Origin of the sequence: Actinomadura verrucosospora (genome assembly GCF_039540335.1) — a bacterium.
Classification (GTDB): Bacteria; Actinomycetota; Actinomycetes; order Streptosporangiales; family Streptosporangiaceae; genus Spirillospora; species Spirillospora verrucosospora.
In genome coordinates, this window is sequence record NZ_BAABEV010000061.1 from 1 (window position 1) to 41,123 (window position 41,123).

General features: G+C 72.4%; 40 protein-coding genes, 1 pseudogene and 2 riboswitches. Of the genes and pseudogenes, 25 read left to right on the plus strand and 16 right to left on the minus strand.

Annotation, left to right across the window (positions count from 1 at the left end):
• On the minus strand, positions 1-539 hold a 539-nt coding region (locus ABD944_RS38510), incomplete at its 3' end, for an adenosylcobinamide-GDP ribazoletransferase (protein WP_345186086.1).
• Positions 540-555: 16 nt separating this feature from the next.
• Positions 556-1,500: a bifunctional adenosylcobinamide kinase/adenosylcobinamide-phosphate guanylyltransferase gene (locus tag ABD944_RS38515; RefSeq protein WP_345186088.1), complete on the minus strand. Its 945-nt coding sequence runs from the start codon at positions 1,498-1,500 to the stop codon at positions 556-558.
• Positions 1,501-1,566: 66 nt separating this feature from the next.
• Here ABD944_RS38515 and ABD944_RS38520 point away from each other — a divergent pair, with 66 nt between their 5' ends.
• A complete protein-coding gene (locus ABD944_RS38520) occupies positions 1,567-2,448 on the plus strand; it encodes a DsbA family protein (RefSeq protein ID WP_345186090.1) in 882 nt (293 codons plus the stop codon).
• Positions 2,449-2,485: 37 nt separating this feature from the next.
• Positions 2,486-2,683: a hypothetical protein gene (locus tag ABD944_RS38525; protein ID WP_185023425.1), complete on the plus strand. Its 198-nt coding sequence runs from the start codon at positions 2,486-2,488 to the stop codon at positions 2,681-2,683.
• Positions 2,684-2,748: 65 nt separating this feature from the next.
• Here ABD944_RS38525 and ABD944_RS38530 read toward each other — a convergent pair whose 3' ends face one another.
• Both ABD944_RS38530 and ABD944_RS38535 read right to left on the minus strand, forming a co-directional pair.
• Complete coding sequence (locus ABD944_RS38530) at positions 2,749-3,750, minus strand: aldo/keto reductase family protein (RefSeq protein ID WP_345186093.1); 1,002 nt, start codon at positions 3,748-3,750, stop codon at positions 2,749-2,751.
• A 106-nt stretch (positions 3,751-3,856) separates the two neighbouring features.
• Positions 3,857-4,432, minus strand: a complete 576-nt coding sequence (locus ABD944_RS38535) for a DUF3043 domain-containing protein (RefSeq protein ID WP_345186097.1) — start codon at positions 4,430-4,432, stop codon at positions 3,857-3,859.
• 133 nt (positions 4,433-4,565) lie between these two features.
• On the opposite strand from ABD944_RS38535, the gene ABD944_RS38540 reads away from it, so the two are divergent.
• The 4 genes from ABD944_RS38540 (at position 4,566) to pspAB (ending at position 7,277) form a co-directional block, all read left to right on the plus strand.
• Positions 4,566-5,375, plus strand: a complete 810-nt coding sequence (locus tag ABD944_RS38540; protein ID WP_345186099.1) for a PspA/IM30 family protein — start codon at positions 4,566-4,568, stop codon at positions 5,373-5,375.
• Positions 5,372-5,650 (plus strand): PspA-associated protein PspAA, encoded by a 279-nt coding sequence (pspAA, locus tag ABD944_RS38545; protein WP_345186102.1) that lies wholly within the window; start codon positions 5,372-5,374, stop codon positions 5,648-5,650. Before ABD944_RS38540 ends, pspAA begins: the two co-directional genes overlap by 4 nt.
• A gap of 136 nt (positions 5,651-5,786) precedes the next feature.
• Positions 5,787-6,704 (plus strand): zinc metalloprotease HtpX, encoded by a 918-nt coding sequence (htpX, locus tag ABD944_RS38550; RefSeq protein ID WP_345186106.1) that lies wholly within the window; start codon positions 5,787-5,789, stop codon positions 6,702-6,704.
• Between the two features lie 3 nt (positions 6,705-6,707).
• Complete coding sequence (gene pspAB, locus ABD944_RS38555; protein ID WP_345186108.1) at positions 6,708-7,277, plus strand: PspA-associated protein PspAB; 570 nt, start codon at positions 6,708-6,710, stop codon at positions 7,275-7,277.
• 27 nt (positions 7,278-7,304) lie between these two features.
• Here the strand turns inward: pspAB and nadA are convergent, their stop codons facing one another.
• Entirely contained in the window at positions 7,305-8,459 is a 1,155-nt protein-coding gene (gene nadA, locus ABD944_RS38560) for a quinolinate synthase NadA (RefSeq protein ID WP_345186111.1), read from the minus strand.
• Between the two features lie 235 nt (positions 8,460-8,694).
• On the opposite strand from nadA, the gene ABD944_RS38565 reads away from it, so the two are divergent.
• A complete protein-coding gene (locus ABD944_RS38565) occupies positions 8,695-9,057 on the plus strand; it encodes a HesB/IscA family protein (protein WP_345186114.1) in 363 nt (120 codons plus the stop codon).
• A gap of 204 nt (positions 9,058-9,261) precedes the next feature.
• The gene (locus tag ABD944_RS38570) at positions 9,262-10,248 is read left to right on the plus strand and encodes a carbohydrate kinase family protein (protein ID WP_345186179.1); all 987 of its coding nucleotides are present in this window, start codon (positions 9,262-9,264) and stop codon (positions 10,246-10,248) included.
• A 79-nt stretch (positions 10,249-10,327) separates the two neighbouring features.
• Here ABD944_RS38570 and ABD944_RS38575 read toward each other — a convergent pair whose 3' ends face one another.
• A complete protein-coding gene (locus ABD944_RS38575; protein ID WP_345186117.1) occupies positions 10,328-10,636 on the minus strand; it encodes a sulfurtransferase TusA family protein in 309 nt (102 codons plus the stop codon).
• Positions 10,633-11,811, minus strand: a complete 1,179-nt coding sequence (locus ABD944_RS38580; protein WP_345186119.1) for a cysteine desulfurase family protein — start codon at positions 11,809-11,811, stop codon at positions 10,633-10,635. The genes ABD944_RS38575 and ABD944_RS38580 overlap by 4 nt, the downstream gene beginning before the upstream one ends.
• Before the next feature lie 162 nt (positions 11,812-11,973).
• Here ABD944_RS38580 and ctaC point away from each other — a divergent pair, with 162 nt between their 5' ends.
• The 4 genes from ctaC (at position 11,974) to ABD944_RS38600 (ending at position 16,264) form a co-directional block, all read left to right on the plus strand.
• Complete coding sequence (gene ctaC, locus ABD944_RS38585; protein WP_486303774.1) at positions 11,974-12,765, plus strand: aa3-type cytochrome oxidase subunit II; 792 nt, start codon at positions 11,974-11,976, stop codon at positions 12,763-12,765.
• Positions 12,762-14,429, plus strand: coding sequence for an aa3-type cytochrome oxidase subunit I (gene ctaD, locus ABD944_RS38590; RefSeq protein WP_179842940.1), 1,668 nt, complete (start codon positions 12,762-12,764; stop codon positions 14,427-14,429). Before ctaC ends, ctaD begins: the two co-directional genes overlap by 4 nt.
• 3 nt (positions 14,430-14,432) lie before the next feature.
• Entirely contained in the window at positions 14,433-14,843 is a 411-nt protein-coding gene (locus ABD944_RS38595) for a cytochrome c oxidase subunit 4 (RefSeq protein WP_179833731.1), read from the plus strand.
• Positions 14,844-14,983: 140 nt separating this feature from the next.
• Positions 14,984-16,264, plus strand: a complete 1,281-nt coding sequence (locus ABD944_RS38600; RefSeq protein WP_345186124.1) for a L,D-transpeptidase — start codon at positions 14,984-14,986, stop codon at positions 16,262-16,264.
• A 7-nt stretch (positions 16,265-16,271) separates the two neighbouring features.
• On the opposite strand, the gene ABD944_RS38605 is transcribed toward ABD944_RS38600, so the two are convergent.
• The 5 genes from ABD944_RS38605 to ABD944_RS38625 form a co-directional block, all read right to left on the minus strand.
• A complete protein-coding gene (locus tag ABD944_RS38605) occupies positions 16,272-17,678 on the minus strand; it encodes a M48 family metallopeptidase (RefSeq protein WP_345186127.1) in 1,407 nt (468 codons plus the stop codon).
• Complete coding sequence (locus tag ABD944_RS38610; RefSeq protein ID WP_345186129.1) at positions 17,675-18,940, minus strand: hypothetical protein; 1,266 nt, start codon at positions 18,938-18,940, stop codon at positions 17,675-17,677. The genes ABD944_RS38605 and ABD944_RS38610 overlap by 4 nt, the downstream gene beginning before the upstream one ends.
• A gap of 39 nt (positions 18,941-18,979) precedes the next feature.
• Entirely contained in the window at positions 18,980-19,813 is an 834-nt protein-coding gene (locus ABD944_RS38615) for a CHAP domain-containing protein (protein ID WP_345186131.1), read from the minus strand.
• A gap of 9 nt (positions 19,814-19,822) precedes the next feature.
• A riboswitch (cyclic di-AMP (ydaO/yuaA leader) is annotated at positions 19,823-19,978 on the minus strand.
• A gap of 136 nt (positions 19,979-20,114) precedes the next feature.
• Positions 20,115-20,313: riboswitch (cyclic di-AMP (ydaO/yuaA leader) on the minus strand.
• 495 nt (positions 20,314-20,808) lie between these two features.
• A complete protein-coding gene (locus ABD944_RS38620) occupies positions 20,809-21,762 on the minus strand; it encodes a C40 family peptidase (RefSeq protein WP_345186133.1) in 954 nt (317 codons plus the stop codon).
• 276 nt (positions 21,763-22,038) lie between these two features.
• Entirely contained in the window at positions 22,039-23,316 is a 1,278-nt protein-coding gene (locus ABD944_RS38625; protein WP_345186136.1) for an NYN domain-containing protein, read from the minus strand.
• 291 nt (positions 23,317-23,607) lie between these two features.
• Between ABD944_RS38625 and ABD944_RS38630 the strand changes: the two genes are divergently transcribed.
• From ABD944_RS38630 to ABD944_RS38640, 3 genes are all read left to right on the plus strand, one after another.
• Positions 23,608-25,443, plus strand: a complete 1,836-nt coding sequence (locus tag ABD944_RS38630; protein WP_345186138.1) for a DEDD exonuclease domain-containing protein — start codon at positions 23,608-23,610, stop codon at positions 25,441-25,443.
• A gap of 34 nt (positions 25,444-25,477) precedes the next feature.
• Complete coding sequence (locus ABD944_RS38635) at positions 25,478-26,227, plus strand: rhomboid family intramembrane serine protease (protein ID WP_345186140.1); 750 nt, start codon at positions 25,478-25,480, stop codon at positions 26,225-26,227.
• A gap of 97 nt (positions 26,228-26,324) precedes the next feature.
• On the plus strand, positions 26,325-26,612 hold the full coding sequence (locus tag ABD944_RS38640; RefSeq protein WP_345186143.1) for an Lrp/AsnC family transcriptional regulator: 288 nt from the start codon (positions 26,325-26,327) through the stop codon (positions 26,610-26,612).
• A gap of 25 nt (positions 26,613-26,637) precedes the next feature.
• Here ABD944_RS38640 and ABD944_RS38645 read toward each other — a convergent pair whose 3' ends face one another.
• Positions 26,638-27,339 (minus strand): cache domain-containing protein, encoded by a 702-nt coding sequence (locus ABD944_RS38645; RefSeq protein WP_345186145.1) that lies wholly within the window; start codon positions 27,337-27,339, stop codon positions 26,638-26,640.
• A gap of 17 nt (positions 27,340-27,356) precedes the next feature.
• On the minus strand, positions 27,357-28,073 hold the full coding sequence (locus tag ABD944_RS38650; RefSeq protein ID WP_345186147.1) for a FadR/GntR family transcriptional regulator: 717 nt from the start codon (positions 28,071-28,073) through the stop codon (positions 27,357-27,359).
• A gap of 78 nt (positions 28,074-28,151) precedes the next feature.
• Between ABD944_RS38650 and ABD944_RS38655 the strand changes: the two genes are divergently transcribed.
• The 4 genes from ABD944_RS38655 to ABD944_RS38670 are packed head-to-tail and all read left to right on the plus strand — an operon-like array spanning position 28,152 to position 32,163.
• Positions 28,152-29,186: an ABC transporter ATP-binding protein gene (locus ABD944_RS38655; RefSeq protein ID WP_345186149.1), complete on the plus strand. Its 1,035-nt coding sequence runs from the start codon at positions 28,152-28,154 to the stop codon at positions 29,184-29,186.
• Between the two features lie 48 nt (positions 29,187-29,234).
• Entirely contained in the window at positions 29,235-30,443 is a 1,209-nt protein-coding gene (locus ABD944_RS38660; protein ID WP_345186152.1) for an ABC transporter substrate-binding protein, read from the plus strand.
• Entirely contained in the window at positions 30,422-31,354 is a 933-nt protein-coding gene (locus ABD944_RS38665; RefSeq protein ID WP_345186155.1) for an ABC transporter permease, read from the plus strand. The genes ABD944_RS38660 and ABD944_RS38665 overlap by 22 nt, the downstream gene beginning before the upstream one ends.
• Positions 31,354-32,163, plus strand: a complete 810-nt coding sequence (locus ABD944_RS38670) for an ABC transporter permease (protein ID WP_345186158.1) — start codon at positions 31,354-31,356, stop codon at positions 32,161-32,163. The genes ABD944_RS38665 and ABD944_RS38670 overlap by 1 nt, the downstream gene beginning before the upstream one ends.
• 35 nt (positions 32,164-32,198) lie before the next feature.
• Here the strand turns inward: ABD944_RS38670 and trpD are convergent, their stop codons facing one another.
• The gene (gene trpD, locus ABD944_RS38675) at positions 32,199-33,248 is read right to left on the minus strand and encodes an anthranilate phosphoribosyltransferase (RefSeq protein ID WP_345186161.1); all 1,050 of its coding nucleotides are present in this window, start codon (positions 33,246-33,248) and stop codon (positions 32,199-32,201) included.
• A gap of 82 nt (positions 33,249-33,330) precedes the next feature.
• Positions 33,331-33,753 (minus strand): type 2 periplasmic-binding domain-containing protein, encoded by a 423-nt coding sequence (locus ABD944_RS38680; protein WP_345186163.1) that lies wholly within the window; start codon positions 33,751-33,753, stop codon positions 33,331-33,333.
• 101 nt (positions 33,754-33,854) lie between these two features.
• Here ABD944_RS38680 and ctaE point away from each other — a divergent pair, with 101 nt between their 5' ends.
• The 6 genes and pseudogenes from ctaE to ABD944_RS38710 all read left to right on the plus strand — a co-directional run.
• A complete protein-coding gene (gene ctaE / locus ABD944_RS38685; protein WP_446678589.1) occupies positions 33,855-34,502 on the plus strand; it encodes an aa3-type cytochrome oxidase subunit III in 648 nt (215 codons plus the stop codon).
• Between the two features lie 35 nt (positions 34,503-34,537).
• Positions 34,538-35,449 (plus strand): cytochrome bc1 complex diheme cytochrome c subunit, encoded by a 912-nt coding sequence (gene qcrC, locus ABD944_RS38690; protein WP_345186168.1) that lies wholly within the window; start codon positions 34,538-34,540, stop codon positions 35,447-35,449.
• The gene (qcrA, locus tag ABD944_RS38695) at positions 35,446-36,543 is read left to right on the plus strand and encodes a cytochrome bc1 complex Rieske iron-sulfur subunit (protein ID WP_345186171.1); all 1,098 of its coding nucleotides are present in this window, start codon (positions 35,446-35,448) and stop codon (positions 36,541-36,543) included. The genes qcrC and qcrA overlap by 4 nt, the downstream gene beginning before the upstream one ends.
• A complete protein-coding gene (gene qcrB / locus ABD944_RS38700) occupies positions 36,540-38,174 on the plus strand; it encodes a cytochrome bc1 complex cytochrome b subunit (RefSeq protein WP_345186174.1) in 1,635 nt (544 codons plus the stop codon). Before qcrA ends, qcrB begins: the two co-directional genes overlap by 4 nt.
• Positions 38,175-38,244: 70 nt before the next feature.
• Positions 38,245-39,372 carry a glycosyltransferase family 4 protein gene (locus tag ABD944_RS38705; protein WP_345186176.1) on the plus strand — a complete coding sequence of 376 codons (1,128 nt, stop codon included), beginning with the start codon at positions 38,245-38,247 and terminating at the stop codon, positions 39,370-39,372.
• Positions 39,373-40,291: 919 nt separating this feature from the next.
• Positions 40,292-41,123: pseudogene (locus tag ABD944_RS38710) on the plus strand (hypothetical protein); the annotation flags it as partial.

Here is a 41,123-nt window from a genome sequence, read left to right on the forward strand (position 1 = left end):
GTGGCGGCGAGCGCCGCGCGTGCCGGCACGGTGCCCGCCACCAGGGCCCCGAGGCCGCCGGCCCGCGCCGGCGGCACGCCCGTGCGGCACGCCCACGGGAGCGCCAGCCGTCCGGTGACCGAGGCGACGAGCGCGGCGAAGGCGGGGTGCGGCGCCGACGCCAGGGCGGCCACCTGGACCATCAGCGTCAGCAGCAGGGTGACGACGCCGAACGGGCCGATGTCGGACCGCTTCATGATCGCCAGCGCCTCGGCGGCGGGACGCCCGCTGCCGAGGCCGTCGGCGAGGTCGGCGAGGCCGTCCAGATGCAGGGCGCGGGTGACCGCCGCGGACGCGGCCACCGCGAGCGCCGCGGCGAGCAGGCCGGAGAGGCCGAGCGGGCCGCCCGCGAGCAGGACCAGCGCGGCGGCCCCGCCCGGGATCAGCCCGGCGGCGGGGGCGAGCAGCATCGCCGAGCGCGCGGCGTCGCGGTCGACCCGGCCCGTGCCCAGCGGGACGACGGTGAGCAGCGTCACCGCCAGCCGCAGGCCGGCGGTCATCCGGGGTCCGGGACGGTCACCGGAGCTCCATGACGCGGCCCGCGACGACCAGCGCCGCCTCCTCGGACTCGGCCGCGAGCCGCTGGTTGGCCCGGCCGAGCACGTCCCGGAACGCGCGCCCGGACGCCGTCGTCGGCACCAGCGACAGGCCGACCTCGTCGCTCACCGCGACGACCCGCGCCGCCGTGCCCCGCCAGGCCGCGACGAGGCCGTCCACGAGCGGCCCCACCCGCGCCGGCTCCTCCCAGGCGTCCGTCTCGGACATGGCGGCCGCGAGCCAGGTGCCGATGCCGTCCACCAGCACCGGGCCGGTCGCCGACGCGAGCACGCCGGCGAGCTCGGTCGTCTCCACGGTGCGCCACCACGCCGGGCGGCGCAGCCGGTGCGCGGCGACGCGCTCGGCCCACTCGGGGTCGTCGCCGCGGACGGGGCCGGTCGCGACGTAGAGGACGTCCGAGCACCCGGCCAGGCGCGCCTCCGCCTCGGTGGACTTGCCCGACCGGCTTCCGCCGAGGAGCAGCGTCCGGAACGGGCCGTGCTCCGAGCGGTTCCAGAAGGCCATGCGCCGCTCCAGCTCGGACGGCGAGGACAGGCGGTGGTCGACGTGGACGGCGACGACCCGCGTCTCCGGCGTCACGGCCCCCGTGTGGCGCAGGTATCCCAGATGGTCCGGCGATCCGGCCATGTCCAGCAGCACGGCGTCGTACACGGCGCCCGCGGACGGCTCCGGCCTGGCCCCCGGACCCGCGGCCACCAGCGCGCGCCCTCCGCCGGGCGCGCGGACCTCGTACCCGCCGGGCACGTCCGTCCGCGGCAGGTCCTCCAGCGCGACGCCGTCGACCGCGGCGGCGAACGGCTCGTGCCGGACGCCCGCCGCGCGCAGCCGGCCGCACGACGCGCACCGGCACCCCGGCGCCGGCCAGCCCTGTGCGGCGGCGACGCCGCGAAGTTCGATGTTCATCCCGCCGCGAACTCTACGGTTACCCTCGGCCGTAAGGATCACGACGCCCCCTCTGGAGGAGTCCCGGTGGGCAACCCCCCGAACGCGCCCTGGCCCCCGCGACCGGGTCAGGGCGGGCAGCAGCCGCCCTACGGCCCGCCGCCCTTCCCGCCCGGCGGCCCCGGGCCGGGCCGCGCGCCGGGATGGCCGCCGGGCCCGCCCGGCATGCCCGGAGCGCCCCCGCCGGGACGCCGCGGCGGCGGCCTGGTGATCGCGCTGGTCGGGGCCGGGCTCGTCCTGGTGCTCGCGGTGGCCGCCGTCTTCGTCTTCCTCGTCCGGGGCGGCGACGACGGGGGAGGCGACGGCGGCGGGGAGCGGCTGAGGGTCGGCAAGATCGCCGGCGGCGCCGAGGCCACGCCCCTCGCGGACGGGAGCCTCACCATGGCCCGCCCGGGCGTCACGGCCCCGGTCGTCGACATCTACGAGGACTTCGCCTGCCCGCCCTGCGGCGCCTTCGACCGCCGGCACGACCCGATGCTCAAGCAGCTGGCCGTCGAGGGCCGCGCCAAGGTCGTCTTCCATCCGATGCTGATCTTCGGTGCGGGCACGCAGCCGGCCCACGACAACTCGCTGCGGGCCGCGGCGGCGCTGCGCTGCGTCACCGACGGCGCCCACTGGCTGTCCTACCAGGACGCCCTCTACGCCCATCAGCCCGAGAACGAGAACGCCACCGGCTACCTGACCCAGGACCTGCTCTCCTACGCGGAGCCGCTGGGGCTCACCGGCGACGACTTCACGTCGTGCGTGAAGAACCAGCGCCACGCCGCCGGCGTGAAGACCGTCAGCCAGGGCTACATATCGTCCGGTATCCAGGGGACGCCCAGCGTGCGGGTCAACGGGCGGACGCTCGCCCAGTCCGACACCGAGAGCCCGGACGCGCTGCGCCGCGCCATTGAGGCCGCCGCCTGACCGGCTAGTCTCACCGCGACGAGGGAGGTCGAGGGCGATGGCGTGGAGCTGGCGGCTGGAGAAGGCCGACGGGCGGACGATCGGCATGTCGGAGGAGACCTTCTCCACCCAGGCGGACGCGGAGAGCTGGCTGGGGGAGAACTGGCGGGGGCTGCGCACCGAGGAGGTCGACAAGGTGACCCTCCTGGACGGCGACACGATCGTGTACGGGATGAGCCTGCACGACCCGGAGTGACCGGCCGGGAAGGGAGAGGGCCGCGAAGCGTCGCGCTCCGCGGCCCCCGGTGATGCCCGCCGGGCTCAGGGGCGCCTGCGCGGGCTGACGGTCTTGGCCGGGTCGCGGATGACGGTGTCGCCGAGGATCTCGTCGATCCGCTTCATCACGTCGGCGTCCAGCTTCACCCCGGCCGCCCGCACGTTCTCGGCGACCTGCTCGGGGCGGGACGCGCCCACGATCGCCGCCGAGACGTTCGGGTTCTGCAGGGTCCAGGCGATCGCGAGCTGCGCCATCGACAGGCCGAGGTCGTCCGCGACCGGCCGCAGGTTCTGCACGCGGGTCAGCAGGTCGTCGTCCAGGTAGCGCTTGATCATGTCGGCGCCGCCCTTGTCGTCGGTGGCGCGCGACCCCTCCGGAAGGGGCTGCCCCGGCTTGTACTTGCCGGTCAGGACGCCCTGCGCGATCGGCGACCAGACGATCTGGCCGACGCCCTCGCGCTCGCAGAGCGGGACGACCTCCTCCTCGATGACCCGCCACAGCATCGAGTACTGCGGCTGGCTGGAGACGATCCGGTCGAAGCCCATCTCGTCGGCGATCTTCAGGGCGCGCTCGATCTCCTCGGCCCGCCACTCCGACACCCCGACATAGAGGACCTTGCCCTGCCGGACGAGGTCGTCGAAGGCCCGGAGGGTCTCCTCCAGCGGGGTCTCGTAGTCGAACCGGTGGGCCTGGTACAGGTCCACGTAGTCGGTCCCGAGGCGGCGCAGGGAGCCGTGGATCGACTCGAAGACGTGCTTGCGGGAGAGGCCACGGTCGTTCACCCCGGGACCCGTCGGCCAGTAGACCTTGGTGAAGATCTCCAGCCCCTCGCGGCGCTGCCCCTTCAGCGCCCGCCCGAGCACCTCCTCGGCGCGCGTGCCGGCGTAGACGTCGGCGGTGTCGAACGTGGTCACGCCCTCGTCGAGGGCGGCCCGCACGCAGGCGCGCGCCGCGTCCTCCTCGACCTGAGAGCCGTGGGTGAGCCAGTTGCCGTACGCGATCTCGCTGATCTTCAGACCGCTCCGGCCCAGGTTTCGGAACTCCATGGCCCCGACCCTAGCCCCGCCCCGCGCGTGCGGCGCGTGGCGGACGCCTCCGCCGGGCGCGGTCCCGGAGCCGGCCCTCAGGCCCCGGCCTCGCCCGTACCCGCGCTCAGACCTTGTCCTTCTCGCCGAGGCGCACCCGCGGGTTCGGGATCCGCAGCCGGCGGATCTGCATCGCGCGCATCGCGGCGTACATGCCGACGCCCTTGGCGTCCTCGCCGGGGTAGCGCTCGGCGGCGAGCCGCTTGATGCCGCGGCTCAGCAGGAGGCCCTCCGCGAACACCACCACGAGCAGCAGCGGCGGCGCGAACAGGACCAGCAGCCGGGCCGCCGGGATCGGCAGCAGGCTGAGCAGCACGATCGCGAACATCGCGTACATCAGGTAGGAGCCGACCGTGCGGCGCGAGTCGACGTAGTCGCGGGCCAGCCGGCGCACGGGGCCCCGGTCGCGCTTGAGCAGGTGCTTCTCGTCGCCCTTGGCCATGCCCTCGCGCGCCTTGGCGCGGTCGACGGCCTGCCGCTCCCGCACCTTCTTGTAGGCCTCCTTGCGGGTCGCCGGAGCCGTGATCGGCTGCCGGCGGCGCTTCTCGGCCTCGCTGCGCTTGGGCGTGGGACGGCCCTTGCCGCCGGGCTTTACTACCTGAGGAGGATCCGGCGGGGCCTCCGGGGTACGACGCTTGAACACAGGGATCAGCCTACCGGCTGCGAACATCGTGGCTGCCTCGCGCGTTAACGCGTAGGGTGATAAGAACCCCAGCAGTGGTCATTGAGCCCAGTTCACGACTGAGGCGACAGCACGAAGGGACCGGCGCCGCGCGATGAGCGTGATGAAGCGAATGTCGATGATCTTCAAGTCCAAGGCGAACAAGGCTTTGGACCGGATGGAAGACCCTCGGGAGACCCTCGATTACTCCTACCAGCGCCAGCTGGAGATGCTGCAGAAGGTCCGTCGCGGGGTCGCCGACGTCGCCACCTCGCGCAAGCGTCTCGAACTGCAGATCAACCAGCTCGAGCAGCAGCAGAGCAAGCTGACCGACCAGGGCAAGAAGGCGCTGCAGGTGGGCCGCGAGGACCTCGCCCGCGAGGCGCTGACCCGCCGCTCCGGCCTGGAGAGCCAGCTCAACGACCTGCGCGGGCAGTACCAGCAGCTGCAGGGCGAGGAGGAGAAGCTCACGCTCGCCTCCCAGCGGCTGCAGGCCAAGGTCGACTCCTTCCGCACCCGCAAGGAGACGATCAAGGCGACCTACACGGCCGCCGAGGCGCAGACCAAGATCAACGAGGCGTTCTCCGGCATCTCCGAGGAGATGGGCGACGTCGGCCTGGCGATCCAGCGCGCCGAGGAGAAGACCGACACGATGAAGGCCCGCGCCGGCGCGATCGACGAGCTGCTGGCCTCCGGCGCCCTGGAGGACTTCTCCGGTCCCAAGGACGACATCCAGGCCGAGCTCGACCGGATGGGCTCCGGCCCCGGCGTCGACCTGGAGCTGGAGCGCCTCAAGGCCGAACTCGGCCAGGGCCCCGCGCCCAAGGAGCTGAACCAGGGCTCGCCGACCGCCCAGCCGCAGCACCAGCAGCAGGACACCCCCCAGCAGGCCCCGTGGCCGCAGAACCCCGGGGGTGCCCAGTGATCGTTCGTCTGATGGGCGAGGGCCAGCTCGACGTGGCCGAGGGCGACCTGTCCTCGCTCAACTCCCTCGACGCCGAGCTGGAGGCGGCGATCGAGTCGGGCGACGAGACCGCGTTCCGCGCCGCCCTGCACGCCCTGCTGGACAACGTCCGCAAGGTGGGCAGGCCGCTTCCGCCCGACAGCCTGGAGCCGTCCGAGCTGATCCTGCCCCCGGCGGACGCGCACATCGACGAGGTGCGCTCCATGCTGGGCGACGAGGGGCTCATCCCGGACTGACCGGCTGCGGGCTCGGGCCGTCCTCCGGGACGACCCCGGCCGCGCGGGCCCGGGCCGCGTTATGGACATCCGGGCACAAAACCCGCGCCTTGGACGTTCGTCCAAGTGAAGAGCAGTAAGGACTGGGGGTGGCCGGATGGCCAGAACGCGTTACGCCTCCGACCGGGGGCTGACATCGCGGATGCTCGTGACGATGTTCCTGCTGGGGCTGGTGTACGTCGTCTTCGTGGGGGCATTTTTCGTCTTCGTGCCGAACTGGGCCGGCGTCGCGCTGGTCGTCGCGGTGCTGTTCCTCCTCGCCCAGTACTTCTTCTCCGACCGCATGACGCTGTTCGCCATGCACGGCCGGGTGGTCTCCCCCCAGGAGGCGCCCGAGCTGCACGGCGTGATCGACCGCATCTGCGCGATGTCGGACGCCCCGAAGCCGCGGGTCGCGATCGCCGACACCGACGTGCCGAACGCGTTCGCCACCGGCCGCAACCAGAAGAAGGCCGTGGTCTGCGTGACCACCGGCCTGCTGCGCCGGCTCGACCCGGTCGAGCTGGAGGGCGTTCTCGCGCACGAGATGGCGCACGTCGCGCACAAGGACGTCGCGGTCATGACGATCGCCTCGTTCCTCGGCATCCTCGCCGGCCTGATCACCCGGTTCGGGCTCCAGTGGGGGCTGTGGGGCGGGTTCGGGCGCCGCAGCAACGACCAGAACACCGGGCTGATCCTGCTGGCGGTCGTCGCGGCCAGCGCGCTCGCCTACGCGGTCAGCTTCCTGCTCACCCGGGCCCTGTCGCGCTACCGCGAGCTGTCGGCCGACCGCGCCGCCGCGCTGCTGACCGGGCGCCCCTCCGCCCTGGCCAGCGCGCTGACGAAGGTCAGCGGCGAGATCGCGCGGATCCCGACCAGCGACCTGCGCTCCTCGCAGGCGTTCAACGCCTTCTTCTTCACCCCGGCGCTCGGCAGGGGGGTCAGCGTCTCCGCGCTGTTCTCCACCCACCCGTCGCTGGACCGGCGGCTCGCGCAGCTGTCGAAGATCTCCGAGCAGCTCAGCAGGGGAGTGTGATCCGTGGGGTTCCTGGACACCCTGCTCGGCCGGTCCAAGCCGGCCAAACCCGACCTCGACCAGATCTTCGGGCTGTCGACCGCGGCCGTCACCCTGGAGGCGGCGACGGGCTTCACCCCGACCGGGCTCGGATCGGTGTGCTTCCGCGCGGCCGAGGGCGGCGCGTTCGCGCGCCTCCAGGCCGACGTCCAGGAGCTGCTGGACGCCGACGAGGGCCCCAAGGTCCAGATCAGCACCGACGGCTACGGCTACACGTGGCTGCTCGCCGAGCAGCGCCCCGACCAGCTGCCCGATCTCGTCACGGACCTGCACGCGGTGAACGCGACGCTGGAGGCGGGCGGGTTCGGCCCGCACCTGCTGTGCTCCCTGGTCGGCTTCAAGGGCCCCGACGGCCGCCGCCTCGCGCTCGTCTACCTCTACAAGCGCGGGACGTTCTACCCTTTCGCGCCGCTCCCCGGAGACAAGCGCGACAACGCGCTCGAACTCCAGGTGCGCGGCGCGATCGGCGCGGACCTGCGGTTCGAGCAGGACCTCGGCCGGTGGTTCCCCGTCTGGGGCGCCCCCGGCCTGTGATCCCGTCCGGCGGCCGGCCGCGCCCGGTCAGGGCAGGGCGAGCATCTGGTCGAGGGCGGCGCGGGCGTGGTGCGCGGTCTCCTCGTCCACCTCGATGACGTTCTCGACCTTCCCCGCGACCAGCGACTCCAGCGACAGGACCAGGTGCGGCAGGTCGATCCGGTTCATCGTCGAGCAGTAGCAGACGGTCTTGTCGAGGAACATCACGTTCTTGTCCGGGTGGGCGTTCGCCAGCCTCCGCACGAGGTTCAGCTCCGTCCCCACGGCCCAGGACGAGCCGGGCTCGGCGGCCTCGATCGCCTTGATGATGTACTCGGTCGAGCCGATCTGGTCGGCGGCCGTGACGACCTCGTGCCGGCACTCGGGGTGGACGAGGACGTTGACCCCCGGCACCCGCGCGCGGACGTCGTCCACCGACTCCTTGGTGAACCGGCCGTGCACCGAGCAGTGGCCCCTCCACAGGATCATCCTGGCGTCCCGCAGCCGCCGGTGCGTGAGGCCGCCCTCGCGGCGGTGCGGGCTGTAGACGACGCAGTCGTCCAGGGAGAAGCCCATCTCCAGGACGGCGGTGTTGCGGCCGAGGTGCTGGTCGGGCAGGAACAGGACCTTCTTGCCCTTGCCGTAGGCCCAGTCGAGGGCGCGCTTGGCGTTGGACGAGGTGCACACCACCCCGCCGTGCCGCCCGACGAACCCCTTGATGTCGGCGGAGGAGTTCATGTAGGTCACGGGGACGACGTCGTCGGCGATCCCGGCGTCCTCCAGGACCTCCCAGCACTCCTCGACCTGGTCGAAGGTCGCCATGTCGGCCATCGAGCAGCCCGCGCCGAGGTCGGGCAGGATCACCCGCTGGTGGGCGGCGGTCAGGATGTCGGCCGACTCGGCCATGAAGTGGACGCCGCAGAACACGATGTAGGGCGCCTCGGGGCGGGCCGCGGCCCGCTGGGCCAGCTTGAACGAGTCGCCGGTCACGTCCGCGAACTGGATGACCTCGTCGCGCTGGTAGTGGTGTCCGAGCACGAACACGCGGTCGCCGAGCGCCGCCTTGGCGGCGCGGGCCCGCTCGACGAGGGCGGGGTCGGACGCCGCCGGCAGCTCGCCGGGGCAGTCCACGCCGCGTTCGCTCGCGGGGTCGGCGCCGCTGCCGAGCAGCAGCAGCGGTAGGTCGCGCACTGGGGTGGTCACGGCGGTCTCCCTTCGCGACGGGACTTATCGTCGCTTTGACGACTAATGATGGCATACGCGGCGGGGGGTTGGCGGTGTGACGTAGACCGCACCCGTCCGGGGCGTTAAAGACGGCCGAGAAGCGGAATGGCCATGTGGCGAGGTACGTTGTCCTACGGGAAGAGGCACAGACGTCTTCGAGGACAAGCGACAGTCCGCCGCTAGCGCGGCGCAGCGAGACCCGGGAGCTGAACACATGACGGTTTCAGGCGAGACCACGCAGGAGACCACGCAGCAGGGCGTCGTCCTCACCGACGCCGCCGCCGAGAAGGCCAGGGGCCTGCTTGAGCAGGAGGGCCGCGATGACCTTGCGCTGCGTGTCGCCGTGCAGCCGGGCGGCTGCTCCGGTCTGATCTACCAGCTCTTCTTCGACGAGCGCGAGATGGACGGCGACCAGATCCAGGACTTCGGCGGCCTGTCGGTGCGCGTCGACCGGATGAGCGCGCCCTACCTCACGGGCGCCACGATCGACTTCGTCGACTCGATCGAGAAGCAGGGCTTCACGATCGACAACCCGAACGCGTCGGGTTCCTGCGCCTGCGGCGACTCCTTCAACTGACGCGCGCCGAGCGCGCGGCGGTCGAGCGTCGAGCACAGGAGGGGCGGTCCGGACCCGTGGTCGGGGCCGCCCCTCGATGCTGCCCTGCGGGCGTCCCGCGGCGAACTGTCGTGCGGCGGTGATGTGTGGTGCGATGGTGGGTAGCCTGACGGGTTCGAACAGCCGGTGAAACAGCCGGACGACCACGACGAGGAGAGCGACGCCGTGCGCATCGCCGTGACCGGTTCCATTGCGACCGACCATCTGATGACCTTCCCCGGAAGGTTCACCGACCAGCTCCTGCCCGACCAGCTCCACCGGGTCTCGCTGTCCTTCCTGGTGGACGAGCTGGAGATCCGCCGCGGCGGCATCGCCGCCAACATCTGCTTCGGCATGGGCAGTCTCGGCAAGGAGTCCATCCTCGTCGGCTCCGTCGGTGACGACTTCGCCGACTACCGCTCCTGGCTCGAACGGCACACGGTCGACACCGCCTCGGTGCACGTGTCCGAGATCCACCACACGGCGCGGTTCCTGTGCACCACCGACCAGGACCAGAACCAGATCGCCACGTTCTACGCCGGCGCGATGAGCGAGGCCCGCTCCATCGAGCTGCGGCCCGTGGCCGACCGCGTCGGCGGCCTCGACCTCGTCGTGGTGAGCCCGAACGACCCGGAGGCGATGCTGCGGCACACCGACGAGTGCCGCGACCGCGGCATCCCGTTCGCCGCCGACCCCTCCCAGCAGCTCGCCCGGATGGACGGCGCCGACGTCCGCCGCCTCATCGACGGCGCCGCCTACCTGTTCAGCAACGAGTACGAGAAGGCCCTGGCGGAGGAGAAGACGGGCTGGTCGGGGGAGGAGATCCTCTCCCGCGTCGGCGTCCGCGTCACCACCCTCGGCGCCAAGGGCGTCGTCATCGACCGCGAGGGCGAGGAGGGCGTCCACGTCCCCTGCGTCCAGGTCGACTCCGTCGTCGACCCGACCGGCGTCGGCGACGCGTTCCGCGCCGGCTTCCTCTCGGCGACCGCCTGGGACCTGCCGCTCGAACGCGCCGCCCAGGTCGGCAACGCCATCGCCGCGCACGCCCTCGAAGCCGCCGGCCCGCAGGAGTACACCCTCGGGCGCCGGGCGTTCCTCGACCGCTTCGCGGCCGCCTACGGCGCCGACGCCGCGGCCGACATCGAGCCGCACGTCGTCTGCCCGACCCCGTAGCCGCGCCCCTGACACGGGCACATCGGAAGGCCGCGCCGCTCCGGCGCGGCCTTCCGCGTGTCCTCGGCCTTGCGCGCGCCTAGTAGGTGCGGCGGATGTGGAAGCCCCAGCCGCCCTGCCGGAGGGTCTCCTCGCGGACGAAGTCCTGGGACTTCATGCGGCACCAGGCGGGGATGTCGGTGCGGGCGGCGGCGTCGTCGGCGAGGACGGCGACGACCTGCCCGACCGGGACCTCCCGGATCCGCTCGGCCAGCATGATGATCGGGATGGGGCACTTGCGGCCGAGCGCGTCGATGACGAGCACGGGCGGCGGCCCCTCCGGCTCCGCGGGGGGCGGCGGCGCGTCGGCGGGCGGTGTGACGGTCCTGGCGCGGCCTCGGAACCTCATGGGCGCGACCGCCTCCCTGTCTCGAAGGTGTTCATCGTCGCCCGGCGGAGGCGGGCGACGGCGTCGGGAAGCACGGTGAGGAAGCGGCCGACGTCCTCCGACCCGACGCCTCGCGGCAGCGATACCCGCACGTTCCCATGCGTAATCACCCCCATCGCCTCCAGCACATGGCTCGGACGCAGCGTATCCGCAGTGCAGGAGCTGCCGGAGGAAACGGCGAAACCCAGCCGGTCGAGTTCGGTCAGCAGCGCCTCCCCCTCCACGTACAGGCAGGAGAACGTCACCAGGTGGGGGAGCCGGCGGACCGGGTCGCCGATCACCTCGACGTCGGGGACGCTCCGCGGCACCTCCGTCCGGATGCGGTCCACCAGAGCGGAGACGCGCGGAGCGTCGGCCGCCATGTCGGCGCGGTAGGCCGTCAGCGCGGCCGCGGCCGCCGCGATCGCGGGGACGTTCTCGAACCCGGGGACCCGGCGCGCCTCGCGCTCGTCGTCCGGCAGCGGCGAGCGCCACCGGGTGCCCTTGCGGACGGCGAGCACGCCGACGCCGGCGGGCCCGCCCCACTTGTGGGCGCTTCCGGCGAGGAGCGACCACCCGCCGGGGACGTCGGCCCGCCCGAGGGACTGCGCCGCGTCGACGAACAGCGGCACGCCGGCCGCGCGGCAGGCCCGCCCGACCTCCTCGACGGGCTGGAGGGTGCCGACCTCGTGGTTGGCCGACTGCAGGCAGGCCAGCGCGGTGTCGGGGCGCAGCGCCGCCGCGAACTCCGCGGCGTCGACGCGGCCGGTGCGGTCGACGCCGACGAGGGTGACCTCGCCGCCGTCGCGCTCGTGCAGCTCGGCGGCGTGCAGGACGCTGGAGTGCTCGACGGCGCTCGCCACCAGGTGCCGCCCGGTGCGCCGGCGCGCCTGGAGCCCCCCGAGGACCGCCAGGTGCACCGCCTGGGTGCCCGACGACGTGAACGACACCTCGTCGGCACGGGCGCCCAGGACGCCGGCGACACGCGCGCGTGCCCGGTCGAGCAGCATCCGGGTGCCGCGGGCCGCCCCGTACAGCCGTGCGGGATCGGCCCAGGCCGCGTCCAGCGCCTCGATCAGCGCGGCGCGCGCCGCCGGATGCGGCGGCTCGGTTGACGCGGCGTCGAAGTAGCCGCCTGGATCGCTCGGTCCTGCCACGTGAGAACACTAACCGGGCACCCGATCGGGGGTTCGCGCGACCCTCGCGCTAGGGTGTCCACCACACGTGTAATCACTGATCTCTCCGCCCGGCCGACCGGGCTTCATCCGTGGGGAAGGCATTCCGTGAGTCCGACCCGCTCTAGGGAGCGGCGTACGCCTGTGCGCAGTCGCCGCGCATTGAAAAGCGCCGGCGCGCTAGGGCTGCTGGCGCTCTCCGCGACCGCGTGCAGCGGTAGCCGCCTGGGCATGCCCGAGCCGATCAGCGTCCAGGGCGAGCGCATGCTGAAGCTCTGGCAGGGCTCCTGGATCGCGGCGTTCGCGGTCGGGGCCGTGGTCTGGGGCCTGATCATCTGGGCGGTGCTGTTCCACCGCAAGCGCTCCAACGATCTGCCGCCGCAGGTCCGCTACAACATGCCGATCGAGATCCTCTACACGGCGGTCCCGTTCGTCATCATCGCGGTCCTGTTCTACTTCACCGCGAGGGACGAGAACTTCGTCGAGAAGACCACCAAGGACCCCGCGGTGGTCGTCGACGTGATCGGCTTCCAGTGGAGCTGGCAGTTCGACTACAAGGAGAAGGACGCCGCGGGCAAGGAGAGGACGGTCGCCTCCGTCGTCGGCCAGCCCGTCGCCCCGAACGGGCCCGCTCCCGCCAAGCCGGTGATGACGATCCCCTCGGGCAAGACGGTGCGGGTGCGGCTGCACGCCAACGACGTCATCCACTCGTTCTGGGTGCCGGCACTGATCTACAAGAAGGACGTCATGCCGGGCTACACCAACGAGTTCGAGTTCACGGCGAACAAGCTCGGCACCTATGAGGGCCGCTGCGCCGAGCTCTGCGGCGTCGACCACAGCCGGATGCTGTTCCAGCTCAAGGTCGTGACGCCCGAGCAGTACCAGAAGTTCATCGCCGATTCGAAGCAAGCACTGGCCGCGGGAGGTGCCAAGTGACCGCCACGAGTCACGCACCGAGCGCGCCGATCGCCGCGCCGCGGACGAGCAAGGGGCGCATCATCGCCTCCTGGATGTCGTCCACCGACCACAAGGTGATCGGCTACCTCTACCTGATCACCTCGTTCGTGATGTTCCTGTTCGGCGGCGTGCTCGCGCTGCTGATCCGGATGGAGCTGTTCGAGCCGGGGCTGCAGTTCGTCAGCAACGAGCAGTACAACCAGCTGTTCACCATGCACGGCACGATCATGCTGCTGATGTTCGCGACGCCGCTGTTCGCGGGCTTCACCAACGTCATCATGCCGCTGCAGATCGGCGCCCCCGACGTGGCGTTCCCCCGGCTGAACATGCTGGCGTACTGGCTGTTCCTGTTCGGCAGCCTGATCGTCATCGCGGGCTTCCTGACCCCGGGCGGCGCGGCCAGCTTCGGCTGGTTCGCCTACGCCCCGCTGTCGGACGCGGTCCGCTCGCCGGGCGTCGGCGGCGACATGTGGGTGATGGGCCTGGCGATGTCGGGCTTCGGCACCATCATGGGCGCGGTCAACTTCATCACCACGATCCTGTGCATGCGGGCGCCGGGCATGACGATGTTCCGGATGCCGATCTTCACCTGGAACGCGCTGCTCACCTCGATCCTGGTCCTGCTGGCGTTCCCGGTCCTCGCCGCCGCGCTGCTGGCGCTGGAGGCCGACCGCAAGCTCGGCGCGCACATCTTCGACGCCGCGCACGGCGGGGCGCTGCTGTGGCAGCACCTGTTCTGGTTCTTCGGGCATCCGGAGGTCTACATCATCGCCTTGCCGTTCTTCGGCATCGTGACCGAGATCCTCCCGGTGTTCAGCCGCAAGCCCGTCTTCGGCTACATCGGCCTGGTCTTCGCGACCATCACCATCGCGGGCCTGTCCATCACCGTGTGGGCGCACCACATGTTCGTCACCGGCCAGGTGCTGCTGCCGTTCTTCTCCTTCATGACGTTCCTCATCGCCGTTCCCACGGGGGTGAAGTTCTTCAACTGGGTGGGGACCATCTGGCGAGGGCAGTTGACGTTCGAGTCGCCGATGCTGTGGTCGCTGGGCTTCCTCGTGACGTTCCTGTTCGGCGGGCTCACCGGCGTCATCCTGGCGTCGCCGCCGATGGACTTCCAGCTGTCGGACTCCTACTTCGTCGTGGCGCACTTCCACTACGTCGTGTTCGGCACCGTGGTGTTCGCGATGTTCGCCGGCTTCTACTTCTGGTGGCCGAAGTTCACCGGCAAGATGCTGAACGACACCCTCGGCAAGATTCACTTCTGGCTGCTGTTCATCGGCTTCCACGGCACGTTCCTGCTCCAGCACTGGCTGGGCGCCGCGGGCATGCCGCGCCGGTACGCGGACTACCCGAGCGAGTTCCACGGGCTGAACGAGATCTCCAGCATCTTCTCGTTCATCCTCGGTGCCTCGATGCTGCCGTTCTTCTACAACCTCTACATCACGTGGAAGCGGGGCACGCGCGTCGAGGTCGACGACCCGTGGGGCTACTCCAACTCGCTGGAGTGGGCGACCTCCTGCCCGCCGCCGCGGCACAACTTCAACTCGATCCCGAAGATCCGTTCCGAGCGGCCGGCGTTCGACCTGCACCACCCGCACGTGGGTGCCAAGGGCGAGCTGGCCGGGGCGAAGGGGGAGTAGCCGATGCGCGTCCAGGCGTTCATGTTCTACGGGTGCGCGGTCTTCTTCCTCGCCACCGACGTCGTCTACTGGCTCTGGTCCAACGACTGGACGGGCACGACGGCGCTCGCGCTCGCGGTCGGCCTCGCCGGGCTCATCGGGTTCTACATCCACTTCACGGTCCGGCGCCTCGAGCGCGCGAACGCGGGCCCGCTGTACGAGGACGACCCGGAGGGCGAGATCGCGGACGCGGCCGGCGAGCTGGGCTTCTTCAGCCCGCACAGCTGGTGGCCGCTGTTCGTGGCGCTCTCGGCCACGGCCGTGGCGCTCGGCGTCGTGTTCGGCTGGTGGCTGGTGATCCTCGGCGCCGCCGCGGCGATCCTCACGTCCGTCGGTCTGGTGTTCGAGTACTACCGGGGTCATTTCGCCCACTGATCAGTAAAAGAACCCCATCGGGGGCCGGTGTCCGCTTTTTAGCGGGTACCGGCCCTTTCGAACATACTGGGCGCCTTTCCAGCGACCGGGCTGGAAAACGACAGATCGCCCAGTGGAACGACCGGGGGGTCCACATGCGGGTGAGTGGCTCAAGGCCGGGAGACCGGGGGCGGTACACGGCCGTGCTCGTCGTCGGCGGCGTGCTCGTCGGCGGGGGTGCCGCGGCGTGTTCGGGAAGCGTCGGGCCGGCCGGCAAGGACGAGGTGAAGCTCGCGGTGTCGCCGGCCGGAGGCGGCGGGAAGCTGCGGCCGGACAGCCCCATCGCCGTGGAGGCGCGGCAGGGCACGATCGAGAACGTGACGGTGGCGACGAAGGACGGCGTGGTCGAGGGGGACCTGAGCGCCGACAGGACGCGGTGGCGGTCCCGGTGGACGCTGAAGCCGGGCACGGCGTACACGGTCGACGCCACCGCCCTCGGCCGGGACGGCAGGACCCGCACGGTCCGCAGCGGCTTCTCCACGGCCGTGGTGAAGAAGACCAACGACGTCACGATCGAGGCGCCGTTCAACAGGGAGACCGTCGGCGTCGGCATCCCGATCATCATGCACTTCGCCCGTCCGGTGAAGGACCGGGCGGCGGTCGAGCGGGCGCTGGAGGTCACCGCCGACAGGACCGTCGAGGGCGGCTGGAGCTGGTTCGGCAGCCAGGAGGCGGTGTTCCGGACGAAGAGCTACTGGCCGGCCCACACGAAGGTGTCGTTCCGGGCGCACCTGAGCGGCGTGCGCACCGGGCAGGGCGTGTACGGCGGGAAGGACTACGGCGTCGACTTCAAGGTCGGCGACTCGCACGTCTCCACCGCCGGCGAGGACAGCCACAAGATGGTCGTCCGGATCAACGGCAAGAAGGCCCGCACCATCCCGACGAGCATGGGGAAGGGCGGAGAGCGCAAGTACACCACCACCAACGGGGTCCACCTCGCCATGGGCAAGGAGGACCCGACCATCATGACGTCGGAGTGGGACGGCTGCGGCCCCGGCTGCGCCGGGTACTACAGCCTCACCGTCTACAAGTCGGTGCGCATCTCCGACAGCGGCGAGTACGTGCACAGCGCGCCGTGGTCGGTGGGATCGCAGGGGAGCGAGAACGTCAGCCACGGCTGCATCAACGTCAGCCCGTCCAACGCCAAGTGGTTCTACAACCTCTCCCAGCGCGGCGACCCCATCACGGTGACCGGCAGCGACCGGCAGCTGGAGCCGGAGAACGGCTGGGGGTACTGGCAGGTGAAGTGGCAGGACTGGGTGAAGGGCAGCGCGCTGAAGCGGTCGGTCACGACGGCCGCGCACGTGGACGCCGCGACCCTGTCGGCGCAGCAGGGCGCCCGGCCCAAGGCGCCCGAGAAGCAGCGGGCCGAGGGCAACTGAGCCGCGGCTAGCGGAGCGGCGGCGGGACCTGGACGCGGTGCAGGCGCGCCCAATCGCGGGCCATGGCGATCCGGTCGGGGGCCGAGGGGTGCGTGAGCCACAGCAGGTACTCCGCGGCGTCGGGGTCCAGGTCGGAGATGTTGCGGACGGACAGCGCGTGCTGCATCGACACGAAGGTCGAGGGGTCGCGGGTGAGGTCCAGCGCGTGCGCGTCGGCGCGGGCCTCGATGCGGCGGCTCACGAGGTTCTGGACAGGGGCGGCGAGCGTCGTCCCGGCGGTCACGAGCGCGAGGAGGAGCGCGATGGACCTCGGGTCGGCCGCCGCACCGCCGCGGCGCGCGTCCGGCCCGGTCCCGCCGGCGCCGGGCCCGCCGGGATCGAGCCCGGCGCGCCGCAGCAGGCGCGGGGACGTCATCAGCAGGTACAGCAGGCACATGGCCCCCGCCACCCCGAGCGCGCCGACGAGCGTGCCCCACAGCACGTCGTCGCGCTTGGCGTGGCCGAGCTCGTGCCCGACGATGGACTCGACCTGGGCGGGCGGCGACTTCAGCAGCGTGTCGTAGAGGACGATGCGGCGCGTGGAGCCGAACCCGGACACGTAGGCGTTCAGGGACGTCGTCCGGCGGGAGGCGTCCGCGACGAGGACGTCCTCGACGGGCACGCCGTCCCGCTCGGCCATCGCCAGCAGGTCGGTGCGCAACCGCCCCGCCGGCAGCGAGTGGAACTTGTTGAACACGGGCTCCACGGCGAGCGGGTAGACGAACGAGGCGAAGACGACGAGGACGAACCCGCCCGCGGCGGCGCCGGCCCACCAGTGGCGCGGGAAGCGGCGGATGAGGGCGTAGAGGAGCAGCAGGGCGATCGTGTAGATGACCCACGTGACGGCGAGGGACTTCGCCTGGTCGACGAGCCATGCGGGCCAGCTCTGCGTGGACAGCCCGTATCGGCGCAGCACGGACTCGCTCCAGATGTGGAACGGGAGCCCGGCGACGCGCAGCAGCGTGGTCAGGGCCATGGTTCCGAGGATGATCCGAAGCGGCCGGCGGCGGGTTCTCGCGGTGGCCCAGCCGATGAACCGGGCGCCCAGCGGCGTGAGGCCCAGCACCAGGATCAGGGCGAGGCCGACGAGGAGCCCGGTGTAGGCGGGCGGGTTGACGGCCGAGTCGAACGCCCGGGAGCGGGCGATCTCGGCGGGGGTGAAGTCCAGCGCGGGATCGGGTTCCACCCGCCCGCCGGGGACGTGCCCGGGGAGCGGGTTCCACGGCGTGGTCCTCGCGAGCACGGTCGCGACCCCGGCGAAGAGCACGGCGGCGGTGACGGCGGCGGCGATCCGGGGCCGGCGCGCGGGGGCGGCGCCGGGGGTTCCGGCGGCGGAGTTCCCGGCGCGGTCCTCGTCGGTCTCCGCCTCGCTCATGCGAGCTCCTCCTTCACGTAGTCGCGCCACAGTGCGGTGAAGCGCTCCCGCGTCAGGCCGAGCACGTCGCGCAGCGCCGCGGCCTCCGGGGCGCGCCCGGCGGCCCGGTAGAGCCGCACCAGCGCCGCTTCACCGTACCGGTCGGCGACCATCCGGCAGGCGAGCCAGGCCTCCTGGTAGGCCTGGCTGAGGCGGGGGGAGCCGCCGGCGAACGCGTCGGCGGAGGGCAGCGCGGAGGGCGCGCGCCCGGCGGAGACCTCGCGGCGCAGCTCGCCCGCCGCCGACCGGGTGCTGATCTTGACGCGCCGGTAGCCGACGTAGTCCGCGAAGCCCTCGATCAGCCACAGCGGGGTGCGCCCGTCGCGGGCGCCGCCGGTGGCGACGTGGGTCAGTTCGTGGGCGAGGACGACGTCGCGGCCCAGCTCGTTGAGGCGGCCGAAGGTGCCGGGGGAGACGATGACGCGGTCCTCGCCGCGACCGCCCCCGGCGGCCGGGGCGACGGCGGCGAGCGCGGCGATCTGGCCGAGGCTCTGCCCGGGGCCGGCGAGCGCGGAGGCGACGGTCGCGTCGGCGGGGACGAGCGCGACGACCCGCCGCGCCCACCCCGTGCCGACCACGGACGTCACGACCGGGACGGCCGCGTCCAGCCGCCGGGCGATGCCGTCGAGGCCGGCGCCGTCGCCGACGACCAGGCTCGTGCGGCCCCTGACCACCGTCAGGGGGCCGCAGTCCCAGATGTCGGTGTCGTCGGCGAGGCCGCGGGACGTCCCGTCGCCGACGATCGTCCACGCACCGCCCCGCGGGGCCAGCGTGAGGTAGCGGGTGCGGGCCACGTCGCTCCGGTCGAAGCCGCGCAGCCTGTAGCGCGCCTCGACGCGGACGACGGCGGTCTCGCCGTCCACGGTCTCGACGCGGACGACGCGCTCCCGCCAGCCTTCCAGGGGAAGCTTCCGGAGGTTCCCGTACATGCGGGACTGGGTGTCCTGGAAGGCGGCGGGGGCGTTGCCCACCGTGGCGAGGAACGCCATGCGGTCGCCTTGGCGGACGGCCGCGGCGCGATTGGCGAGGACGGCGGAGGCCAGGGAGGGATTGAACGTCCCGGCGGACGGGGAGCCGGGAGCACGGGCGCCCGCCGCCCGGCCGCCGGAGCGCGAGCCCGCCAGGCCGGCGCCTCCGGCGAGGAGGACGGCGACCCCGCCCGCGCCGAGGGCGAGGACCCTGCGCCGCGTGACGGGGGCGTCCTGCCCGGGGCCTTCCTCCATGGGCGCGATCCTATGCAGGGCGCGGGGCGTGGGGCGCCGTCACGACCGGTAGTCCGGGTAGCCGTAGCCGACGACGACGTCTGTGGAACGTTCCTTTATCCGGACGGCGTTGTCGGTGTTGCCCTCGACGGTCTCGATCGTGCCATCGTCGATCTTCTTGACCACCATGCCGACGTGCTCGATGTCGTCGACGGACTCACTGCCGCCCCACGAGAAGAACACGATCGCGCCGGGCCTCGGCTCGTTGCCCCAGCGGCCGTGCTCCTGGAACCAGCGGGCGTGGGCGACCGTCCAGGCGTCGCTGCCGACCTGGTCGCTGAAGCCGATCTGCTCGCCCACCCAGGAGACGAACATGTCGCACCAGTTCGCGTCGCCGTAGCCGCTGAGGGAGCCGCCGTCGCGCGCGAGGGTCTCCCGCGCGCGGGACGTGGCCATGTACCAGTCCTGGAACTTGGTCTCGCCGCCGCCGTCCTCCTCGACGCCGACCTGCGAGCGGGCGAGCTCGATGGCCTGCGCGGCGGTGGGGCGCGACTTCGCGACGGTCTTCGGGGCGGCCTTCTCGGAGGTCTCCGCCTTCGGCTGCTCGGGCTGGTCCTTCTTCGCCGGAGCCTTCGAGCCGGTCGTCTTGCGCTCGTCCTCGGCACGGCGCCCGGGCGGGCCGCCGTGCGCCGTCAGGCCGGGGGCGAGGTCGGCCGCGGCGGCGGCCCTCACCGGGGTGGAGCCGAACGGCAGGACCGACGCCTGCGCGGTGGCGGCGGCGGTGCCGAGCACGGCGGCGCCGACGATCACGCCGCCGGTCGTCCGCCAGGTCAGGGACAGGGGGTTCGGCTTGCGGTGCCTGCCGTGGGTCTTCTTGCAGTGCGCGCGTGGCACGGGGGGATCTCCTCGACTTCCATGCCGCCTACCGGGTTAGCTGACGGGTTCGGGCGTGGAAGCCGCCCTACGGCCCGCGAAGGCAGGCCGATTCACCCCGAAAAGGACGCAGTGGGTCCCCGGTTCCACGGTGGACGCGCATGCGGGGCACGGCGGTCCGCGGACTCGGCGGTGACGTGCCCGGGGGCGGGCACACCGGTTCTGAATGGGGAATCTCGGCGGGCGTGGACGCCCGCGGAGTGCAGGGGGTGGGGGCGTGGCCGCGTGGCGGCCACGCCCCAGGTAACGCTGCGGGATTCACTCCTTCTCTTCCAGACGCCTACCGGGTTAGCTGACGGGTTCGGGCGTGGAAGTGGCCCTACGGCGGCTCTCACCGGACTGCCGGGAGAGACGCGCCGATTCACCCCGGGTGCCGGAATGCCCGTCCGGAGAGTTCCTCCGGACTCCGGCGCAGATGGGTCCCCGGTTCCGCGCTGAGGCGGATTCGGCGCTGCCGCTGCGATCCTGGGGGCGAGATGGGGCCCGGCGCGGGACCTGTCTCCCGCGTGCGAACGAGCGGCGCCTTGTGTTGTGGACGGACGGCGGCCCGTCTCCGGGGACCGTCCGGGGCCTGCCCCGTGTACGCCACCGCGGCTGCGCGCTCAGCGCCATGCACGCTGCGGGCGTGCGCACGGTGGACGGGGTCGGCCGGGTCTGCGACGAGACCGTGCGGCGCCTTCGGGCGCCGCGGGACGGCACGTGGGGCGTGCCGCCTGGGGGGAGCGGCGCGTGGCTCGCGCCGCCGTCACGCGGGTGCTGGATGCGCCGCGTGGGGCCGGGGCGCCAGGTGGGCGCCGCGGGTCCACGGCGTCTGGAGGGCGCCGTGAGTGGTGCAAAGGTACCAAAACCCCAAAAGAAGGCAAACCCCCCCAAAATCAACAACGGACCAGGTCAAGCCTGGTCCGTTGTCGATGGAGGTCCCGTGACGCCCGTGGAGCAGGGGGTCAGGGGGTGTGTCAGGGGCGCCCGGCGCCGTAGAAGTTGCTCTTGTAGTAGCCGGAGCTGATGTCGCTGATCTTGACGACGTCGCCGGTGTGCGGGGCGTGGATCATCTTGCCGCCGCCCACGTAGAGGCCGACGTGGCCGAGGTTGCTGAAGAACACCAGATCACCGGGCTGCATGTTGTTCCAGGCGACCCGCTTGGAGCTGGTGTAGGCGTACTGGGTGTTGGTGGTGCGGGTGATGCTGACGCCCGCGGCGGCCCAGGCCTTCATGGTCAGACCGGAGCAGTCGTAGGAGTCCGGGCCCTCGGCGCCGTAGGAGTAGGGCTTGCCGAGCTGCGCGTAGGCGAAGTTGAGCGCCGTGCGGGCCGGGCCGCTCGCCGGGCCGTTGTAGGTGCCGCCCGTGGGGCCGCCGCCGCCCGGGCGGGAGGGCGTGCTTCCGCCGCCGAGCCGGCGCACGAGCGCCTTCTGCTTCTGCACCTGCTTGTCGAGGTCCTGCTTCTGCTTCTTCAGCTCGTCCTGCTTGGACTTCACCTCGTCGTAGGCGGCCTTCGCCTGGGACTGCTCGCGGCGGAGCCGCTGGGCGGTCGCGAGGAACTGGGTGAGCTGGGAGCTGCGCTCGTGCGACAGGTGCGAGAAGACGGCGGCCTGGTCGAGGATCGACTGCGGGTCGTTGCTGCCGACGAAGCCGGTGACGTCGGCCGAGTCACCGTTCTTGTAGGCGGTGGCCGCCATCTGCGCGATCTTGGACCGCTGCTCCTCGAAGTCGGCCTGCTCCTGCTTGCTCGCCTTGGTCGCGGCGTCGAACTTCTTCTTGGCGACCTTGAGCTTCTCGCGGTTCTGGTTGAACTGCTCGACCTTCTGGTCCATCTTCTCGTTGAGCTTGTCGAGCGTCTTCTGGGCCTGCGCCCGGGTCGGCTTGGGCTCGGCGTGCGCCACCACCGGGGAGCAGGTCAGGGAGACCGCCACGGTCAGTCCGGCGACGGCCGCCAGGCGACGGCGGAGGCCTGTGCCCGCAGAGCCCGCCCCGCGGCCAGGCCGCTGCGCCGGTGCCCCGATGTGATCATTGGCCACGGTCGGTTTCGCCCCTCTCGTCCACGACGTCAGCGGACGACATTAGCGAGGGGCAACAGCCGTCACAACCGATTCATCACTCTTTGATTGACATCTCTCATTATCATCCACTTTTAGTGACGCCATGATCACATACCGCGAGGACTGCCTTATCGGAGCCTTATGGGCGTCTTAGGAGCGGCCCAGCCTGCGCAGCAGCAGGGAGGACGGGCAGGGGCGCGCGTTGGCGCGCCGGGCGGCGTCGGCGACCTCCCGGTCGGACGACACCACGACCACCGAGCGGCCCGGCGGCTCGGCCCGCACGAGCTCGCCGATCAGCTCGTCCGCCGTCTGGCCCGGGTGGCTGAACCGCACCCGTACCCCGCGCGGCGCCGCGATGGCGACCGGCGCGTCCAGTTCCGCCCCGTCGAACACGCACGTCACCTCGGCGCGCGTCTGCGCGGCGAGCCCGCCGAGCCCCGACAGCAGCCGGCTGCGCTGGTCGGCCAGCGGCAGCTCCCCGTACCCGGTCTTGGTGACGTTGTAGCCGTCCACCACCAGGTGCACCTGCGGAAGCGTCAGCAGCCGGTCCAGCAGCTGCGGGTCGCTGTCGGACAGGGCCCGGCCGGGCAGCGCGCGGTGCGCCAGCCGGTCGGGCTCCAGCCCGCCGACCGCGTCGGCGGGACGGCCGATGGTGGAGGGCAGGGCCAGCTCCCGGCGGACGCCCTGCGCGGCGTCCACCAGCGCGTCCAGCAGCATCCGCAGCCGCACGTCGTCGACGTTGCGCCCCTCCCGCGCGGCCCGCTTGGCGGTCTCGGCCGCCTCCTCCGCCCGCGCGGCCCGGGCGCGCAGCCTGCGCAGCTCCTTGTCCGACGCGGCGGTCGACTCGCGCGCGGCGGCGAGCTCGCGGTCGGCCTCCTCCGCGACCGCGTGTGCGCGCTCCTCCGCGGCCCGGAACCGGGTGCGCGCGTCGTGCAGCTTGCGGCGCAGCTCGGCGACCTCGGCCTTGGTCTCGCGCAGCTCGGCGCGCAGCTTGGCCAGCTCGGCGCCGCGGGCGTCGCGGGTCGCGGCGAGCTCCGCCTTCAGCGCGGCGACGCGGCGTTCGGCCTCCTGCTCCTCCGACGCGCTCGCCGAACGCGCCAGCTCCTCGCGCGCGGACTCCACCAGCTCTGTCCAGCCCGCCGGGCGCAGCAGGTACGCCAGCACGGCGACGCGCACCGGGTCGGCCGCGGGCGGCACGTTCCCGCCCTCGACCGCCTCCACCAGGTCGGCCTGCGCCTCCCGGAGCGGCGCGGTGACCCGGCTCCGGAACTCCCCGTCCTTCTCCAGCACCGCCGCGATGTGCTGGCCCGCGAGCCTGGCGCGCTTGCGGCGCTCGAACCGCGCGAACCGGCGCAGCGGCACGGGGATCTCGTCGGAGGGCAGTGACCCGATCAGGTCGGCGGCGGCCTCCACCACGCCCTGCCGCACCGCCTCGGGCAGCGGGCGGGACGCCTTCTCCGCGGGCTCCCCGTCGCCGGGGGTCGCTTCGGGACCGCTGTCGATGATCCCGCTCCTTCCGGGCTGCGCCGCCGGTGGGCTGTGTGTTCCCGAGCGCGGTACGCCCTAACCAGGGCGAACGTGCGATCGGACGGATCGCGCCCGGCCCTCGGCGGGATGCCTCCCGCCCGTCCTCGCGGCCCCCGCCCGGCGGGACGTCCCGGCGCCCCCCAACCCTAGCGGCACGAAGTTCTGTCGGTGGGGTCCTCTACGGTCGCGCTCATGACGGCTGCGCACGGTGTCCAAGGGCGCGGAGCCCAGGGGCACGGGGCCCGGGGGCACGGCGTCCAGGGCACCCTGGACGACCTCGGCACCCCCCTCAGCGACGTCACCTTCGTGGTGGTCGACCTGGAGACCACCGGCGGCTCGGCGGCCGACTCGGCCATCACCGAGATCGGCGCGGTGAAGGTGCGCGGCGGTCAGGAGCTCGGCGAGCTCGGCACGCTCGTCGACCCGGGCGGCCCCGTCCCGCCGTTCATCACCGCGCTCACCGGCATCACCACGGCGATGGTGACGGCCGCGCCGCGGATCGAGTCGGTGCTGCCGGCGTTCCTGGAGTTCGCGCGCGGCTGCGTCCTCGTCGCGCACAACGCCTCGTTCGACATCGGCTTCCTCAAGGCCGCGTGCGCCGCGAACGGCTACGCCTGGCCCGCGTTCGCCGTCGTCGACACCGTCGACCTGGCGCGGCGCGTGCTGTCCCGCGACGAGGTGCCCAACTGCAAGCTCGCCACGCTGGCCCGCTTCTTCCGGACGTCCAACGAGCCGACGCACCGGGCCCTCGCCGACGCCCGCGCCACTGTGGAGGTGCTGCACGGCCTCATCGAGCGGCTCGGCTCGTTCGGCGTCACCTCGCTGGAGGAGATGCGCGGCTTCGCGAAGGCGCCCACCCCCGAGCAGCGCCGCAAGCGGCACCTCGCCGACGACGTCCCCTCCACCCCCGGCGTCTACCTCTTCGAGGACCACGCCGGCGAGGTGCTCTACGTGGGCAAGAGCGGCGACCTGCGCTCGCGCGTGCGCAGCTACTTCACCGGCTCGGAGACGCGCCGGCGCGTCCGGGAGATGGTCGGCCTCGCCGAGAACGTCCGCACCATCGTGTGCGCCACGGGGCTGGAGGCCGAGGTCCGCGAGCTGCGGCTGATCGCCGAGCACAAGCCGCGCTACAACCGCCGCTCCAAGTTCCCCGAGCGGGCGATCTGGCTCAAGCTGACCGTGGAGCCGTTCCCCCGGCTGTCCATCGTGCGGGAGTGCCGGGCCGACGGCGCCCGCTACCTCGGGCCGATCTCCTCGCGGCGGCAGGCCGAGGAGGCCCGCGCCGCGCTGCACGAGGCGGTTCCGCTGCGGCAGTGCACCCAGCGTCTGACCCTCCGGCTGGTGGAGAGCGGCAAGGCGCGTTCGTGCGCCCTCGCCGAGCTGGGCCGCTGCGGCGCGCCCTGCGACGGCCGCGAGTCCGCCGACGCCTACGCCGTCCACACCGGGACGGCCCGCTCCATCATGGAGGGCGACGTGCGGCCCGTCGTCGCCGCCGCGCAGGTCCGCATCGACCGGCTGGCCTCCGAGCTGCGCTACGAGGAGGCCGCCGCCCAGCGCGACCGGCTCGCGGCGTTCGTCCGGGCCGCCGCGCGCGGGCAGCGGCTGGCGGCGCTGGCCCGGCTGCCCCAGCTGGTGGCCGCCCGTCCCGCCTTCGACGGCGGATGGGAGCTGTCGGTCGTGCGCTACGGCCGGCTCGCCGCCGCCGGGACCGTCCCGCCGAACGCCCGGCCCCGGCCCTACGTCGACGCGCTCATCGCGACGGCCGAGACGGTGTTCCCGCCCTCCGGAGAGGCGCCCGGCGGCGTCGCGCTCGGCGCGCCCGCCTCGCAGGGCGCGACCGCCGAGGAGATGGAGTGCGTCCTGCGCTGGCTCGATCTGCCCGGCGTCCGCCTGGTCGAGGTCGACGGCCCGTGGACGTGCCCGCTGCACGGCGCCGAGGGCCTGCGCGAGTGGATCGACAAGGCCTACGACCGGAGCTACGAGCGGCCCGACGGTGCCCGTCGCGGGCCCGGCCGACCACTAAGGTGACCGTGTACACCCGGCAACCGGAGGACGACCCCGCATGGCACTGCCTCTCTACGACAGTCAGCCTGCGCGGCGCGTCCCCTGGGTGACGTACCTGCTGATCGCCGTCAACGTGGTGGTCTTCCTCATCACCCCGATGTCGAACTTCGCCGCCTGGTACGGCAAGGGCTCGGTCCGCGAGTGCAAGGCGACGCACTTCACCTACGAGTACGGAGCCGTGCCGAAGGAGCTGACCACCGGCGACCAGCAGCCGCTGCCGACCGAGGTCGCGCACGACTGCGGGCCGTCGAGCTTCCGCAAGGCGCCCTGGACCGCGGCGTTCACCTCGATGTTCCTGCACTCCAGCGCCATGCACCTGCTCGGCAACCTGGTCTTCCTGTTCGTCGTCGGCATGGGCGTGGAAGACCGGCTCGGCCGATGGCGCTACCTGCTCGCCTACCTGGTGTTCGGGCTCGTCGCCGTCTACGGGTTCGCGTGGACCTCGCCCGACTCCACCGTCCCGCTCATCGGCGCGTCCGGCGCGATCGCCGGGGTGATGGGCGCCTACGTGATCCTCAATCCGCGGGGCCGCGTCGTCAGCTGGGTGCCGCCGGTCATCTTCATCCGCCTGCCGGTGTGGGTGGTGCTCGGCTACTGGTTCGTCCTGCAGTGGCTGTCCCTGGGCGACGAGAAGAGCAACGTCGCCTACACCGCGCACATCTACGGCTTCGTGGCGGGCGTGGTGTTCGCGCTCCTGGCCCGCCGTGCCGGCCCCGCCCACCGCCTGGCCGCGCTGAGCGGCGGCTGACCGCCCGCGACGGCCCCCGCTCCTGGGGCGTCCCCCCGCACTCGCGGCGCAGGGCCCCGGTAGGGTCGGAGGGTCCGTTTCTGTGGGGAGGGGTGCAGTGGTCACTGCGATCGTGTTCGTCAAGGCCGACGTCGCGCGCATCCACGAGGTGGCCGAGACGATCGCGGCGCTGGACGGCGTCAGCGAGGTGTACTCCATCACCGGCGACCACGACCTCATGGTGATGGTCCGGGTGCGCCGCCACGAGGAGCTCAACGACGTGATCCCCGGCCGCATCAACAAGGTCCCCGGCATCGTCGGCACCGAGACCCACATCGCGTTCCGCACCTACTCCCAGCACGACCTGGAGCAGGCCTTCTCCCTCGGCCTGCCCGACGCCGACTGAGGCCGGGGGCCGCGCCCGTGCGGGGCTAGCCGCCGACGACGAGGGCGACGCGGTCGATGCCGCCCCCGCAGGAGCGGGCGGCGTAGCCGGGCAGCTCCCGGTACACGGCCCCCGGGGGCCAGCTGGCGGTGTTGGAGGCCATCACGCGGCCGGGGGCGTTGACGACGAACGCGGGCGCGGGGATCTCCCGCAGCGCCGGCACGATCTCGTTCTCGAACGTCCGGGCGAACACGTCGGCGGCCGCGACGCCCGCGAACCTCCCGTCCACGCGCACCGGCGCCGACAGGGTCAGGACGTACTCGTCGCTGCACAGGTAGTCGACGTAGGGGCCGCAGACGGTCTTCTCCGCCCCGCTCTGCGGCCCCGTGAACCACTCCCAGTCGGTGTAGTCGTACAGGACGCTGCTCTCGGGGTTCAGGTCGCGCAGCAGCTGGGACGGCCGCCCGGCCGGGCCGGTCTGCCACCACTCCATGTACCAGGCGGCGTCGGCGAGCAGGCCCGGCGCGGCGATGAACCCGAGGCCGCAGACGAGCGGGCCGAGATGGGAGAACAGCAGCGGGCGCAGCGCGGCGAGGTCGTCGCGGGCAGGGGAGCGCCCGGCGCGGCGGACGTCCTCCAGACGCCGCGCGGCCGCGTCGCGCACCTGGGCCACGGTGGTGAACACGCCGTCCAGGGTCGCGCGGACGTGTGCCGCCGCCGCGCCGACGGCCGGTGGCTCGGCGGGCATGGGTCCCCCTCGGGGTCTCAGAGTGCGAGCCGTCGTTCAATCAGACGTTCTACCGCATTCGAGACGTGACTTTCAGCTACATCGCGTGCCTCGGCGCCGTCGGACGCCTCGATCGCCCGGACGAGCCGGGCATGCTCGGCGGCGACGGGCCCGCGCCGTTCGGGAAGATCGTGCACGGCCCACACCAGCGGTCCGAGCTCGGCCTGGAGCCGGATCTCCTCCCGGGTGAGCCGGCCGGACTGGGAGGCGGCGGCGACCTCCAGGTGGAACCGGCCGTCCAGCCGGCACGTCCCGGTGCCGGATTCCGTCCCGGCCATCTCCTCCAGCGACCGCCGCAGCCGCCGGACGTCGCCGGGCAGCGACCGCCCGGCGGCGAGCCGGGCGGCGGCCCCGGCGATGGCGGCGTAGTGGTCGCCGAGGTCGCGGAGCTCTTCCGCGCTGAGCGAACGCAGCCGCTCGTCGAGGTCGAAAGCCCTGGCAGGAGCCCTGACGAAGCTGCCGCCGCCGCGGCCCCGGCGGGTCTCGATGAGCCCCTGCTGACGCAAGGCCATCAGCGCTTCGCGTAGGGTGACCGTCGAAACACCGAGATATGCCGACAGGTCGGTCTCGCTGGGCAGCTGCTCGCCGTCCGCGAGGAGGCCGAGCGCGATCGCGTCGCCCAGGCGCCGCACGACCGCGTGCACCCGCGCGGTGTTGTCGACGGGAGCGAACACGACGAGGTGCGCGCTGTCCATGGGCCCCCTCCCGGTGTCGACACAGTGATACCGGAACATCACTTGAACTTAAACCTCTGACTCCATATGTTTTCGGTCATGCCGGTTTCAGCGGTGAGGATCCGCGATCTGCGCAAGGCCTTCGGCCCCGTCGAGGCGGTGGCGGGCGTCGACCTCGACATCAGGGACGGCGAGTTCTTCTCGATGCTCGGCCCGTCCGGGTCGGGGAAGACGACCGTGCTGCGGCTCATCGCGGGCTTCGAGCGGCCGACCGCTGGAACGATCGAACTCGGCGGCAGGGACGTGACGGCGCTCGCGCCGTTCGACCGTGACGTCAACACCGTCTTCCAGGACTACGCGCTCTTCCCGCACCTGGACGTGCTCCGCAACGTCGAGTACGGCCTGAAGGTGCGGCGGGTGCCGAAGTCCGAGCGCCGGGAGCGGGCGCTGGAGGCGCTGCGCAGCGTCCGGCTCGACGGGATGCGGGCGCGCCGCCCCGCCGAGCTGTCGGGCGGCCAGCGCCAGCGGGTCGCGCTCGCCCGGGCGCTGGTGAACGAGCCGAAGGTGCTGCTGCTGGACGAGCCGCTCGGCGCGCTCGACCTGAAGCTGCGCGAGGAGATGCAGGTCGAGCTGAAGAGCATCCAGCGCAGGGCCGGCATCACCTTCGTGTTCGTCACCCACGACCAGGAGGAGGCGCTGACCCTCAGCGACCGGATCGCGGTCCTCGACGGCGGCCGGGTCCAGCAGGTCGGCACGCCGGCCGAGGTGTACGAGCGGCCGGCCACCGAGTTCGTGGCCGGCTTCGTCGGGACGACCAACCGCATCGGCGAGGTCTGCGTGCGGCCGGAGAAGATCGCCGTCCACATGGACGGCGAGGGCGCGCGGGACGACGGGCCGGACGCGGGGGACCGGCAGGCGCTCGGCACGATCGCCGAGGTCGTCTACGCGGGCGCGGTCACCCGCTTCGTCATCGACCTGGAGTCGGGGAGCCGCGTCGTCGCGCTCCAGCAGAACCTGCGGACCTCCTCCATGGACGTGATGGGCCGGCGCGGCGCACGCGTCCGGATCAGCTGGCACGAGGCGCACGAGTTCCACCTGGCGGGCGCCGGCTCCACGCCGGCGCCCACCCCCTGAGCCACCCCAACGAACCCCCCAAAAAACCCCCACAATAAGGAGTTCCCCATGTGGTCCACGCGCATGGCGGCCGCCGCCGCGGCGACGCTGGCGATCGGACTCGCGGCCGCCGCCTGCGGCGGCGACTCGGGCGACAAGGCGACCGGAGCCGGGCAGGGCGCCTTCCCGGTCCCCAAGGTGCCGATGCAGAAGTCGCTCGGCCAGAGCGAGGGCCAGGTCAACCTGGTCGCCTGGGCCGGGTACGCCGAGGACGGCTCCAACGACCCCAAGGTCGACTGGGTCACCCCGTTCGAGAAGCAGACCGGCTGCAAGGTCAACACCAAGGTCGCCGGCACGTCCGACGAGATGGTGACCCTGATGAAGACCGGCGAGTACGACGCGGTCTCCGCCTCCGGCGACGCCTCGCTGCGGCTGATCGCCTCCGGGACGGTCGCGCCGGTCAACACCGGGCTCGTGCCGAACTACGCCGACGTGTTCGCCGGGCTGAAGAACAAGCCCTGGAACTCGGTGAACAACGTCGCCTACGGCATCCCGCACGGCCGCGGCGCCAACCTGCTCATGTGGCGCACCGACAAGGTCAAGACGGCCCCCGACTCGTGGGGCGCGGTGTTCGACGCCAACTCCCCGTACAAGGGGAAGATCACCGCCTACGACTCGCCGATCTACATCGCCGACGCCGCGCTCTACCTCAAGACGGCCAAGCCCGAACTCGGCATCAAGAACCCGTACTCGCTCGACCAGAAGCAGTTCGACGCGGCCGTCGAACTGCTGAAGACCCAGCGCGGGCTCATCGGCGAGTACTGGTCCGACTACACCAAGGAGGTCCAGGCGTTCAAGAGCGGCGACTCCGTCCTCGGGACGACGTGGCAGGTCATCGCCAACCTCGCGGAGGGCGAGAAGGCCCCGGTCAAGGTGACCCTGCCCAAGGAGGGCTCCACCGGCTGGTCGGACACCTGGATGGTCGGCGCCAAGGCCAAGAACCCCAACTGCGCCTACAAGTGGATGGACTGGATCGTCTCTCCCAAGGCGAACGCGCAGGTCGCCGAGTGGTTCGGTGAGGCCCCGGCGAACGCGAAGGCGTGCCAGGAGACCGCGGACAAGAAGTTCTGCGACACCTTCCACGCCACCGACGAGAACTACTTCTCCCAGGTGCACTTCTGGACGACGCCGATCGCGCAGTGCCTCGACGGGCGCAAGGACGTCAAGTGCGTCGACTACTCCAAGTGGACCCAGGCGTGGACCGCGATCAAGGGATGACCGGCTCCGCCCTCACCGGCGGTGAGGACGGCCGCCCGGCGCCGGGTCTCCGGCGCCGGGCGGCGGCCCTGCTGCACCGCCGCCCGCGGCTGCGCCTGTCGCTGCTGCTGTCGGCGCCGCTCGCCTGGCTGGTCGTCGTCTATCTCGGCGCGCTCGCCGCGATCTTCCTGACCGCCTTCTGGACCACCGACGTCTTCACCGGCGAGGTCGTCCGGCAGTTCACGCTCGCCAACTTCCAGACCCTCGTCGACGAGCCGGTCTACCGGACGGTCGCGCTGCGCAGCCTCGGCGTCGCGGCGGCCGTCACCCTCATCGACACCGCGATCGGCTTCCCGATGGCGCTGTACATGGCCAAGGTCGCCAAGCCGCGGCACCGGCCCTACCTGGTGATAGCCATCCTGGCGCCGCTGTGGGCCGCCTACCTCGTCAAGGCGTACGCGTGGCGGGTGATGCTCGCCCAGGGCGGCCTGGTCGACCAGGTGCTGGGGCCGTTCGGGCTCTCCAGCCCCGGCTACGGCCTCACGGCGACCGTGATCGTCCTGGCCTACCTGTGGCTGCCGTACATGATCCTGCCGGTCTACGCGGGCCTGGAGCGGCTCCCGGACTCGCTGCTGGACGCCTCCGGCGACCTCGGCGCCCACCCGCTGCGCACGCTGCGGTCCGTCGTGCTGCCGCTGGTGTTCCCCTCGCTGGTGGCCGGATCGATCTTCACGTTCTCGCTGTCGCTCGGCGACTACATCACCGTGAAGATCGTCGGTGGCCGGAGCCAGCTGCTCGGCAACGTCGTCTACGACAACATCGGCGCCGCCAACAACCTGCCGTTCGCGGCGGCGGTCGCCACGATCCCGGTGGTGGTGATGCTCGGCTACCTCGCCGCGGCCCGCCGCACCGGCGCGCTCAGGGAGCTGTGATGACCCTCTCGCCCGCCGCGCGGATCGCCCTGCGCGTCCTGATGTTCCTCGGCCTCGCCGTCATCTACGTGCCGCTGCTGGTCGTGCTGGTCAACTCCTTCAACGCCGACACCGCGTTCGGCTGGCCGCCGTCGGGGTTCACCGGGCGCTGGTGGTCGCAGGCGCTGCACAACGAGGGCGCCCGGCAGGCCGTGCTGACCAGCGTCAAGGCGGGCCTCGGCGCGACGGCCGCCGCGCTCGTCCTCGGCACCATGGCGGCCTTCGCGGTGGCGCGGCACCGGTTCTTCGGACGCGAGACGGTCTCGCTGGTCGTCGTGCTGCCGATCGCGCTGCCCGGCATCGTCACCGGCATCGCGCTCAGCAACGCCTTCCAGGTCGTGCTGAAGCCGCTCGGGATCGGGCTCGGCCTGTTCACCGTGGTCGTCGGGCACGCCACGTTCTGCGTCGTCACGATCTTCAACAACGTGCTCGCCCGGCTGCGGCGCACGGGCACCAGCCTGGAGGAGGCGTCCGCCGACCTCGGCGCCGACACGTTCCACACGTTCTGGCACGTCACGTTCCCGGCGCTGCGCTCGGCGCTGCTCGCCGGGGGGCTGCTGGCGTTCGCGCTGTCCTTCGACGAGATCATCGTGACCACGTTCACCGCCGGACCGGGCGCCCAGACCCTGCCGATCTGGATCTTCAACAACCTGTTCCGGCCCAACCAGGCCCCGGTCGTCAACGTGCTCGCGGCCGCCCTGATCGTGCTGTCGGTCATCCCGATCTGGATCGCGCAGCGGCTGTCCAGCGGGGCCCGCGGCGTCGCGTGAGCGCGGCGGGAGCCGTTGCGGGCGGGCGCTGAGCGTCAGCCCCGCAGGCGCCGGGAGGCGTCGACCCAGCGGTCGAGGAGGGAGGCGGCGCCCCCCGAGTCGACCGCTGCGGCGGCGCGCTCGTAGGCGGCCCCCAGCGTCGCGGTGAGGTCGGCGGCGGCCGGCGTCCCCTCGTAGGCGGTGATGAGCGCGGCGGCGTTCAGCAGGACCATGTCGCGGACGGGCCCCCGCCGCCCGCCGAACGTCTCGCGGGCCACCCGCCCGTTGAACACCGCGTCGGCGCCGCGCAGGTCCTCGGGCTTCGCCGGCGGGATGCCGAGGTCGGAGGGGTCGAAGGTCGTCTCCGTCGCCGTCCCGTCGCGCACGACCCACACGGTGGAGGTGCCCGTGGTGGTCAGCTCGTCCAGCCCGTCGTCGCCCCGGAAGACCAGAGAGGAGCAGCCGCGCGCGGCGAACACGCCCGCCATCACGCCCGCCATCCGCGGGTGGAACACCCCGACGGCCTGGGCCAGGGGGCGCGCCGGGTTGGTCAGCGGGCCGAGGAAGTTGAAGACCGTGGGCGTGCCCAGTTCGCTGCGGGTGCGGGAGGCGTACTTCAGGGCCGGGTGGTAGAGCGGCGCGAAGCAGAAGGTGATGCCCACCTCGTCGGCGACCCGCGCGGTGGCCTCGGGGGGCAGGTCGATCGCGACGCCGAGGTGCTCCAGCAGGTCGGCGGCGCCGCACGAGGACGACGCGGCCCGGTTGCCGTGCTTGACGACCCGCACGCCCGCCGCGGCCGCGACCACGGCGGCCATCGTGGAGACGTTGACGGTGTGGCCGCGGTCGCCGCCCGTCCCGACGAGGTCGGCGATGCGGCCGGGAACCTCGATGGGCGTGGCGTTGTCCATCATCCCCGCGGCGAGGCCGGTGACCTCCTCGACCGTCTCGCCCTTGGCGCGCAGCGCCACGGCGAAGCCCGCGATCTGCACGTCGGTGGCCTCGCCGGACATGATGCTGTTCATGGCCCAGGTGGTCTCCTCGCTGGACAGCGAGTCGCCCGACACGAGGGCGTTGAGCAGTGCGGGCCAGCTGGTGCGCGCGTCCATGTCGCCTACAGGGTCGTGGTGGGTGCGTTGCGGGGGTGCGGTGCCGGGGGTGCGGTGCCGGGGGTGCGGTGCGGCCCGCCGGCTACAGGGCCGGGAGGCGGTTCTGGACGCGCTGCCGCATGAGGCCGGCGAGGGCGTTCGCGAGGGCCATCGGGTCGATGGGCAGGCCCACCACGGCGTCGGCGCGCGACCAGGTGGCGAGCCAGCCGTCGTCGCGGCGGCCGATGATCGCCAGGACGGGCGGGCAGTCGTACACCTCGTCCTTGGCCTGGCGGCACACGCCGAGACCGCCGGCGGGCTGCGCCTCGCCGTCGACGATCAGGACGTCGACGCCGCCCTGGTCGAGCCGCGCCACGACCGCGGGCTGGGTGGCGCACTCCTCGAACTCGACCTTCGGGAGGTCGGCGGCGGGCCGGCGCCCGATCGCCATCCGGATCTCGGCGCGCGTGTTCGCGTCGTCGCTGTAGACGAGGACCTTCATCGGGCTCTCCGGGGCGGTGCTCATGGACCTGAAGGGTACCGGGTCGCGGCACCGGTGACACGCTCGGGGAACCCTAGAAGGGGGGTCATGCGTCACTCACTGGATAGGGGCGCAATAATGCTGGCGTGACAGCATCCGCGATAGAGACAACACCTCACGCACGGGCGAACCGTCCCAATCTGGTCAGCGTGGGGACGATCGTTTGGCTGTCGTCCGAGCTGATGTTCTTCGCGGCGCTGTTCGCGATGTTCTTCACGATCCGCTCTGTGACGATCGGCCAGTCCGGCCACCACGCGTGGCCGGGCGCCCCGCTGGACCTGCCGCTGTCGGCCGTCAACACGACCATCCTGGTGCTGTCCTCGGTGACCTGCCAGATGGGCGTGTTCAAGGCCGAGGCCGGCAAGGTCGGACGTGACGGAAGCGTGTTCAACGTGGCGCGCTGGGGCCTGCGCGAGTGGTACGTCCTCTCGTTCCTCATGGGCGCCTACTTCGTCGCCGGCCAGGCCTACGAGTACTCCCAGCTGGTCACCAAGGACGGCCTCACCTTCTCGTCCTCGGCCTACGGCTCGGTCTTCTACCTGGCCACCGGCTTCCACGGCCTGCACGTCATCGGCGGCCTCGTGGCGTTTCTGTTCCTCCTGGGACGCACCTACGCCGCCAAGCGGTGGACGCACGAGCAGGCGACGAGCGCGATCGTCGTCTCCTACTACTGGCACTTCGTCGACGTGGTGTGGATCGGCCTGTTCTCGGTCGTCTACCTGCTCGACATCTGACCGACCCGACCGACATGACCCGAACGGGGACTTCCGTGAAAAGGATCACCGCATGGCGACGGCGCCCGTGGGCGGGCTACGCCGTCGTGCTGGCGGCCCTGGCGGCGATCGGCGCGATCTACGCCGGCTTCTCGCCGCGGACTGACCGCGCCGAGGCGCAGACCACCGCCCAGGCGGCGCAGGACCTGAAGAACGGCCAGCAGCTGTTCAACAAGAACTGCGCGAGCTGCCACGGGCTGAACGCCGAGGGCACCAAGGACGCCAAGGGCAACCCGATCGCCCCGAGCCTCATCGGCGTCGGCGCCGCGTCCGTCGACTTCCAGGTCGGCTCGGGCCGCATGCCCGCGGCGAACCCTGGCGCGCAGATGCCGCGCAAGAAGCCGCTCCCCGAGTTCAACACCTCGATCAAGACCGACTACGAGGAGAAGGACAAGCGGGAGGCGGCCGAGCGGCAGAAGATGCAGGCGGAGAAGAACCTCTCCGACCTCAGCGCCTACGTCGCCTCGCTCGGCGGCGGCCCGGAGGTCCCCCCGGCGTCGGCCGTGGACCCGAAGACCGGCAACGTCGCGCTCGGCGGGAAGCTGTTCCGCACGAACTGCGCGCAGTGCCACAACTTCACCGGCCAGGGCGGCGCGCTGACCGGCGGCAAGTACGCGCCCTCGCTGTCGAACCCCGACGTCACGCCCACCCAGATGTACGAGGCCATGCTCACCGGTCCGCAGGCGATGCCCGTGTTCAACGACACGACGCTCACGCCGAAGGACAAGCAGGCCATCATCGCCTACCTCGTCCAGACGCGCGAGGAGCCGAACCCCGGCGGTAACGGCCTCGGCCGCATCGGCCCGGTGACCGAGGGGCTGGCCGGCTGGCTGGTCGGCATCGGCCTGCTGGTCCTGGCCGCCATGTGGATCACCGCGAAGAAGCCGAAGAAGCTGAAGAAGTCATGAGCGACGACAACAAGGACACGGCGGGCCGGCCCGCCTCGCGCGAACGCGTGATCGGCACGCCGTCCCCGGCGCGCGAGAAGGCCCTGCTCGCGGAGGACGACATCTCGGCGCCCGCGGGCGTGGGGGACCAGCTCGACGAGGCGTCGGCCAAGCGCGCCGAGCGGATCGTCGCGACGCTCTTCCTGGTCGCGTTCGCCGCCAGCGTGGGGTTCATCGCCTACTTCATCGGCTGGAGCGGCCGCGACGGCGGCATGCACGGCGTCACCCGGGCGCGCGAGAGCAACCTGTGGCTCGGCGGCCTGATGGCGCTGTCGTTCCTCGCGCTGGCCTTCGGCGTCACCATCTGGGTGCGCCGCCTGATGACCAGCAAGCCGATCGTCCAGGAGCGGCACGAGCTGGCCGCCGACGAGGAGACCCGGGCCTCCTTCACCGAGGACTTCCTCGAGGGCGCCGCCGACAGCGGCATCACCAAGCGGCCCCTGCTGCGCCGCACGCTGCTGCTGGCCGCCGCGCCGCTCGGCCTGGCCCCGCTGGTGCTGCTGCGCGACCTCGGCCCGCTGCCGGAGAAGCGGCTCCGCCACACCTACTGGGGCGAGGCCGTCAAGAAGGCGCAGGCGGAGGGCAAGAAGGGCGCCCGCCTGGTCGTCGACGGCACCAACAAGCCGCTGCGGGTCAGCGACTTCTCCTCCCCGGGCTCGATGATCACGGTCCTGCCCGAGGGGATCGAGGAGGAGGTCCCCGAGGACCAGGTGCTCACCCAGAACGCCAAGGCCGTCACCATCCTCATCAACGTCCCCGCCAACGAGTTCAAGCCCGCCAAGGGCCGTGAGAACTGGCACGTCAACGGGATCGTGGCCTACTCCAAGGTGTGCACGCACGTCGGCTGCCCCGCGGCCCTGTACGAGCAGACCACCCACCACATCCTGTGCCCGTGCCACCAGTCGACGTTCGACGCCACCGACGCGGCGAAGGTGATCTTCGGGCCGGCGGCGCGGTCGCTGCCGCAGCTGCCGCTGTCCGTGGAGGACGGGTACCTCATCGCCACGAGCGACTACCACGAACCCATCGGACCGAGCTTCTGGGAGCGCGGATGAGCGAGGCGACAGCCCCGAAGGCGGTCGAGGCGCCGCTGACGTTCCTCGACGACCGCCTCGGCTCCACCACCTTCTTCAAGCGGAACATGAAGAAGGTGTTTCCGGACCACTGGTCCTTCATGCTGGGCGAGATCGCCCTGTACTCCTTCATCATCCTGCTGCTGACCGGGACGTTCCTGACGCTCTGGTTCCAGCCGAGCATGACGGAGACCGTGTACCACGGCTCGTACACGAAGCTGCAGGGCGTCAAGATGTCCGAGGCCTACGCCTCGACGCTGCACATCTCGTTCGACGTGCGCGGCGGCCTGCTCATGCGGCAGATCCACCACTGGGCCGCGATCCTGTTCATGGCGTCGATCCTCGCGCACATGCTGCGCGTGTTCTTCACCGGCGCCTACCGCAAGCCGCGCGAGCTGAACTGGCTGATCGGCATCGGCATGTTCACGCTGGGCATGCTGGAGGGCCTGTTCGGGTACTCGCTGCCCGACGACCTGCTGTCCGGCACCGGCCTGCGCATCACGCAGGGCGTCGCGGAGTCGATCCCGGTGGTCGGCACCTACATCTACATGTTCCTGTTCGGCGGCGAATTCCCCGGCCAGGACATCGTCCCGCGCCTGTACATGCTGCACATCCTGCTGATCCCCGGGCTGCTGCTCGGCATGGTCACCGCGCACATGATGATCATGTGGGTGCAGAAGCACACGGCGATGCCGGTCAAGAACCAGACCGAGCAGCAGGTGTACGGCTACCCGTTCTACCCGGTCTTCATGGCCAAGACGGGCGCCTACTTCCTGTTCACCTTCGGCGTCCTGGCGCTGCTCGGCGCGTTCGCGCAGATCAACCCGATCTGGCTGTTCGGACCGTACGACCCCGGCGCGATCTCCTCGGGCTCCCAGCCCGACTGGTACATGGGCGTCCTCGAAGGGGCGCTGCGCATCATGCCGAACTGGGAGGTCTCCGCCTGGGGCCACACGGTCAGCTTCAACGTGCTGATCCCGGCGCTGGTGCCGCTCGGCATCGTGTTCGGCGGCGCGGCGGCCTGGCCGTTCGTCGAGCAGTGGGTGACCGGCGACAAGCGCCACCACCACGTGAACGACCGGCCGCGCAACGCCCCGGTCCGCACGGCGACGGGCATCGCCGCGGTCACCTTCTACGGGCTGCTGTGGATCGCCGGCGCCAACGACGTCATCGCGGACAAGTTCCACGTGTCGCTGTTCGCGACGACGTGGTTCTTCCGGGTCGCTTTCTTCCTCGGGCCGATCATCGCGTTCGTCATCACCAAGCGGATCTGCCTGGGCCTGCAGCGCAAGGACGCCGACGTCGTCGGGCACGGCGTGGAGAGCGGCGTGATCCTGATGTCGCCGGACGGGAAGTTCTCCGAGCGGCACGAGGCGCCGCGCGACGAGGAGCGGCACGTCCTGCTCTCCAAGGAGAACGCCCGGCCCGAGGCCCCGGCCCGGGACGCCAAGGGCATCCCGGCGCCCGGCACCAAGGGCCCGATCGGGCACCTGCGCTCGCGCCTCAACCGCGCGTGGACGTTCGACGACATCCCCGTCGAGGAGCACGAGCACCCGCACGGCGAGCAGGCCGAGATCGAGGGCGGCGCCGCGTCGCACGAGGTCCGGCACTGATCGTCCGCGCATCGGGGGCCCGTCACCGCACCGCCGGTGGCGGGCCCTCGCGCCTCCCGGGCGGCCCGCGATGACCCGGACCCTGGTCGTCACCAACGACTTCCCGCCGCGCCCGGGCGGCATCCAGGCCTTCGTGCACGGCCTCGCCGTGCGCCGCCCGCCCGGTTCGGTCGTCGTCTACGCCCCGGCCTGGAAGGGCGCCGCGGAGTTCGACGCGGCGCAGCCGTTCCCCGTCGTCCGGCACCCCGGCTCCCTGATGCTGCCGGAGCCGGGCGTGCTGCGCCGGGCCGCGGACGTGCTGCGCGCGGAGCGCTGCGACTCGGTCGTGTTCGGCGCGGCGGCGCCCCTCGGCCTGCTGGCCCCGGCGCTGCGGCGCCGGGGGGCGCGGCGGCTCGTCGGGATCACCCACGGGCACGAGGCCGGCTGGGCGTCGCTGCCGGTGGCGCGCACCCTGCTGGGCCGCATCGGGGACGGCGTCGATGTCCTGACCTACCTCGGCGAGTACACCCGCTCCCGGATGGCGCGGGCCCTGTCGCCCGAGGCCGCGGCGCGGATGGCCCGGCTCGCGCCCGGCGTCGACGAGACGCTCTTCCACCGGGGCGCGGGCGGGGCGGAGATCCGGGAGCGGCACGGGCTGACCGGCCGTCCGGTGGCGGTGTGCGTGTCCCGCCTGGTCCCGCGCAAGGGGCAGGACGCCCTCCTCCGCGCCTGGCCCCGGGTCCTGGAGTCCGTGCCGGACGCCGCGCTGCTCCTCGTCGGCGGCGGACCCTACCGCGGCGACCTGGAACGCCTCGCCGCGTCCCTGCGCGTCGGCGGTTCGGTCGTCTTCACCGGCGGCGTCCCCTGGGAGGAGCTGCCCGCGCACTTCGACGCGGGCGACGTCTTCGCGATGCCGTGCCGCACCCGCCGCCGCGGCCTGGACGTCGAGGGCCTCGGCATCGTGTACCTGGAGGCGTCCGCGACCGGGCTCCCGGTCGTCGCGGGCGATTCGGGCGGCGCCCCCGACGCCGTCCTGGACGGCGAGACGGGCCTCGTGGTGCCGGGCCGCTCCGTCCCCGGCATCGCCGATGCCGTGGCGGGCCTTCTCGCGGACCCGGACCGGGCCCGCGCCATGGGGGAGAAGGGCCGGGCCTGGATCGAACGGGAGTGGCGCTGGGACGTCCAGGCGAGACGCCTGGGGGACCTGCTGGAGCCGTGAACGACACCGTCCCCAGGATGAGGACCCGCCCCCGCGCCGTAGGCGGGTCCTCACCCCAGGGGCGGCGGCTCAGTGCGGCCCGGAAACGCTGACTGCGCAGGCACGCCGTTCCGTGCTCGGGCGCCCGAGTGCGCCCGAGCACGGAACGGCGCCGTGGGCGCGTGCCCCGCCCCCGGAGACCGGCTCCACGAGGACCGTCCCTGCCGGGCGGGGACGGGTCTGATCCGCCGCCGCCGGCCCGCCCGGCGCCCTCGTGGGGGAGGACCAGGAGAGAGGCGTGCCGCGTGGGCCGGCCGGCGGGAACGGATCGGGTCCGCGTGGACGGGAGCGCGGGGCACGGCCCCGGCATCCGGCGCCGCGGGGCCCGGCCCCGCGACGGTGCCCGGCCGTGGACGCGCCGGAGGCACGGACGCCCCCGGGCCGATCCCGTGTCGCGGTGATCGTGTCATGGGGCCACCTCCTGCCGCCGCCGGCGTCCGCGGTCGCTGACGTTTCCGAAGCTAGAGCCGCCGGCCGTCCGCGGCGCCGGCGTTAACCCGCCCTTAATGAGCGGATCAGCCGTCGCTAAGCCGCCGTCCGCGGAAACGAGGATCCGCGCAGGTGAGAAGGCTGCCGGGCCTTCGCGCCCGGAGGCGTGAACCCGGGCCGGACTCCGCGCGTACAGGTGAAAAAGCGCCTCGGGACAAGGCTCATCGGCCTTTTTCGGCACCGATTGACATCCACGTTGCTTCGGGGGCGTATGCTCCCGGAGTGTTCGAGCGGATTCGCGAGAATCCGTTCGGGGATCGTGGTGGGAGCGAGCGGGCTCCGACACCGCGGTCCCGTCATGTCTCAGCGGGACGGCCGCCGGGCGTCAGGCCCGGCGGCGCGGAACGTGTCGGCGTTCGCCGTGCTCTCCGTCTCCTCCACAGGAGAGGGCATGGCGCGACGCGATTACGGGCATGCGTCCCGGAGCCAAACGCATGCTTCACCGTGGGCTGAGACGCCCGCGCGCCCGTCCACGGGACCCGAGCCCGAGCGGGGGCCCCGGTCCGAGGCCCCCCAGTGGCCCGAAGGGTCCTGGTGGTCGGAGCAGCCGGACTGGTCCGAGCGGAGGCGCGGATCGTCGCGGCGCGAGCCGTCGCGGCGCCAGATCAGGCGGCGCGAGGCCAGGGCCCGCGCGCGCGGTTCCGGCAAGGGCGCCGAGCGGCCGCGCCCCCGGGCGCAGTGGCCGGAGCCGCCCGAACGGCGCGACGACGCGAAAGCCGATCGCTTCGACGCGCGCGGCAGCTACGACCCCGCGGGCTACGCGGCCCGCACGCGTCGGGACGTTCGATCGGAGCGCCCCGACGCCCGCGGCGAGCGGCCGGGCTCCCGGAACGCGCGGCGGGACATTCCAACCGAGCGTTCCGACGCCCGCACCCAGCAGGACGCCCGCACCGAGCGTCTCGACGCTCGCGCCGGGCGGGACGCCCGCACCGAACGGGACACGCGGACCGAGCGGTTCGACGCGCGGAGCACGCTGCGAGACGCCCCGAGGGAGCGGTTCGACGCCCGCACCGAGCGGGACGACCGCACCGGGGGTGTCGGCGGCCGCGGTGAGCCGCGCGGCGGGCGCACCGAAAGGTTCGACGCGAGGGCCGAGGGGCTCGGCGGGCGCGCGGGACGGCCCGAGAGAGACCGGTCCCGCGACTTCTCGGCGCGGGGCGGGCGCTCCCGCCGTGCGGAGCCGGCCCGCGCCGGGCGGGGCGGCCTCCCGCGGCGCCCCCCTC

Coding starts and splice junctions, on each gene's coding strand:
- ABD944_RS38515 (WP_345186088.1), bottom strand. CDS start 1,500: ATGAACATCGAACTTCGCGGCGTCGCCGCCGCACAGGGCTGGCCGGCG.
- ABD944_RS38525 (WP_185023425.1), top strand. CDS start 2,486: ATGGCGTGGAGCTGGCGGCTGGAGAAGGCCGACGGGCGGACGATCGGC.
- ABD944_RS38530 (WP_345186093.1), bottom strand. CDS start 3,750: ATGGAGTTCCGAAACCTGGGCCGGAGCGGTCTGAAGATCAGCGAGATC.
- ABD944_RS38540 (WP_345186099.1), top strand. CDS start 4,566: ATGAGCGTGATGAAGCGAATGTCGATGATCTTCAAGTCCAAGGCGAAC.
- htpX (WP_345186106.1), top strand. CDS start 5,787: ATGGCCAGAACGCGTTACGCCTCCGACCGGGGGCTGACATCGCGGATG.
- ABD944_RS38565 (WP_345186114.1), top strand. CDS start 8,695: ATGACGGTTTCAGGCGAGACCACGCAGGAGACCACGCAGCAGGGCGTC.
- ABD944_RS38575 (WP_345186117.1), bottom strand. CDS start 10,636: ATGAGGTTCCGAGGCCGCGCCAGGACCGTCACACCGCCCGCCGACGCG.
- ABD944_RS38595 (WP_179833731.1), top strand. CDS start 14,433: ATGCGCGTCCAGGCGTTCATGTTCTACGGGTGCGCGGTCTTCTTCCTC.
- ABD944_RS38605 (WP_345186127.1), bottom strand. CDS start 17,678: ATGAGCGAGGCGGAGACCGACGAGGACCGCGCCGGGAACTCCGCCGCC.
- ABD944_RS38610 (WP_345186129.1), bottom strand. CDS start 18,940: ATGGAGGAAGGCCCCGGGCAGGACGCCCCCGTCACGCGGCGCAGGGTC.
- ABD944_RS38630 (WP_345186138.1), top strand. CDS start 23,608: ATGACGGCTGCGCACGGTGTCCAAGGGCGCGGAGCCCAGGGGCACGGG.
- ABD944_RS38635 (WP_345186140.1), top strand. CDS start 25,478: ATGGCACTGCCTCTCTACGACAGTCAGCCTGCGCGGCGCGTCCCCTGG.
- ABD944_RS38645 (WP_345186145.1), bottom strand. CDS start 27,339: ATGCCCGCCGAGCCACCGGCCGTCGGCGCGGCGGCGGCACACGTCCGC.
- ABD944_RS38650 (WP_345186147.1), bottom strand. CDS start 28,073: ATGGACAGCGCGCACCTCGTCGTGTTCGCTCCCGTCGACAACACCGCG.
- ABD944_RS38655 (WP_345186149.1), top strand. CDS start 28,152: ATGCCGGTTTCAGCGGTGAGGATCCGCGATCTGCGCAAGGCCTTCGGC.
- ABD944_RS38660 (WP_345186152.1), top strand. CDS start 29,235: ATGTGGTCCACGCGCATGGCGGCCGCCGCCGCGGCGACGCTGGCGATC.
- ABD944_RS38670 (WP_345186158.1), top strand. CDS start 31,354: ATGACCCTCTCGCCCGCCGCGCGGATCGCCCTGCGCGTCCTGATGTTC.
- trpD (WP_345186161.1), bottom strand. CDS start 33,248: ATGGACGCGCGCACCAGCTGGCCCGCACTGCTCAACGCCCTCGTGTCG.
- ABD944_RS38680 (WP_345186163.1), bottom strand. CDS start 33,753: ATGAGCACCGCCCCGGAGAGCCCGATGAAGGTCCTCGTCTACAGCGAC.
- qcrA (WP_345186171.1), top strand. CDS start 35,446: ATGAGCGACGACAACAAGGACACGGCGGGCCGGCCCGCCTCGCGCGAA.
- qcrB (WP_345186174.1), top strand. CDS start 36,540: ATGAGCGAGGCGACAGCCCCGAAGGCGGTCGAGGCGCCGCTGACGTTC.
- ABD944_RS38705 (WP_345186176.1), top strand. CDS start 38,245: ATGACCCGGACCCTGGTCGTCACCAACGACTTCCCGCCGCGCCCGGGC.